Source organism: Delftia deserti (assembly GCF_042653485.1).
Lineage (GTDB): Bacteria > Pseudomonadota > Gammaproteobacteria > Burkholderiales > Burkholderiaceae_C > Comamonas > Comamonas acidovorans.
The window spans coordinates 6,302,336-6,357,091 of sequence record NZ_JBHSIH010000001.1 but is presented as its reverse complement, the minus strand read 5'-3'; the positions used below and the strand labels follow the sequence as shown (position 1 = coordinate 6,357,091).

Below are 54,756 nucleotides of genomic sequence, written 5' to 3'. Positions count from 1 at the left end.
CGGCCCGTGTGGCTGTCGAAGATGCGGTCCTGCTCGGCCTGCGACAGGCGCGAGAACAGCGGCAGCACCTCGGCATGGCGCAGCACGGGCTGCTGGGCCAGGTGCTTGCGCAGGTGGTCGGCGGCCTCACGGATCTCGCGCTCGCCGGGCAGGAAAACGAGGATGTCGCCACCCGCGCCGCCGGCCCACAGCTCGTCCACGCCTTCGGCAATGGCATCGTTGAGGTCGTGGTCGCGCTTTTCCTCGAACGGGCGCCAGCGCATCTCCACGGGGTAGGTGCGGCCCGAGACCATGATCACGGGCGCAGGCCCCTTGGGGCCTTCGAAGTGCCTGGAGAACCGCTCGGCATCGATGGTGGCCGACGTCACCACCACCTTGAGGTCGGGGCGCCGGGGCAGGATCTGCTTGATGTAGCCCAGCAGGAAGTCGATGTTGAGGCTGCGCTCGTGGGCCTCGTCGATGATCAGCGTGTCGTAGGCCTTGAGCAGCGGATCGGTCTGCGTCTCGGCCAGCAGGATGCCGTCCGTCATCAGCTTGACCGAGGCGTCCTTGGACAGCCGGTCCTGGAAGCGCACCTTGTAGCCCACCACATCGCCCAGCGGCGTGTTCAGCTCCTCGGCAATGCGCTTGGCCACCGAACTGGCGGCAATGCGGCGCGGCTGCGTGTGGCCGATCAGGTGGCCGCGCACCTGGCCCTTGTCGTCGGGCGTGGCGTTGACCTTGCCCCGGCCCAGCGCCAGCGCGATCTTGGGCAGCTGCGTGGTCTTGCCCGAGCCCGTCTCGCCGCACACGATGATGACCTGGTGCCGGTCCATGGCCTCCATGATTTCCTCACGGCGGGCGGATACGGGCAGGGATTCAGGGAAGCTGATCTTCAAAGGCATAAGGGGCTGGATTATCCCCGCGCCATGCCGGCGGCGCCACACGGCTGCGGATTTCCATACGCCTGGCCTGTGCCGTCCGCATGAAAACCCCCGCATGCCAGGGCCTTCGCCAGGGCAGGCCGGCGGCATGCAAGGCATTGCGCACAATCGACGCTCGCCATGCCGCCTGCCCCAGCCCTGGCCGCCGTCCTCGCCCCCTCGCCTTCCTCGATCTGCTCCCCATGGTTTCTCTTGCCGCCCTCGTCATTCCGCTATTGGCCCTGTGGCTGTGGTGGCCCGTGCGCTCCATGCCGCGCCGCGCACGCCTGATGGCGGCCGTCGCCACGGCGGCCCTGGGCTGCACGCCCGCCCTGCTGCTGGTGCTGCTGCGCGAGGGCACGGTCGAGTACCGCACGCTGGCCTATCTGCAGGTGCCGGGCGGCTGGGTGCTGGCCCTGCTGCTGATGCTGGCCGTCTTCATCGTGCTGCGCGACGGCCTCTGGGCGCTGGCCGCCGTGGCCCGGCGCGAGGACTGGAAGCGGCGCCTGCACACCCCGCTGCTCACGACCGGCGCCCTGGCCCTGGCGGGCCTGCTGTCGGCCTGGGGCGTGGCCAATGCGCTGCGCCCGCCCGAAGTGCACGAGCGCACGCTGCGCCTGCCCGGCCTGCCCGCCGGCATGGAAGGCCTGCGCGTGGCCGTGCTGGCCGACATCCACGCCAGCCCCATCAACGACGCGCGCTATGTGCAGACCATCGTGGAGCGCACGCTGGAGGCGCGGCCCGACCTCATCGTGCTGCCCGGCGACATGGTGGACGGCGACGTGGACAGCGGCCGCGCCAACGTCGCGCCGCTGGCGCAGCTCAAGGCACGCCACGGCGTGTGGGCCGCGCCCGGCAACCATGAGTACTACAGCGGCTACGACGCCTGGATGGCCGAATTCCGCCGCCTGGGCCTGAACCTGCTGGAAAACCGCATGCAGCTGATCGATGTGCAGGGCGCGCGCCTGGCGCTGTCGGGCATCGGCGATCCGGCCTATGGCCGCCTGTCGCGCCAGAACACCGACCCGTCCGTGCCCGAAGGCGTGCCGCCCGACATCGACACCGTGGCCCGCCAGGCCAAAGAGGCCGGTGCGCAATACCACCTGCTGCTGGCCCACCAGCCCAGGACCGCCCGCGACAACGCGGCGCGCGGCGTGGGCCTGCAGCTGTCGGGCCACACGCACGGCGGCCTGATCCTGGGCATGGACCAATGGCTGGTGGCCCCCGCCAATGACGGCTTCGTGCGCGGCGAGTACGAGGTAGGCGCCATGAAGCTCTTCGTCAGCTCCGGCGCGGGCCTGTGGGCCGGCTTTGCCGTGCGCCTGGGCGTGCCGGCCAGCATCGACCTGCTGGTGCTGCGCGGGGCCTGACCTTCAGGCCGCAGGCGCAACCGCAGCTCCCTGGATGCCGTGGCGCTGCAGTGCCTCGGCCACAAAGCCCGAGGCCTTGGCCTCTTCCACAAAGGCCGCCAGCACGCGCAGGGCCTCGTCGCCGCGCCCCTTGGGCAGGCCCATGGCCTGCTGGATCACCATGAAGCGGCCCGGCAGCAGGCGCAGGCCGGGCAGGCGTGCGGCATCGGCCTCCAATTGCTGCTTGACGCCGGCGGCCACGTCGGCCGTCGATTCCACAAAGGTCTGCACCACGGCGGGCGAGGACACGGCGCGCTCCATCTGCGCATGCTTGAGCTCTCGGCTCAGGTACAGGTCATAGGCGCTGCCCTTGCCGACCACCACGGTGTGCCCGGCCCGGTCCACCTGGGCGTTGTCGGTCAGCGGCGAATCCTGGCGCACCAGGTAGCTGCCCTCGATCAGCACATAGGGCGCGGTAAAGCCGATGCCCGCGCCACGCACGGGGTCCACGGCAAAGAAGCCGAAGTCGGCCTCCTCGCGCGTGACGGCATCCACCGACTTGGCGGCCGTGTCGAAGACCACCAGCTCCAGCTCCAGCCCCAGCTGCTGCGCAAGGCGCCGGGCCAGGTCGATGGACACGCCTGCGGGCTGGCCATCGGCCTGCAGCCGGGCAAGGATGGGATTGCCGGTGTTGATGGAGGCGCGGATGCGGCCAAGCGGCGCGAGGGTGGACAGCAGCTGGGAAGACGGTGTCATGGTTCGGTCCCGTGGTTGAAATCCGCCGCAGTATCGCACTGCCGGTGGCAGCCTCCCACGCCCTATCCACCCTCTCCCGGCGCCCCCGACCTATCCCTCATTGACCAGCAGCGACAGCGCATGCGCCTCGGTGGGCAAAGGCACGTCCCAGCGCTGCAGCAAAGTGAGCAGGGCCGCGTTGGTCAGCGTGGTGTCGCGCGCGCGGTTGCGGGCCAGCAGGGTTGGGCGGCTGGCTTCGAGGTGCACGAGTTCCACGCGGGCGCCGTAGGCCAGGCACAGGTCCACGGTCTTGCCGCGCATCTGGCGCGACAGGTGGGTGGCGTTCCAGACGAAGGGCTGGCCCGCGCGCAGCAGGGCCTTGGCCTTGTCCACGGCATGGTGGGCGGCCGCGCCCTCGTTCTGGCCGTGGCGCAGGCCCAGCTCCGTACGCGCATCGTCGAAGGAGACCACGGGCAGGTCGCCGTGGTGGGCGGCCACCCAGGTGTTCTTGCCGCTGGCCGGCAGGCCGCACATGACGATGGCGCGCGAGCCGGCCTGCTCGTGCAGCGCATAGTCGGGATGCAGCTGCGCGCCGCGGAAGTAGCGCACCGCCGTCTCTGCCGAGGCAAAGCGGCGTGGCGTGCGCAGGCAGCCCTCTTCCAGCGCGAACTCGCGTACCAGTTCGATGTTGACCAGCACGGACGCGATGTCCGGGCAGATGCGCCCGCGCATGTCGGCCCGCGCCAGCAGGGTGAGCAGGTGCAGGTCCGCCTGCCAGGACAGCTCGCGCACGATGAACTCGGGCGAGAGGCCGCGCCGCGAATCGGCAAAGGCGAAGAACGGCACCTGGTGCACGGCGATCAGCCGGCAGATGGCCTCGCGCTGGTCCACGGGCGCACCGGCTTCCCAGAGCATGAGCCGCGCATCCAGCGCACCCCGGCGCGAATGGCCGGGCTGGCCGATGCGGCCGTCCTCGCCCACCACGGTGGTCGAGCACTTGGCCACGTCGTGCAGCAGCGCGGCCAGGAAGACCGTCTCGCGCTCGGTGGCGGTGAGCGCCGCATGGCCGGGGTCGGCCAGCAGCTCGCGCACCACCATCTGCGTGTGCGTCCAGACATCGCCTTCGGCGTGGTAGACCGGGTCCTGCGGCGTGGTTTTGGCCAGCTCCAGCTGGGGAAAGGCGGCCAGGCAGGCCGCGAAGTCGGGGTCGGCGCCGGGCTGCGGCACCAGGGACTGGATCTGTTTCCAGTTCGTCATGGAAATCTCCTTGCGATGGGTCTGCGCTGCAGGCCTCACCAGCTTTTTGGAATGTCGGCCGCAAAGATGTCGGCGCCTTCGCGCAGTCCATTGGGCACGATGGGCCGCTCGCTGTGGTGCGAGCCCGAGTCGAGGATGACCTGCACGAAGTCCGGCCGCACGAACTTGTAGCGCGCCACGGTCTGGCCGTCCTCCTCCACCTTGAGGTACAGGCCCTCGGCCAGTTCGGAGCCGTCGGTCTGCCGCCAGCACAGCGGCAGGTCCAGCTTCTGACGGGCCACCACCTGCTCGAAGGCCTGGCGCCAGCGCGCGCTGCGGCCCAGCGAGGGGGCCAGCAGCGCCAGCAGGTCCTGCATGCGCCGGGGCGCCGCCCCGCTGTAGAGCACGGGCACCGAGACCACGGGCACGCCGGCCAGCAGGGCATGGCGGCGCGGCGTGTCCAGGAAACAGCGCTCCGAGCGGTCCCAGATGTCGAACTCGCAGAACCAGTGCGGCAGCGCGTCGTAGAACAGCGAGTGCTTGGCGTACATCCACTCGCCGAACACCTGGTAGCGGTCGTCCAGCAGGGACAGCAGCGCGCCCTCATGGGCCTGGGCCCATTGCTTGAAGAGGTTGAACTGGCGCTCGCGCCCGCCGGGCCGATCGCTGTCCAGGTAGTGGCCGCGCGACTGCAGCAGCAGCTGCCCGTCGCCGGCAAAGCTCAGCGCGGCGTTGGCGCCGTCGAGTTTTTCCTCGACGACGATGTGACGGCCGGCCAGCCGCTCATAGGGCACGGCGTCGTCCTGGTCGCCGGACTGCAGGCGCGAGCCGCGCAGGTGCGGCGTGCGGGGGTACTTGAGGATCTCGACGCTCGAAAGAAAGCGAGGGCCTGGAGAAATGGATGGGGTCATGTCGTGCTTTCCGAAAACGATGCAGCACCCACGGCGACATGCCGTGGAGCGGGAAAAGCCGACGACGACGCCAGGCGCCGCAATGCAGGGGATGCAGCGACAGCGCGGCCTGGCCCGTGTTGGCCGGGCCGGCAGGCTGTCGAAGGGGAAGATGGCAGGACTGTCGGGGCCGTCCGCAAACCGGACGGTCAGCCGCAAGCCCTCAAAAGGCCACGCACCGCAGCGCACACGCAAAAGACATCCGGGGCAAGGCCAGGATCAGCGTGTGACGAAGTCGTTCAGCAGGAAGCTGTGCGGCGGGGCATGGTGCACCTCGAAAGGGTGAGGGTGGATGGGAGGGGTGCGAGTCTATCGCCCGTTGCCCCGCAGGCACAAGCGGCTGCGTGCCATGCCGGGCCGATTGTTGGCTGCTAGCCACGCACGGCGGATTTGAAGGCGGCGCCCAGCGCATCCAGCGCCGCGCGCGGCCGGCCTTCGCGCACGCGGGTGTGCAGCAGCACGGGCAGGCGCGGCAGCGTGGGCAGGCCCAGGCGCGGGCCCACGTCCACGGCGCCCAGGGCCAGCATGCGCGGCGCCAGCGCGGCCATGCCCAGCCCCGCCATGACGGCGGCCGAGACAGCGGCCACGCCGCCGCCCACGAACACCTCGGTCCACGGCATGCGCGCCGTATCCAGCAGCTGCCCGGCCATGGCGCGCACGCCGCAGGGTTCGGCCAGCGTGGCCAGCGGCAGGGGCTCGCCCGCGCGGTGCTGCCAGCCGGGCGCGGCAAACCAGCCGAAGGGCTCCTCGGCCAGCAGCTCGCCGTCGTCACGCCCGGCATGCGTGCGAACGATCACCGTGTCGTACTCGCGCCGGTCAAACCCCTGCAGCAGCGGGCCGGACGATGCGATGCGGATGTCGATCAGCAGCTGCGGATCCTGCGCATTCATGCGGGCGATCAGTGCCGGCAGCTCAGGCCCGGCCACGTGGTCGCTGATGCCGATGGTCAGCCGCTGGCGCGTGCTGACGGCCAGCGCCAGTGCATGTTCATGGACCTGCAGCAATTCGCGCGCATGGGGCAGGAAGTCGGCGCCCAGCGCCGACAGCTGCACGTGGCGCGGCGTGCGCTCGACCAGCCGGCATCCCAGCCGCTGCTCCAGCCGCTTGAGCTTGAGGCTGACGGCCGCCTGCGTGGTCTGCATGGCTTCGGCCGCGCGCGTGAAGCTGCCCAGCTCCGCGATGTGCACGAAGCTCTGCACGGCATCCAGGTCAAGGGGTCGTTGAATCATTGCAATCTATTATTACTGATATCAGCAATCATGGCTTTTCAAAATAGCTGGCACGGCCTACCTTCGAGGCTCCCACAACGCAAAGCAACTCAACGCAACGCAACGCAAAGGAGCCACACCATGCCCATGACCCGGATCAACATGCGCGCCGGCAAGTCCCCCGCCTATCGCCAGGCCATCTGCGACAGCCTCTACCGCGCCATGCGCGAGACCTTCAACGTGCCGGAGGACGACCAGTTCATGACCATCACCGAGCATGACGGCGACAACTTCCGCTACGGCGCCTCCTACCTGGGCGTGGCGCGCAGCGACGATCTGGTGCTGGTGCAGCTCACGGTCAGCAACACCCGCAGCCTGGAGCAGAAGAAGGCGCTGTTCAGCCGCATCGCCGAGCTGCTGGTCGAAAGCCCCGGCCTGCGGCCCGAGGACGTGTTCGTCAACCTGGTCGAGGTGGACAAGGAGAACTGGTCCATGGGCCATGGGCTCGCGCAATACGCAACTTAAGACACGCGGATCGGCGCGACACCCACAGCGCCGCGCTCAGGCCGGCACCGCCAGCGCCGCCACGAACTGCTGGCCCACGGCGGTGATGATCTCGGCACGCGCCGCCGTGCGCAGCTGCACCAGGGCGATCTGCCGGCTCTCGGCGGTCTGGGCAATGGGCAGCACGCGCAGGCGCGGGTCGCCCTCCCAGCCATGCCGCGCCAGATTGGGCAGCATGGCCACGCCCATGCCGTCGCGCACCAGCTCCACGATGGTCTCGATGGAGTTGAGCTCCAGGAACTCCTGGGGCTTGGCGCGCAGGCGGCGCAGCGTGCGCTCCACCAGCTCGCCCGTGTGCTCGGTGCGGTCGAAGCGGATGAAGGGATAGCGCTCCACCATGTCGGCGGGCGCCGCGGGCCGGGCGGCGCGCGGCGCCAACAGCACCATGGGCTCGGCATACAGCGGCGTCCAGACCAGCGAGGGGCGCTTGATGGCCGGGTTGCAGACCACCACGGCCGCGTCCAGCTCATGGTTCTCCACCTGGGCGATCAGCCGGTTGGACTTGCCCGAGACCACATGCAGGTCCACCGCCGGATGGTGGCGCTTGAGCTCCAGCGTGGCGCGCACCAGCTGGCTCAGCGCCGAGACGATGGAGCCGAACTGCACGGTGCCGGCCAGCGGTGCGTCGGCCCGCGTGCCATGCTTGGCCTGCTCGTACAGCGCCACCAGCTGGGTGGCAATGGGCACCAGCGCCCGGCCCTGCTCGTTGAGCGTGACCAGCTTGCCCTGGCGCGCGAAGAGCTTGCGCTTGAGGTCGTTTTCCAGCGTGCGCATCTGCAGCCCCACGGCCACCTGGGTCAGCGCCACGCGCTGGCCGGCGGCGGTGAAGGAGCCCTCGGCCGCCACGGCCAGAAAAGTGCGAAGAATGCGCAGGCTTGGCATAAAAGTTTTTCTTTCAAGATTCGTAAGAAATTCCAGCTTTCACCAAACAGTTTCTATCATCAAAATCGCTGGCAACCGATAGCCGATCGTCCTGATCGCACCCTCCCACTTCCCGGATTTCTGGAGATCTCCATGCCCGCACCCGTGTCCCGCCGCCTGCTCGTCTGCTGCGCCGCCCTGTTGACCTGCGCCACGCCCGGCTGGGCCGCGCCCGCCGCCGATGCCTGGCCCTCGCAGCCGCTGAAGATCATGGTGGGCTTTGCCGCCGGCGGCGCCAACGACATCGTGGCGCGCATCCTGGCCAAGGAGCTGCAGCAGCGCCTGGGCCAGAGCGTGGTGGTGGAGAACCGCGGCGGCGCGGGCGGCCTGATCGCCAGCGAAGTGGTGGCCAAGGCGCCCAAGAACGGCTACACGCTGCTGCTGGGCTCCATCGGCAGCAACACCGTGGCGCCCGTGCTGGCCAAGAAGCTGTCGTTCGACCCGCGCAAGGACCTGGAGCCCATCACCCTGGTGGCCGAGTCCGGCAACGCGCTGTTGGTGAACGCCGCCCTGCCCTACAAGACGGTGCAGGAAATGATCGATGCCGCGCGCAAGGCGCCGGGCAGCATCAACTACGCATCGTCGGGCAGCGGCTCCACCCTGCACCTGGCCGGCGCACTGTTTGCCCAGCAGGCCGGCGTGAACCTGGTGCACGTGCCCTACCGCGGCAACGGCCCGGCCATCACCGATGTGTCGGGCGGCCAGGTGCAGGCCATTTTCTCGGGCATTCCGCCCGCCATCACCTCGGCCAAGACCGGCCAGACCCGCATCCTGGCCGTGACCACGAAACAGCGCGTCAAGAACCTGCCCAACGTGCCCACCGTCGCCGAGGCCGGCCTGCCCGGCTATGCCTTCACGTCCTGGTACGGCCTGTTCACCACGGGCGGCACGGACCCGGCCATCGTCGAGCGGCTGGCCCAGGAAGTGCGCAAGATCATGGAGCGCCCCGAAGTGCAGGCCCAGTTCGAGGCCCAGGGCCTGGACCCCGAGACCAGCGACCCCAAGTCCTTCAGGCAGCAGATCGACCGCGAGCTGACGCGCTGGAGCCGCGACGTGAAGACCATGGGCATCACCGCCGACTGAGGCAGGTTCATTCATGCACGCCTCTTCCTCTCCCTTCACTCCCGGCAACCCCTACGACTCCAGGCGGGTGCCCGTGTTCGCGCGCAATGCCGTGTCCACCTCCCACCCGCTGGCGGCGCAGGCCGGCCTGCGCATGCTGTGGGCAGGCGGCAACGCGGTGGACGCGGCCATTGCGGCGGCGGCTGCCATGACCATCGTCGAGCCGGTGAGCAACGGCCTGGGCTCGGACGCCTTCTGCATCCTCTGGGATGGCAAGGAGCTGCATGGCCTCAACGCCAGCGGCCGCGCACCGCAGGGCTGGACGCCCGAGTACTTCCACCAGCGCTACGGACGGCAGGACAAGCCGCCGCGCCGGGGCGTGGACTCCATCACCGTGCCGGGCGCCGTCAGCGCCTGGGTGGCCCTGCACGAGCGCTTCGGCAAGCTGCCCTTTGACGCGCTGATGGAGCCGGCCGCCGAGATCGCCGAGCGCGGCTACCTGGTGCCGCCCGTGGTCCAGCAGAAATGGGCCGCAGGCGCGCCCGAGCTGCAATCGCAGCCGGGGTTCAGGGAAAGCTTCCTGCCCCGGGGCCGCGCGCCGGAAGTGGGCGAGCTGTTCCGCTTTCCCGCCGCAGCGCGCGCCCTGCGCGCCATTGGCGCCACCCATGGCAAGGCCTTCTATGAGGGCGAGATTGCCCGGGCCGTGACCTCGTTCGTGCAGCAGCACGGCGGCTGCCTGGGCATGGCCGACATGGCCGCGCACGAGGTGCAATGGGTGCAGCCGCTGGCCAAGGACTACCGCGGCCACACGCTGCACGAGATCCCGCCGGGCGGGCAAGGCATTGCCGCGCAGATCGCGCTGGGCATTCTGTCCAACTTCGACCTGGCCAGCCTGCCCGTGGATGGCGTGGCCTCCCAGCACCTGCAGATCGAGGCCATGAAGCTGGCCTTTGCCGACATCTACCGCTACGTGGCCGATGCGGACATGGAGGTGACGCCCGCCCAGATGCTGGACGACGCCTACCTGGCCTCGCGCGCCAGGCTGATCGATCCGCGCCGTGCGCAGGACTTCAAGGCCGGCAACCCCGTGCGCGGCGGCACCATCTACCTGACGGCAGCCGACGAGCGCGGCATGATGGTCAGCTTCATCCAGAGCAACTTCTCGGGCTTTGGCTCGGGCGTGGTGGAGCCGAGCTTCGGCATCAGCCTGCAAAACCGCGGCCACGGCTTCGGCACCGACCCCCGGCACCCCAACCGCGCCAACCTGGTGGGCCCGGGCAAGCGCCCCTTCCACACCATCATTCCGGCCTTCCTGACCCGCGACGGCCAGCCCGTGATGAGCTTCGGCGTCATGGGCGGCAACATGCAGCCCCAGGGCCACATGCAGACTGTGGTGCGCATGCTGGACTACCGCCAGTCGCCCCAGGCGGCCTGCGATGCGCCGCGCTGGCGCGTCAACGAAGGCCTGGCCATCAACGTGGAAGGCGGCATGGACCCGGCCACCATCGCCGGCCTGCAGGCGCTGGGCCACCAGGTGGAGGTCATCCACGACCCCTACCAGGACTTCGGCGCCGGCCAGTTCATCTGGCGCATGGGCGATCCCGCCGTGGAGGGCTACCAGATCGCCAGCGACCCGCGCCGCGACGGGCTGGCGGCCGGGTACTAGAGGATCGGGAAAATGCGCGCGGCGGCTACTCCGCGCGCAGACGCCCCTGCCGGGTCAGCCGCGCCGCCAGCGCGGCTTCTTCGCTGACCAGGCGCTGCAGCACGGCCGCGCTGGCCGGGAAGGGTTCGCTGCCCAGCTCGCGGATCAGGCGGCTGAACTCCGGGTCGGCCACAGACTGGGAGATCCAGCCATACAGGCTGTCCACGCTGGCCGTGGGCGCACCCTTGGGCGCGAACACGCCCACGAAGGTGGTGGCATCGAATACCGGCAGGCCCAGCTGGGCCAGGTCGGGCACATCGGCCAGCCCGCCCCCGGCGCGCGGCCCCAGCACGAACAGCGCGCGCAGGGCGCCGCTCTTGATATGCGGCGTGGAGCTGGTGATCTGGTCCACCACGGCGTCGATCTGCCCGCCGATCAGATCGACCAGGGCCGGCCCCGATCCCTTGTAGGGCACGGGATTGACACGCACCTTCACGGCATCTTCCAGCTGCAGCACGGCCAGGTGATTGGGCGAGCCCGGGCCGGCATGGCCCACGGTCACGCTGCCATCCCTGGCCTTCATCGCCTTGATGAAATCGGCAGCGGTCTTGAAGCGCGCGTCGTTGGCGCGCACCACCACGACCACGGGCGTGCGGCTGACCACGGCAATGGGCGCAAAGCTGTCGGCGCGGTAGGGTAGCTTGATCATCTCGGGCAAGGTGCCCAACTGGCCCGGCGTGGCCACCAGCAGCGTATGCCCGTCCGGCTCGGCACGCGCCACCCAGCCCGAACCCACGGCACCACCGCCGCCCGCACGGTTGTCCACGATCACGGACTGCCCCGCATGCCGGGCCAGCGGAATGCCCAGCGTGCGGGCCACGATGTCCACATTGCCGCCCGGCGCAAAGGGCACGACCAGCGTGAGCGGCTTGGCCGGAAATGCGCGCGCCTGCACTGCCGATGCAGCCGATGCCGCAGCCAGCGCCGCGAAAGATGCCGCCGTGCGGATAAAGCCTCTGCGGCCCGATGTGATTCGATTCATTTTCTCTGTCTCCTGCTATTTGAAAATCAATGACCCCAATACAGGACGGCGGGATTCTCGACCAATACCGCTTGCCTGTATTCTTCCGGAACCCATTCCATCAATGCCTGCGCCAGTTCAATCCCTGAATGGGAATGGGCGTTGATTCCGGGGTGCGGCCAATCCGACCCCCACACAATCCGATGCGGATTGGCCTGTACCAGGGCATGTGCGATGGGGACGACGGCAGGGTCCACGGCCGATGCCGTCTCCGATATCCGGTAGGCGCCCGAGAACTTCACCCAGGCCCGCCCTTCCTTCATCAGCGCCTGCAGGTTGCGGCTGCCCGGCCCGCCGGCGCCCAGCTGGCGCGACGGGTGGCCGAAGTGATCCACCACCACGGCCACGCCCATATCGGCCACGCGCGGCACCAGGCCAGGGTCTTCATCCACGTTCACCAGCAATTGCACATGCCAGCCCAGGCCCCGGATGCGGTCGGCCACGGCCTGCAGGCTGGAGACGGAGACTCCGCCGGGAAACAGCGCATTGCACCGTGCGCCGCGCACACCCAGGGCGTGCAGTTCCTCGATCTCGGCATCCGGCGTGTCCTCATGGATGACCGCCACGCCACGCATGCGCCCCGCATCGGCCTGGCGCAGCGTCTGCCTGAGCAGGCCATGGTCGCGGCCATACACGCTCGGCTGGACCAGAACGCATTTTTCCACGCCCAAGGGACGGAATGTTTTCCAGTAATCCGCCATGGACGCGACAGCCGGTGTATAGGCGCGCTCCGCAATCAACGGAAAATCATCGAAACGACCAAATACATGGAAATGGGTATCGCAGGAATTTTCTGGAAACAGATATTGTTCCGCTGGATTTTCGACTGCGTCGGAATCACCGGCGCAACGGTTGAAACTGGGTGAATTCATGGGCATTCATTTCAAAGCTGGTGCATTGTCGTGACGCACATAAAATTCAGTCAAGCTCATCTTTGTCATCATCAAAATGAACAGCATTCAACATGCAGACGGCGCGCCCCGGGCTCCGGTCAACCTGCGCAGCATCGACCTCAACCTGCTGGTGATCTTCGAGGCCCTGGTGGAAGAGCGCAGCGTGGGCAAGGCCGCCGCGCGGCTGGGCATCACCTCCTCGGCCGTCAGCCACGCGCTGCGCCGGCTGCGCACCCAGTTCAACGACCCGCTGCTGCTGCGCACGGCCGAAGGCATGGCGCCCACGCCCGAGGCCGTGCGCCTGGCGCGCAGCTTCCGCAAGGCCTTCAGCGAGATCGAAAGCGCCATCGAGGTCAGCAAGGGCTTCGATCCGGCCACGGCGCGGCGCAATTTCCACCTGCGCCTGTCCGACTACGTGGGCGTGCTGCTGCTCCCGCAGCTGTGCATCCATCTGCGTGCGGTGGCGCCCGGCATCAGCCTGTCGGTGCAGTCCTTCGACGGCCGCCAGCCCTCGGACCGCGTCGAGTACGAAGGCGTGGAAATCCGCCTTTCCGTCTCGCGCGGGCGCTCGGTGCTGTCGGCGTCACGGCGCCTGCTGGACGACCAGTGGATGGTGCTGATGCGCAAGGACCACCCGGCCGCCGCCGCCCCGCTCACGCTGGAGAAATACCTGGAGCAGGGCCACCTGAAGGTCACGGGCGTGGGCAGCAGCATCGTGGACGAACTCCTGGCCGAGCGCGGGCTGGCGCGGCGCGTGATGTTCCAGGTGCCCACCTGGCTGGGCATGGTGCCCGTCATCGAATCCACCGACCTGGTGGCCGCCATGCCCGCGCACTGGATGCACAGCGTGCTGTCCGGCTCCAACTGCGTGGCGCGCCCCATGCCCCTGCCCGAGCTGGCCCTGTCCATCGACGCCGTCTGGCATCCGCGCAACGACTATGACGCGGGGCACAAATGGTTCAGGGAGCTGATCCACCAGATCTTCCAGGAGGCGTACAGCAAATCCCTGCTCCAGCAGCGCCTGGACAGGGCTGGCACACGGAACAACGCTTAACCCAGCCCTCATGCTTTTCGGTGAAGATGCGGTCTTTCCGCCGCACAAGACATGACACCAGAACAACACACTCCAGCGCTGCAGCGCCGCAACCTCGGCCTGCTCGTGGCCGCGCAATCGCTGGGGGGCGCGTCGCCGCCCATCATCATTTCGCTGGGCGGCCTGGTCGGGCAGCAGCTGTCCACCAATCCCACGGCCACCACGCTGCCGGTCAGCATCTACCAGCTGGGCCTGGCGCTGTCCACGCTGCCTGCGGCCTGGCTGATGCAGCGCATGGGGCGGCGCACGGCCTATGTGCTGGGCGCCATCCTGGGCGTGGTCTCGGGCGTGATCGCCGCCCAGGGCATTGCGCACTCCGATTTCGTGACCTTCTGCATAGGCACGGCGCTGGCGGGCTTTTACGCGGCCTGCGTGCAGAGCTACCGCTTTGCCGCCACCGACGCCATGACCGACCCCGCCGAGCAGGCGCGCGCCATCTCGCGCGTGATGATCGGCGGGCTGATCGCGGCCATCATCGGCCCGCAGGTGGTGATCTGGACGCGCGACGCCCTGCCCATGACGCCGTTCGCCGGCAGCTTCTACAGCCAGGCCGTGCTCGCCCTGCTGGCCCTGCCGCTGCTGCTGGGCCTGAAGCTGCCGCCGCCCCAGGCCCGCGCCGCGGCGGGCGAGGCCCGGCCGCTGGCCGAGATTGCGCGCACGCCCCAGTTCATCGTGGCCGCCTCGGCAGGCGTGGTCAGCTACGGGCTGATGGCCTTTCTGATGACGGCCGCGCCCATGGCCATGGTGGGCTGCGGCCACACGGTGGGTGAGGCGGCGCTGGGCATCCAGTGGCATGTGCTGGCCATGTTCGCGCCCAGTTTCTTCACGGGCCGGCTGATCGCGCGCTTTGGCAAGCGCCGCATCACGGCGCTGGGGCTGGTGATGATCGCCGCCTCGGCCCTGATGGCGTTGATGGGGCTGGAGCTGCTGCACTTCTGGGGCTCCCTGGTGCTGCTGGGCGTGGGCTGGAACTTCGGTTTCATCGGCGCCACGGCCATGGTGACCGAGTGCTACCGCCCTGCCGAGCGCGCCAAGGTGCAGGCCCTCAATGACTTCCTGGTCTTCGGCACCGTGGCCGTGGCCTCGTTCGGCTCAGGCCAGCTGCTGCACACGGCCGGCTGGGACGGCATCAACACCTGGATGCTGCCCATCGTGGGCGTGGTACTGGTCATGCTGGTGGTGCAGGGCCTGCGCTCGCGCGGGACGGGCGCACCGGCCTGAAGCCCGACCGGTCAATCGGCAGGGCCCGCACGGCGGCTGCCCAGCCAGAGCACGGCCACCCAGCCCAGCAGCGCCAGGGCCAGCAGCACGGACAGATGCCATAGCGCCGCATCCAGCGGGGCGCCGGCCTGGTTCAGGCGCAGCGAGGCCTGGATGGCGGCCGTGCTGGGCGACAGCCAGCGCAACGCCTGCAGCAGCTGCGGCAGGGCCTCGGCCGGCCAGCTGAAGCCGCCGACGAAGGCCAGCGGGATGGAGGTGAACAGCACCACCTGCATGGCGCGCTCGCGGTTGGCCAGCCACCAGCCCAGCAGCGCCGCCGCTCCCGCCACGGCCGGGACGAAGACGGCCAGCAGTGCCAGCGCGCCCCAGGGATTGCCGCCGCGCGGATAGTCGTGCCAGACGAAGATCCAGCCGAAGTAGTACAGGCCCGAGAGCCAGCCCAGCGTGCACAGCGCCAGCAGCCGCGCCAGCCAGGTGCGTGCCGGCGCCCTGTCCAATCCCTGCTCGCGCCAGGTTCCCACCAGCAGCGCGCCGCCCATGAGCAGTGTCTGCTGCAGGATGATGATGGCCACGGCGGCGACGACGAAGCTGCCGTAGCCTTCCGTCGGATTGAACAGGGCCTGCATCTGCAGGTTGACGGGCGAGCGGCTGGCCTGGGCCTGCAGTGCGCTCTGTCCGCCGGCCGTCAGGCGCCGCAGCTCCACGCCGGCCGAGACCGTGCCGAAGGCTTCGGCAAAGCCGTACTGCACCTGCTTGGCGGCCAGCGGATAGGCACCGTTGGCATAGACGGGGACCACGGCCTCTTCGCTGCGCACCACGCGGCGCTTGAGGTCGCGCGGCAGAAGCGCGTAGCCCATGACGCGGCCATCCAGCAGGGCCTGCTGCGCCTGGGCTTCGTCACCCGTGACCAGGGCCACCTCGATGCGCGGGCTGGCCTGGGCAAAGCGCAGCATCTGGCGTGCCAGGCCGCTGCCGTCGTGCTGCACCACGGCCACGGGCACGCGCTGCACGACCTCCTGCCCGTAGAACCAGGGATAGAAGAAGCCGTAGAGCACGGGCGCGCCCACCAGCAGCATGAGCACGCCCACATCGCCGAACACGGCACGCAGGGCGCTGATGAAGTCTTGCGCAAAGCCCCTGGCCATCTCAGCGCCCTCCCCATTTGTCGGGGCGGGAAAGGCCGCGCGCCAGGCCTGCCGTGGCCAGCAGCAGCAACACCAGCGCGGCCAGCAGCAGCCCGGCCACCACGGGCAGGCTTTGCACGATGGGTGCGCCCATCTGCAGCTGCTCTATCTGCAGCCGCGCATAGTGGGTATAGGGCATGGACAGGGCCCAGGCACGTGCCGAATCCGGCATGGCCAGCAGCGGAAAACCCACGCCGCTGAACGCAAAGGCCGGCGCCGACAGCAGGCCCGCGCCCGACAGCGCCGTGCGCAGCGACAGCGTGAGCGCCGCCAGCAGCGCCCCGGCCGCCAGGCTCACGGCGATCAGCAGCAGCAGGGCCAGCGCCACCCAGGCCAGGCTGGCAGCGCCCTGCCCCGGATGCCAGCCCCGTCCGGCCGTGAGCCACAGCATGGCCAGCGTACCGCCCAGGCCCAGGCTGGCCCAGGACAGCGCCAGCTTGCCCGCCAAGGCGCCCGCAATGGCGCTCCAGCCGGGCTTTCGCGGGCCCGCAGCCTCGGCCATCCACTGGCCCAGCGTGCGGTCGCGCAGCTCGCGCCCCACGGACCAGGCGCCGGCCGTCATGCCCAGGATGTGCAGCAGCGCGGGAATCAGCGCCGCCGCCAGGAACTGCTCGTAATTGGTGGAGATGTTGAACAGCGACACCAGGTTGGTGCGTATGGGCTCCATGCGCACGCGCAGCGCCTGGGCCGGGTCGCCGCGCTTGGCACGGGCCTGCATTTCCACGCCGGCCGACAGCGTTCCCACCACCTGGCGCAGATCGCGCTGGATCAGGCTGGAGTGCGTGGCCAGCTGGGCGTTGTGCATGAGCACCACGTCGGCCCCCTGGCCCCGCTTGATGTCGCGCGCAAAGCCGGGCGGGATCTGCACCACGGCGTAGGCATTCATGGACTGCAGCGCCCATTGCGCCTCGGAGGCATTGAGCGCCTGCGACTGCACGGCCAGGCCCGGCGTGGCGCCCAGCATGCGCACCAGCTGGCGCGACAGGGCGCTGTGGTCCTGGTCCCAGACGGCGACGGGCAGGCGCTGGACCAGTCCTGCCGAGAAGATCCAGACCATGAGCAGCAGCGCCAGCAGCGGCACCCAGCTGACCATGGCCAGGTCCCAGGGCCGCCCGCGCAGCAGACGCCATTCGCGCCGCAGGCTGGCGGCAAAGGCCGTGGGCGGGTTCGCGCTCACTGCCGCCGGCCGCTCAACGGCCGCCTTCCACGACCACGCTCATGCCGGGCCGCGCGCCTGCAATGGGCTGCTGCGGCCGCGCGCGGACCTCGAAGGTGCGCGCATCGAAGCCCTGGCCGGCGCGCGTGGCACGCCAGGTGGCGAAGTCGGGCAGCACACCCAGGTAGTAGACCTCGAAGCCGGCCTCGCGGTTGTCCAGGCCCGGCAGGCGGCCGGTGAAGCGGCTGCCCTGGGCAAAGCGTGCAAGCTGGTCCTCGCGCACATTGAGCACCACCCACTGGTCGGCCAGGTCCACCACGGTGACCACGGCCACGCCCTGCGGGGACAGCTCGCCCTGGCGGGCCAGCACCTGGACCACCTCGCCGCCCACGGGGCTGCGCAGCTCGGTCTCGGCACGCGCGGCCTCCACCTCGGCGACCACGCCCTGCACCTGGCGTGCCTGGGCCTGGGCAGCGCTGCGATCCTCCTGGCGCGCGCCCGATGCCGCCATTTCATACTGCGCACGCGCAGCCAGCGCCTGGTCGCGCGAGGCGCGCCAGTTGGCATCGGCTTCATCGCGCTTCTGGGCCGCAACCAGTCCCTGGTCGAACAGGCTTTGCACGCGGCGCAGCGAGGTCTGGGCCAGGTCGGCGGCCGTCTGGGCGCGCTGCCAGTTCAGGCGCGCCATCTGCACTTCCTGCGGGCGTGCGCCGGCCTGCGCCTTGTCGGCCTGGGCCTGGGCGGCATCGCGCGCGGCCTCGGCCTGGGCCAGCTTGGCGCGCACCTCGGGGCTGTCCATCTCCACCAGCAGATCGCCGGGCTGGATCTTCTGGCCTTCGGTGACCCGCACCTTGGCGATGCGCGCCGTGACCTTGGGCGCGATGTCGGTCTCGCGTGCCTCCATCTGGCCCTGGAAATACAGGGGGGCGGGCTGAGCCGCACGCCAAAAGCCCCAGGCCACGAGCAGCAGCACGGCCAGCACGATGGCCAGGGCCAGCCAGGGGCGCCTGCGCCCCGGCGGCACGGGCGCGGGGCCGGGTGCTTCGGTGGCGCTGCGGGGATGGTCGGGCGTGGCTGTGCTCATGGTGCGTCGGGTGGGATCTGTATGTCGGCCTGGGCCATGAATCGGTCGAATTCCCCGCTCTGGCCCGTGCTCTCCAGCAGTGCGGCCAGGGCCTGCACATACTGGTTGGCCAGTTCGGCACGCTGGGTCTGGACCTTGGCGAGATTGAGGCTGGCATCGATCAGGTCCAGCGTGGTGCTGGTGCCTTCCCGCAGGCCGGCCTCGCGCAGCCGCAGCAGCTCGCGCGCAAGATCCTCCTGGGCCTGCTGGGCCTGGTACTGGCGGCGTGCCTGCTCCACGCCCAGCCAGTTCTTCTCGACCAGCAGCGCGATGTCGCTGAGCGCCTGGGCTTCGGTCAGCTCGGCCTGCTCGATCTTGCGCTGCGAGGAGGCGGCCAGCGCATCGCGGTCGATGCTGTCCCACAGCGTCCAGCGCACGGCCACGCCTGCCACCCAGTTGGGCTTGCCGCTGGTGTTGACCTCGCGCGAACCGAAGGCCAGCAGCTGCGGCCGGCGCAGCGCCTCCTGCGCGTCGTGCAGGGACTCGGCCTGGCGCTTCTTGGCCTGGACCTTGTCCAGACCCGGATGGTGCGCCTGGGCCGCGGTGACGAAGCCGTCCAGCGGCGGCAAGGGCCGGCTGCTGACGAACAGCGGCGTGCTGGGCAGCACCTGCCGCTGCGCCTTGACCGTGCGCGCCAGCGCCGCTGCGGCCAGGTCTGCGTCGTCGCGCGATTTGCGTGCCTGCTGCTCGGCGTCGGCCAGCGCGGCACGGGCCTGCAGGCGCTCCAGCCGGGAGATCACGCCCGCCTTGAGCATGCTTTGCGCCGCCGTGTCATGCACGCGCACGCCTTCAAGCGCACGCTCGCGCAGCCGTGCGGCCCGCTCGGCCAGCTGGGCGCCGAAGTAGCGCTGCACCAGCAGCGAATGCAGGGCGTGGCTGCTGCTGGCGGCATCGGCCAGGGCTTCGTCGGTGGCAGCGTCCAGGCCACTGCGCACCGCATCGGACAGGCCGCCCAGGTACAGCGGCCAGACCAGGGACAGGCTGGCCGAGGCATTCGTGCTCTTGCGCTGCAAGGCATAGGAGGTGGGCAGTTGCGGCAGCGAGGGAATGGCCGGCCCCACCGAGGGCGGCAGCTGGCCGAGGACGCCGTCCAGGGTGCGCCGCGCAGGATCGAGATCGATGTCGGCATTGGCCGAGTAGCGGTAGCCCAGGCCCGTGATGGCCACGGAAGGCCCGCCCAGCCCCTGCGTACCCTGGCGTCTGAGCCGCGCGCTTTCCACGGCCTTGGCCGAGGCGGCCAGCTGGTCGGAGCCCTCCAGCAGCGCCTGGCGGGCCTGCACGAAGCTCATCGCGGCGGCGGCCTGGGCGGTAGCAGTCTCCCCTGCAGCCTGGGCAGCCCCTGCGGCCATGCCCAGCGCCGCCAGCCACGGCACAAGGCGCGCGGGCCGTGCAAGCAACGGAAAAAACGTGGGAGCGCTCAATGGCATGAATGGGGGCGCCTTGCGTGGTTCACCGATGGTGGCGAAGCTTACACGGGCTTGCAGGCGCGCTCCCGTCGGACAAGGTCCTGTGCCTTGTGCCCCCGGCACTGTGCAGCAGGGCCGATTTGCCTGGCGTTCCATCCCATTTCTGTGCGCAGGTGCCGCGCCATGCCGCTACACTGGCGCCTGCCTGCGCGAGCAGGTCCTGGCGGACCTGTACGCAGGCCTTTTTTTTCTGCCCGGCATCGGCCCGATGCCCCGACTGACCACCATGTCCACCGTCTTCAACTTCACCTTCGTCCCCTGGTTCCGGTCCGTGGCTCCCTATATCCACAAGTTCCGACACCAGACCTTTGTGGTGGGACTGACGGGCGAGGCCATCGCATCGGGCAAGCTCGGCTCCATCGTCCAGGACCTGGCCATGATCCAGGCCATGGGCGTGAAGATCGTGCTGGTCCATGGCTTCCGTCCCCAGGTCAACGAACAGCTTGCCGCCAAGGGCCATGAGGCCCAGTACTCGCGCGGCGTGCGCATCACCGACTCCGTGGCGCTGGACTGCGCCCAGGAAGCCGCCGGCCAGCTGCGCTACGAGATCGAGGCCGCCTTCAGCCAGGGCCTGCCCAACACGCCCATGGCCGGCGCGCGGGTGCGGGTGATCTCGGGCAACTTCCTCACGGCGCGGCCCGTGGGCATCGTGGACGGCGTGGATTTCAAGCATTCGGGCCTGGTGCGCAAGGTCGATGTGAACGGCATCCGCAGCGCCCTGGACATGGATGCCATGGTGCTGATGTCGCCCTTCGGCTTCTCGCCCACCGGCGAGGCCTTCAACCTGAGCATGGAAGAGGTGGCCACGCGCGTGGCCATCGAGCTGAAGGCCGACAAGCTGATCTTCATGACCGAGGTGCCGGGCATCCGCATGGACCCCACGGGCCCGGCCGACGAGACCAACCCCATCGACACCGAGCTGCCGCTGGCCACGGCCCGCCGCATGCTGGCCGAGCTGCCCACGCCCGAGCAGCCCACGGACACGGGCTTTTACCTGCAGCACTGCGTGCATGCCTGCGAGCACGGCGTGGAGCGCAGCCACATCCTGCCCTTTGCGATCGACGGCGCCCTGCTGCTGGAGATCTATGTGCACGACGGCATCGGCACCATGGTGATCGACGAGAAGCTGGAGGAGCTGCGCGAGGCCACGCCCGACGACGTGGCCGGCATCATCCAGCTGATCGAGCCCTTCGAGAAGGACGGCACCCTGGTCAAGCGCAGCCGCACCGAGATCGAGCGCGACATCGCCCACTACACCATCATCGAACACGATGGCGTGATCTTCGGCTGCGCCGCGCTCTACCCCTATCCCAGCGCCCGGACGGCCGAGATGGCGGCCGTCACCGTCTCGCCCAAGAGCCAGGGCACGGGCGATGGCGAGAAGCTGCTCAAGCGCATAGAGCAGCGCGCCAAGGCCCAGGGCCTGGACAGCCTGTTCGTGCTGACCACGCGCACCATGCACTGGTTCATCAAGCGCGGCTTCCAGCCCGTGGACCCCGACTGGCTGCCCGAGGCGCGCAAGGCCAAGTACAACTGGGACCGCAAAAGTCAGGTCCTGGTCAAGAAGTTGTAACCCCCTGAGGCGCTGTGCGCCTTCCCCCTCACGAGGGGGGCATACGGGCGGCCGGCGACACCCTCGGTGCGGGGGCGGCGCGGCCGGCCCAGGCCCTTCCTCGGTGTCTCTCGTCTTCAGGCCGCGCCAATTTTCTGAAATCGCCCAAATCAAGCGACATGGTGGCGCAACTTAGCCTTGCACTGCTGCCTGCCAGCGTGCGGCCGCCTTGCCGGCCGCTGCCAGCGCCGCATCGCGCTGCGGCGCATCGGCCGGGCATTCGGTGAGGTAGCCGGTCACCAGCAGCGGTGCGCTTTGCGGCGTGGGCCAGGCGATGACGGCATCGTTGGCCGTGCCGCGATCGCCGGTGCCCGTCTTTCCACCCACACGCCAGCCGGCCGGCATACCCGCGCGCAGGCGCTTGTCGCCCGTGCGGCTGGCCACCAGCCACTGCTGCAGCAGCGCGCGGCCATGGCCGTCCAGCACCGATCCCAGCAGCAGGCGCTGCATGCTTTGCACCATGGCCAGCGGCGTGGTGGTGTCGCGCTCGTCGCCGGGCAGGCCTTCGTTGAGCTCGGGCTCCATGCGGTCCAGGCGCGTGGTCTCGTCGCCGCTGGCGCGCAGCCACTGCGTCAGCGCCTGCGGGCCGCCGCTGGCGTCCAGCAGCAGGTTGGCGGCCGTGTTGTCGCTGAGCACCACGGCGGCCTCGCACAGCTCGGAAATGGTCATGCCGCCACCATCACCGGCACGCGGGCCGCTGGCCGGCGAGTAGGGAACCAGCCGGGAGCTGGCGTAGTGCACGCGGCGCGACAGGCGCTCATCGCCCTGCTGCACGCGGTCCAGCACCTGGGCGGCCAGCAGCAGCTTGAAGGTGCTGCACATGGCAAAGCGCTCGTCGCCGCGGTGGTCCACGCTGGCGCCCGACTCCACCTCCAGCACGGCCACGCCGAGCCGGCCGCCCACACTTTTCTCGATGCGTGCCAGTTCGGTCCTGAAGGCCTGGTCGGCAGCCCCCTGTTTTTTTGATGGCAGGGCGCAGCCGGCCAGCCCGGCCGCCATCCAGGCGGCCGCGCCGCCCGTCATCAGAAAATCGCGTCTTTGCATTGTTTTTCCTTTTCAGTTGCAGATCGACAACCGCAACGATAGCGCCGCGCCCAATCTGCGACCAGCGTGAATAATTGGCAGCATCCCTTAGAAAAACTATTGGCTCCACCATGCAACTGCCCCTCAATGCCCTGCGCATGTTCGATGCGGCCGCGCGCCATCTCAATCTCACGCGGGCAGCCCAGGAGCTGCATGTCACCCAGGCCGCCGTCAGCCAGCACATCCGCAACCTGGAGGAGCGCCTGGGCAAGCCGCTGTTCCGGCGCCTGCCGCGCGGCCTGGCGCTGACCGACGAGGGCCATGCGCTGTGGCCTGCCGTGGCCGAGAGCTTTGCGCGCATAGAGCATTCGCTGCAGCAGGTGGCCGAGCCGCGCCCGCGCGAGGTCCTCACCGTGGGCGTGGTCGGCACCTTCGCCATCGGCTGGCTGATTCCGCGGCTGGAGCAGTTCCAGCAGCAGCACCCCTACATCGACCTGCGATTGCTCACGCACAACAACCGCGTGGACCTTGCCGGCGAAGGTCTGGATGCAGCCGTGCGCTTCGGCGACGGTGCCTGGCCGGGCACGCACGCCGAAATGCTGCTGCGCGCGCCCTTGACGCCCATGTGCACCCCGGCCCTGGCCCAGCGCCTGCGCCAGCCGGCCGACCTGGCCGGGCAGACGCTGCTGCGCTCGTACCGCCTGCAGGAATGGGAGAGCTGGTTTGCCACGCTGGACCAGAGCGCGCCGCTGGCGCGCGGGGCCATGTTCGACTCCTCGCTGACGCTGGCCGAGGCGGCGGCCCAGGGCGCGGGCGTGGCCCTGCTGCCGGCGCGCATGTTCCAGCACCTGCTGCAGCAGGGCCGGCTGGTGCGCCCCTTCGAGCAGGAGGTGGACACGGGCGCCTACTGGCTGACCCATCTGCGCTCGCGCGCACCCAGTGCGGCGCTCAAGACCTTCAGGCAATGGCTGCTGGCGCAGCTGCAATAGCCACGGACGCCCGCGGCAAGACCCGCAGGCCGCCTGACTTTGGCCCCGGCGCTATCATCTGCCGCTTTTGCTCCCTAGCCCCTAGCCCCTAGCCCCGTTCCCGCTCCATGACCCAGACCCTGCCGGTTCTCTACTCGTTTCGCCGCTGCCCCTACGCCATCCGCGCCCGCCTGGCGCTGGCCCATGCCGGCCTGGCCTGCGAGCTGCGCGAAATCAACCTGCGCAACAAGCCGCAGGCGCTGCTCGACGCATCGCCCAAGGGCACGGTGCCCGTGCTGGTGCTGGAGGACGGCCGCGTGATCGAGCAGAGCCTGGATGTCATGCTGCACGCGCTGCGCGCCAATGACCCGGACGGCTGGCTGGCACCGACCAGCGGTTCGCTGCCGGACATGCTGGCGCTGATCGAGCGCAACGACGGCTTTTTCAAGCACGCCCTGGACCGCTGCAAGTACCCCGAGCGCTACACGGCCGAAGAGGTCAACCACGCCCAGGCCGATGCCCTGACCTGGCTGGCCGAGCTGGACGACCAGCTGGAGGCCACCGGCTACCTGTTCGGCCAGAACCCCAGCCTGGCCGACATGGCGCTGCGCCCCTTCGTGCGCCAGTACGCGCGCATCGACGAGTCCCAATGGAACGAGCAGCCCTGGCCGCAGCTGCAGGCCTGGCTGCAGCGCTGGATCGACTCGGCCCTGTTCGCCGAGGTGATGGAAACCTACCCGGGCTGGGTGCCCGGCACGCGCGGCCCGGTCTTTGCCGCCGGCGGCGTGGGCAGCGACTGACGCCTGCCCGCCCCGTTTGCCCTGCCCCGGGTCGGCAGGGGCTGCGCAAGGCAGGCAAAGCTGGCACAGTGGCAGGCTGTTGCCAACCGCATGAGCCTTCGCCGACATGACCCTCGCCACCCTGCTCGTCTTCTCCCTGGTCGCGCTGATCGCGATCATCACCCCCGGCCCCACCGTGCTGCTGGCCCTGGCCAATGGCTCGCGCCACGGCGTGCGCCGCGCCCTGCCGGGCATGCTGGGCGCCGTGCTGTCGGACTTCGTGCTGGTCGGCGCTGTCGCGCTGGGCCTGGGCGCCCTGCTGGCGGCCTCGGAGTTCTGGTTCTCGGTGGTCAAGTGGGCGGGAGCGGCCTACCTGGCCTGGCTGGGCCTGCGCATGCTGCGCAGCCAGGGCGGATCGCTGTCGGCACCCCAGGGCGACGGCAAGGCAGAGGCCGGCGCCGACGGCTACAGCGCCCGCACCGTGCTGTTCAAATCGTTCCTGGTCGCCGTGACCAATCCCAAGGGCTACCTGTTCTGCTCGGCCCTGCTGCCCCAGTTCATCGACCCGGCGGCCGCCCAGGCGCCGCAGTACATCGCCATTGCGCTGGTGTTCGCGCTCATCGATTTCCTGGTGATGCTGGCCTATGCCTTCGCCGGATCACGCGCCGCGCGGCTGCTGCGCGGGCGGGCCGTGATGTGGCTGGACCGCCTGTGCGGCGGCATGCTGCTGGCGCTGGCAGGCTCGCTGGCCTTCTACCGCCGCGCGTCGAACTAGGCGCGCCGCCCAACAGCCGCGCCTCCCCCACGGCGTCAGCGCGTCGTCCCCATGACATCGTCCAGCTGCAGCACGGCCGCCGCGTTGGCGGTGGTGGTGGCCAGCGTGTCGATGGCGCCGGTGCGCAGCGCGCCCAGGATGGCCGTGACCTTGCTGGATTCGGCCGCCACGGCGATGACGTTGGGTATGCGCAGCAGGTCCTCGCGGCTCAGGCCGATGACGCGGTCCTGCATGGGGGTTGCGGCCGGCTGGCCGTGGATGTCGATGAAGTCGTAGCCCATCATGTCGCCCACCGTGCCCGCGCGGCGGGCGTCCGAGATCTCCTGCGCGGAAAACCAGCCCATGCGGGCCATGTTGCTGTCCACGCTGACATCGCCCACGCCGATGAGGGCGATGTCGGCGCGGCGCGCCTTGTCCAGGGTGTGCCTGACGGTGTCGTTGTCCAGCAGCGCCTTGCGCAGTTGCGGATCGCCCACCAGGGCCGGCGCATAGAGCGATTCGGACTTGCCGCCAAAGCGCGCGGCCAGGCGGCGCGCGATGTGGTCGGCGTTCATCGCCTCCCCGCCACGGTAGGAGCCGCCGATGGCGCTGACGAAGTGGCACTCCCGCCGTGTGGCGGACAGGGCGTGCTCGGAGACCGAGGACACGTTGCGCCCCATGCCCACGGCCACGATGGAGCCATCGACCAGGATGCGCTCCAGCTCGCTGGCCACCAGCCCTGCCAGCAGTTCGCGCTGCCGGTCGGCATCCTTGTGGTCCACCGCGATCAGCGCGCGCTTGATGTGAAAGCGCTCGGTCAGCTGCCGCTCCAGGTCGGCGGACACCAGCGAATGCGGCCGCACGCGGATCTCGACGATGCCCTCTTCCTGCGCGCGGCGCAGCAGCCGCCCGACGGTGGCGCGCGAGATGCCGAACTCCTTGGACAGTTGGTCCTGCGTGCATCCATCGACGTAGTACAGGGTCGCCAGTCGCGTCAGGTCGCTTTCAGTCAAGGGTGCCTCCAAGGGTGCCGGGAAAGGCGCGCAGTGTAGCGCCGCTCACCGGGCCTCGCCAGCGTGGGGCAGCAGCAGGACCTTGACCGAGTCCATGGAATCGGCCACCCGGATGGCGCTCTCCCAGTCCGACAGCGCATAGCGGTGGGTGACGATGCCCTCGGAGGTGACCAGCCCGCGCGCCAGCAGGTCGATGGCGATGGGGTAGCAATGGGCGCTGAGGTGGGCGCCGCGCAGGTCCAGCTCCTTTTCCTCGCCGATGATGGACCAGTCCACCGTGGTCTCGCGCCCGAAGACGCTGAACTCCACGAAGCGGCCGAGCTTGCGCACCAGGTCCAGCCCCTGCGTCACGCCCGAGGGCGCGCCCGTGGTCTCTATGTACACATCGCAGCCATAGCCGTCGGTCAGTGCGTGCACGATGGCGCGGGCGTCCTCGCGCGCGGGGTTGATGGTCACGTCGGCGCCGCAGCGGCGCGCCAGCGCCAGGCGCTGGTCCGACAGGTCCATGACCACCAGCCGGCGCGGCGTCTTCAGGCGCGCCACCTGGGCCATGAGCAGGCCCAGCGTGCCCGCGCCGGCGATCACCACCACATCATCGAGCTGGATGTCGCCGCGGTTGACGGCATGGATGGCGCAGGACAGCGGCTCGGTGATGGCCGCATCCTCGAAGGCCACGCTCTCGGGAATCCGGTGCACCACGGCGCGGGCGGACAGGCGCATGTACTCGGCCATGCCGCCATCGGCCACCTGGCCCTGGAAGCCGTAGACGTCGTGCACCTCGCACATCCAGCGAAAGCCGGTCCTGCAATAGCGGCAGGCGTGGCAGGGCACGATCTGCTCGGCGATCACCCGGTCACCCAGCTGCACGCCGTGGTGCTCCTGGGCACCCTCGCCCACTTCCACCACATGGCCCCAGAACTCGTGGCCCGCGATCACAGGCGGGCGCACATAGGCGGGGCGGCCTTTTTCCGGATCTCCCCAGAAGCGCGGCGCGCCAGCCCAGCATTTGCAGTCGCCCGCGCAAATGCCGCAGGAAGCCACGCGGATGACCAGCTCGCGCGGCCCGGCCTGCGGACGCACGACGCGTTCGAGCCGGTAATCCCTGGGGCCGTGGCAGACCACGGCCAGCATGTTCGTACCGGCGGCATCAGGCAGGGTGTTTTGCATGGAACTCTCCCGGGTTGCAGATGGTGGACAGGACGTGGGCGCAGCGCTTCATGCCCTGCGGCGCGAACTGTCGAGCAGCACGGCGCCGACGATGATCACGCCCTTGATCAGCTGCTGGTAGTACGAGGACACGCCCAGCAGGTTCAGCCCGTTGTTGATCACGCCGATGAGCAGGGCACCGACGACCGTGCCGCCCAGGCTGCCCGTGCCGCCCGACAGGCTGGTGCCGCCGATCACCACGGCCGCGATGGCGTCCAGCTCGTAGGACACGCCGGCCTGCGGCAGCGCCGCCGTGGTGCGCGACGCCAGCAAAATGCCGGCCAGCCCCGCGAGCAGGCCGCTGACCACATAGACCAGCAGCACGATGGCGCGGGTGTTGATGCCGCTGGTCTTGGCGCTGCGCAGGTTGCCGCCCACGGCGTAGATGTAGCGGCCATACACGGTGTAGCGCAGCACGAAGGCGAACACCGCGACGGCAACGGCAAAGATCACGATGGGCATGGGCACGGGGCCCAGCTGGCCGGCGCCGATGGCAAGAAAGCCGTCGGGCAGCTCGGACACCGGCATGCCGTCGTTGTAGATGTAGGTCAGGCCGCGCGCCGCACTGAGCATGCCCAGCGTGGCCACGAAGGGCGGCACCGCGAACCAGGCCACCAGCAGGCCGTTGACGCCGCCCAGCAGCATGCCCACGCCCAGCCCGGCGCCCACGCTCACCGCCAGCCCCTGGCCATCGGCCGCCAGCCAGGCGCCGACCATGCCGGCCAGCGCCAGGATGGCGCCCACCGACAGATCGATGCCCGCCGTCAGCACCACGCAGGTCATGCCGATGGCCAGGATGCCGTTGATGGAGGTCTGGCGCAGGATGTCGGCCCAGTTGCCCCAGGTCATGAAATGGGGGTTGGCCAACGCCAGCGCCGCGCACAGTGCAACCAGCGCGATGACCACGCCGTAGCGCTCGCGCAGGCTGCGCAGGTCCAGCGCGCGCCGCCCCAAGAGCGGCGGCGAAGATGCGGCTTGAAGATTCGTCATGGAGGACTCCCGCGTTGATGGAAGAAAGGCGTGGGGCCGGCAGGCCGCTCACTGGATGGAGTAGCCCCCGTCGATGACGATGTTCTCGCCCGTCAGCATGCCGGCGTGCGTACCGGCCAGGAACACGACCAGCCGCGCCACCTCCTCGGGCTGCGCAAAGCGGCCCGTGGGGATGAGTGCCCGCATGGCCTCCCCCACCTGCCCGGCCCAGGCCTTGCGGCCCAGCGGCGTGTCCACCACCGTCGGCGAGATGGCGTTGACGGTGATGCCGTCGGACGCCCATTCCAGCGCCAGCACGCGCGTCAGTCCCACCAGGCCCGCCTTGCTGGCGCAATAGGCGGCATGGCGCCTGAGCGCGACCACGCTGGCCTGCGAGGCCAGGTTGATGATGCGGCCGTGGCGCTGGCGGCGCATGGCCGGTGCCACCGCCTGGGCCAGCAGCAGCGGCGCCGTGAGGTTGACGGCCAGCGTGCGCTCCCACGCGGCCTCGCTGACTTCGCCGGCCGGCTCCAGCAGCGCCACGCCGGCGCTGTTGACCAGGATGTCGATGCGGCCCGTGGCCTCCAGCACGGTGGCCACCGCCTGCTCCACGCCCTCGGGCCTGGTCACATCCACCGCCAGCGCCAGGTGGTGCCGGGGCTCCGCCAGGCTGGCAGCGGCCACGTCCAGTGCCTGCCGCTCCAGATCCACCAGGACGACACGCGCACCGCCTTCGGCGAGCTGCCTGGCAATCGCCAGGCCGATGCCGCCCGCGCCGCCGGTGACCAGGGCCGTGCGGCCGTCGAAGTCCCGCTCCAGGCCGGCGGCGCTCATTTGCGCACCTTCTGCAAGAAGGCGTCGGCATTGGCGGGCACGATGGCGGTCCAGGGCACCTCGTAGGATTTGGCCGTGCCATCGCCCCAGGGCATGGCCTGGGCATACTCGCTCCATACCACCGAGCGCGGCCGGTAGGACGGGCCGACTAGCTGGCGCAGCAGCACATCCAGCGCGCCCTGCGCCTGGGCCTGGGCGTCCTGGAAATTGGTGGTCATCTCGCCGCGCTTGACGGCCGTGATGGCGGCGGCCACGCCGTCCACGCCAACGACCGGGATGGTCTTGATGTCGATGCCCTTGGTCTTGATGGCCTGCACCGCGCCCAGGGCCTCGTCGTCGTTCTGGGCGATCACGCCCTGGATCTGGCCCGGGAATGCGGTCAGCCAGTTCTCCATCAGTCCCATGGACTCGGCGCGCGACCAGTTGGCGGTCTTGCGCGCCAGCACCTTCACATCCTTGTGGCGGGCCAGCACCTCGTCATTGCCGCGCGCCCGCTCGATCTGTGCCGACTGGCCTATGGGCCCCTCGATGACGACGATATTGCCCTTGCCGCCGATGGCCTTCATCAGCGCCTCGGCCTGCATGCGGCCGGCCACCACATCGTCATTGCCCACGTAGGAAGTCAGCACATCGCCCTGCACGCGCGTGTTGGAGCCCACCACGGGAATGCCGGCCTTCACCGCCTTCTGCACGGGCGCCGCGCCCGCCTTCAGGTCGATGGGCACGAAGAGGATGCCGTCGTACTTCTGCGTGATCATGGTGTCGAACTGGTTGCTCTGCGTCAGCGCGTCGTAGTTGCCGTCGAACACGGTGATCTGCACCGTGCCGTCCTTCACGGCCGGATGCGCCTTCAGCTCCTTGGTCCACATCTGCATGAACTCGCCCTTGAGCCCATAGACGGCCGCGCCTATGCGATAGGGCTTGGCCGGTGCGGGCACTGGTGCTGGCGCCGACAGCGGGGCCGGAGCCTGGGCCCGGACCTGCGCTGCGGCCAGGAACAGCCCACCGGCAAGCGCGGCTGCAAGCACGGTGGTGAAGCGGAAAAACGGCATGGTCATGTCTCCTGTGTGTTGTGAAAGGCAAGGGGAAAAACGCAGCACGGGCAGCGCCCGGGCTCAGGACGCGAGGTGCATCAGCGCCTCCTGCGTGATGCCGTGGCCGGCCACCACGCGGTCAAGCCGGCCTTTGCGGAAGATGGCGATGCGGTCGCTCAGCTCCAGCAGCTCCGGCGCCTCGGAGGACACCACGACCACGGCATGGCCCTGCGCGGCCAGCGAGGCCAGGAAGGCGTACACCTCGCGCTTGGCGCCTTCGTCGATGCCGCGCGTGGGCTCGTCGCACAGCAGGCAGACGGGGTTGGTGGCCATGCAGCGGGCCAGCACCACCTTCTGCTGGTTGCCGCCGCTCAGGCCGGAGACCGGCATGGCCGGGCTGGCCAGCTTCACGCGCAGGCGCTGCAGCAGGCCACCCACCAGCACGCGCTCTGCCGCGCCATCCACCACCCCGGCGCGCTGCAGGCCCGGCAGTGCGGGCAAGCTGGCGTTGAAGCGCACCGAGGAGCTCATCACCAGCCCCGTGGCCTTGCGGTCCTCGGTCACCACGGCCAGGCCCGCCTTGATCGACGCCGCCGGATTGCCGCGCGGCAGGGGCAGCCCGCCCAGGCTCGCCTGCCCCTGGTCGGCGCGCGTGAGGCCGTACAGGCAGTTGAGGAATTCGCTGCGGCCCGATCCCATCAGTCCGTAGATGCCCAGCACCTCGCCGGGGGCAACGTCCAGGCTGATGTCCTCGAACTCGCCCCGGCGCGTGAGCCCCTGCACCGACAGCAGCGGCTCGCCCGGCGCCGCAGCCCTGCGCTCGCTGGCGGCAGCGCGGACCTCCCGGTCCACGATGAGCTTCACCAGCTGCCGCCGGTCGATATCGGCCAGCGCGCCGGTCTGCACGAAGCCGCCATCGCGGAACACCGTGTAGCTGTCGGCAATGGTGAAGATCTCCGTCAGGCGGTGCGACACGTAGAGGATGCCGGCGCCCTGCGCGGTCACGCGGCGTATCGCGTCGAAGAGAATGGCGGTCTCGCTTTCGCCGATGGCCGAGGTGGGCTCGTCCATGATGATCAGCTCGCTTTGCCGGCTCAGGGCCTTGGCAATCTCCACCAGCTGGGTCTGCGCCAGGCTCAGGCGGCCCATCTGCGCACGCGGATCGATATCGAAGCCCAGCTGCCTGAGCAGCGCATCCGCCTGCTCCAGCAGCGCGGCATGGCGGACCACTATGCCGGCGCGCCGGGGCTCGCGGCCCAGGAAGATGTTCTCGGCCACGCTCATGCCCGGGATGGGCGACAGCTCCTGCGTGATGATGGACAGGCGGTGCGCCAGCGCCTCGTGCGGCGTGGCGAAATCCACCGGCCGGCCCTTGAGCAGTATCTCGCCGGCATCGCGCCGCAACAGGCCCATCACGATGTTCAGGAAGGTGGACTTGCCTGCGCCATTGCCGCCGCACAGCGCGTGCACGCTGCCGGCCTGCAGCTCAAGGCAGCCGTTGCGCAGCGCAGGCACGCCGCCGAAGCCCTTGGCCACCCCGCGAGCCTGCAGCAGTGCGGTGCCGGTGCGGGTGCCGGTGCCCATGGTCACGCGCCCTGCCCGCGCCCGGCCGCGGCGGCCTGCGAGCGTTCGAAGCCGGTGATGGCATCCACCTTCAGGGCCGAGCTGCCGCCATCGAAGCGCGATGCGAGGAAGCGGTCCACGATGGCCTTGGCCAGCTCCACCCCGATCACGCGCGAGCCCAGCGTGATGATCTGCGCGTCGTTGCTGCGGCTGGCGCGCTCGGCCGAATAGGTGTCATGCGCCTGCGCGGCGCGGATGCCCGCCACCTTGTTGGCGGCAATGGCCATGCCTATGCCCGTGCCGCACAGGAGAACGCCGCGCTCATGGCGGCCCTGGACGATGGCCTGCGCCACCGCGATGCCGATGTCGGGGTAGAGCACCGGCTCGCCGTCGTGCGTGCCGAAGTCGGCCACTTCGTGGCCCTGGGCCAGCAGATGCTGCTTCACGGCGTTCTTGAGGTCGCAGGCGGCTTCGTCGCAGCCGATGGCCAGCTTCATGGCATTCCCTTCATTACAAAAGACCATCGAATGATCATTTGATCAATATTTTCTGAGAGTCTTCTCAATCGAAGAGCGGTTGTCAAACGACGAAAGCCATGCACATCGGCAATACAAAGGCGTAACCTATTGAATTTTCTACAAATTCCATCAAATCCTATCGTTTTCCCTTGGCTATTGAATAGCCAAAAGGCATTGACATGTCAATTTCAACAAATCAAAAATGACCATTCAATGATCATATGAACAGTCTTCGGCACACCCGCCGGGACCGCACCTGGAGGAGACAAAGGCATGACGACCAACCGCGTGATCAACGACCCCGACCGGGTGGTGGAGGACATGCTCCAGGGATGGATCGCCGCCCATGGCGACACCCTGCGCATCGACGCCGGCAATGCCCGCGTCGTGCGCCTGCATGGCGCGCCACGCAGGGGCAAGGTGGGCATCGTGACGGGCGGCGGGTCGGGGCACGAGCCGGCCTTTCTGGGCTATGTGGGCGCAGGCCTGTGCGACGCCGCCGCCGTGGGCGAGGTCTTCTCGTCCCCCACGGCCAAAAGCTTCTACGACGCCATGAGCGCAGCCGATGGCGGCGCCGGCGTGGCCTGCCTGTATGGCAACTACGCGGGCGACAACATGAACGTGGCCATGGCCGTGCAGATGGCCGCGGCCGAAGGCATGGCGGTCAGGACCGTGGTGGCCAACGACGACGTGCCTTCTGCCGCGCGGGGCGACGAGGCCAGCCGCCGCGGCGTGGCCGGCGAGATCCTGATGTGGAAGGTGGCGGGCGCCCGGGCGGCCATGGGCGCCAGCCTCGACGAAGTGATCGCCATCGCCCGGCACGCCATGGCCCGCACGCGCAGCATCGGCATCGGCCTGTCGGCATGCACCATTCCCGCCGTGGGCAAGGCCAACTTCCATATCGAGCGCGGCAGCATGGAGGTCGGCATTGGCCACCATGGCGAGCCCGGCATGTCCGTGCACCGCACGGCCACGGCGGCCGATATGGCCGAGCGCATGCTGGACACCCTGCTGCCCGACCTGCCCTTCGCCCCGGGCGACCGCGTGGCCGTGCTGCTGTCCGGCCTGGGCGCCACGCCGCTGATGGAGCAGTACATCCTCTATGGCGAGGTCGCCCGGCGCCTGCGCGAACGCGGCATGCAGGTGGCCTTCCGGCTGGTGGGCAACCTCTTCACCTCGCTGGAGATGATGGGCATCACGCTCACGCTGATGCAGCTGGACGACGAGCTGCTGGCCTGCCTCGAGGCGCCCTGCCAGTCAGTCGCCCTGACCCTGGCCGGCGGGCTGCCGCCCCAGCCGCAGGACGCCATTCCAACGCCGCCCTCTGTTCCGGCACGGACGCCGGCACAGGCGCAGGAACAGGCCCAGGAACAAGCACAAACCGCCCGCCCCAAAGCCGCAAGGCGCATCAGCCAAGGGCCGGCCATCGTGCTCGATGGCGCGGGCAGCACCGTGCGTGAACTGATCACGGCCATCGTCAGCCACCGGGAGTTCCTGAGCGAGATCGACGGCCTGATCGGCGATGGCGATCACGGCATCAACATGGCCAAGGGCTTTTCCGGCTGCGGCGCACGGCTCGATGCCATGGACGCCAGCCAGGCGGCGCAACTGCCTGCGGCGCTTCAGCAGCTGTCCCAGGCCTTGATGGACGATATCGGCGGCTCCATGGGCCCGCTGTACGGCAGCTTCTTCCAAGGCTTCGCCGATGTTCTTGGGCCGGAGCAGGAGATGGATGCCATCCTGTTCGGCCAGGCGCTGGCGCGGGCCGTCGCCGATGTGCAGGAGATGGGCAAGGCCCAGGTGGGCGACAAGACCCTCATCGACACGCTGGCCCCGTCCCTGCAGGCCTACCGGCAATCGCTGCAGGCCGGCGCCGGTTTCCGCGAGGCGCTGCAGGCCATGGAGGCCGCGGCCGAGGCGGGCAAGGAATCCACGCGCCACCTGCAGGCCCGCATCGGGCGCTCGGCCCGGCTGGGGCCGCGCTCCATTGGCGTGCTGGACGCGGGCGCCACGTCCTGCTGGCTCATCCTGAGCACCCTGGCGCAGTCGCTGCAGCGGCGACTGGCGCAAGGCTCAGCCTAGGGCTCAGCGCCTGCGGGCAGCGCCGCGCACCAGCAGCACCAAGACGGCCACGCTCATGATGGCGAAGCAGATGAAGGACCAGTTGGCGATGGAGCCGCCCAGGAAGCTCCAGTCCACGGCGGCGCAGTCGCCCGAGCCACGGAAGATCATGGGCACGGCACGGCTGATGGAGTAGTTCTCGATCATTCCGTAGAAGTCGCGGCCGCAGGTGGCGAACTCGGGCGGATACCACTGCAGCCAGCTCTGGCGCGCGGCGACGAAGGCGCCAAAGCCTGCAGCCACCAGCGCCAGCACGCCCCAGCTGATCAGCCAGCCGCGACCGCCGCGCACACTGCCCAGGCCCGTGAAGAGGGCCACGCCGATCAATGCATAGCGCTGCACGATGCACATCGGGCAGGGCTCCAGCCCGACCACATGCTGCAGATACATGCCGAAGGCCAGCATGGCCACGCAGGCCAGGCTGATGAGCGCCAGGATGCGGCGCGGAGCGTTGTCAAACCATTGAAGCATTCTTGTCTTTCGTCACCCGGTTGAATGAAATCAGGGCTGCGGCGCCGGCCCGGCGCTGCAGCCCTGTTCAGCGGGTGCAGGAAGCCGTTGCCGCGCCGTCAGATGCCAGCCGCCTCGTCCAGGAACACCTTGGCACGGCGCGGTGTCACCACCAGGGTTTCCCCCTCGCGCAGGGCCATGTCCCTGAACTGCTGCGCAGGAATCTGCGCCTCGATCAGGCCACCCTCTTCGGCATTGTCCGTGCTTTCGGTGCTCTCCGATGGAATAAGTTCCAGGCGCGCAATGGGCCCCACGACGATGGCGCGGGCCAGCTGCACGACGATGCCCGTGGGCCGTCCCTGGACGTCCAGGTTCTGGCCGGGCGAGTAGCGCTCCACCTCCAGATCGTGCGGGCGCACATAGGCGAAGGCCTTGCTGTCGCTGGCGCCCTTGGCGTCGTGGCTGTCCAGCTGGGTGCCGTCGTCCAGGTAGACGCGGCCATCGCTGGCACGGCCCTTGAACAGGTTGACATCGCCCAGGAAGCCGTAGACGAAGGGCGTGGCCGGGTTGTCCCAGACCTGCTGGGGCGTGCCCTCCTGCTCGATGCGGCCCTGGTTGATGACGACCACGCGGTCGGCCACCTCCAGTGCCTCCTCCTGGTCGTGGGTCACGAAGATGGAGGTCACGTGCAGCTCGTCATGCAGGCGGCGCAGCCAGCGGCGCAGCTCCTTGCGCACCTTGGCATCCAGCGCGCCGAAGGGCTCGTCGAGCAGCAGCACCTTGGGCTCCACCGCCAGGGCGCGGGCCAGGGCAATGCGCTGGCGCTGGCCGCCCGACAGCTGGGACGGGAAGCGTTCGGCAATCCAGTCCAGCTGCACCAGCTTGAGCAGGCTCATCACCTTCTCGCGGATCTGGGCCTCGCTGGGGCGCTGGCTGCGCGGCTTCACGCGCAGGCCGAAGGCCACGTTCTCGAACACGGTCATGTGGCGGAACAGCGCGTAGTGCTGGAACACGAAGCCCACGTTGCGCTCGCGCACATGGACATCGGTGGTGTCTTCGCCGCTGAAGTGGATGCTGCCCACGTCGGGCGTCTCCAGCCCCGCGATGATGCGCAGCAGCGTGGTCTTGCCGCAGCCCGAGGGGCCGAGCAGTGCGATGAGTTCGCCGGACTGGATGTCCAGGCTCACATCGCGCAGGGCCTGGAAATCGCCGAACTGCTTGCTGACGTTGCGTATTTCAATGCTCATGGTCTTGCTCTTGCTTTTGTCTGGTCGGGGCCGGGGTTCAGGACACCTGCGGCACCTGGGATGCCTGGGACGCCTGGGAAGACGCCGTGGGGCGCTCGGGAGGCAGGTCGGCAGCGGCCTTGGCCTGCTGCTCGGCACGCCACTCGGCCACCGACTTGATGACCAGGGTCACCAGCGCCAGCAGGGCCAGCAGCGAGGCGGCAGCGAAGGCGGCAACGGACTGGTACTCGTTGTAGAGGATCTCCACATGCAGCGGAATGGTGTTGGTCTGGCCGCGGATGTGGCCCGAGACCACCGACACTGCGCCGAACTCGCCCATGGCACGCGCATTGCACAGGATCACGCCGTACAGCAGGCCCCACTTGATGTTGGGCACGGTGACCTTCCAGAAGGTCTGCCAGCCCGTGGCACCCAGCACGATGGCGGCCTGCTCCTCGTCGCTGCCCTGCGCCTGCATCAGCGGGATCAGCTCGCGGGCGATGAAGGGGAAGGTCACGAAGATGGTGGCCAGCACGATGCCGGGCACGGCGAAGATGATCTTGATGTCATGCTCGGCCAGCCAGGGGCCGAACCAGCCATGGGCACCGAACACCAGCACGTACATCAGGCCCGCCACCACGGGCGAGATCGAGAACGGCAGGTCGATCAGGGTGATCAGAAAGGCCTTGCCCCGGAACTCGAACTTGGCGATGCACCAGGCCGCCGCCACGCCGAACACCAGGTTCACCGGCACGGCGATCAGCGCCGTGATCAGGGTCAGCTTGATGGCCGACCAGGCATCGGGCTCCTGCAGGCCGGCGACATAGGCATCCCAGCCCTTGCGCAGCGCCTCGGTGAACACGGCCGCCAGCGGCAGCACGAGGAACAGGCCGATGAAGATCAGCGCAATGCCCGTGAGAATCCAGCGCACGGCGCGCGGCTCGGTGGTGGTGAGCTTTTCGCGCCGGCCCTTCGGGGGCGCCGTGAGCCTGTACAGCACCAGCACGGCGACCAGCACCGCGCCAATGATCTTGAGAAGCAGAGCTTCCTGTGGAGACAACGCCATCTCAAGCCCCTCCCGAATGCTTGCGCTGCCATGCCTGCAGCGCGTTGATGACCAGCAGCATCACGAAGGAGAACAGCAGCATCACCACGGCCACGGCCGTGGCGCCTGCGTAGTCGTATTGCTCCAGCTTGCCGATGATGATCAGCGGTGTGATCTCGGAAATCATGGGCATGTTGCCCGCGATGAAGATGACCGATCCGTACTCGCCGATGGCGCGCGCGAAGGCCATGGCAAAGCCCGTGAGCAGCGCGGGCGTGATGGCCGGCAGGATCACCTTGTAGAAGATCTGCCAGCGCGAGGCGCCCAGGCTGGTGGCGGCTTCCTCCAGCTCCTTCTCGGAGTCTTCCAGCACCGGCTGCACCGTGCGCACGACAAAGGGCAGGCCGATGAAGATCAGCGCAATGACCACGCCGTTCGGGTTGAAGGCCAGCTGTATGCCGTAGGGCTCCAGGTACTGGCCCACCCAGCCGTTGCCGGCCAGCAAGGCGGTCAGCGAAATGCCGGCCACGGCCGTGGGCAGGGCAAAGGGCAGGTCCACCAGGGCATCGACGATCTTCTTGCCCGGGAACTTGTAGCGCACCAGCACCCAGGCGATCAGCAGGCCGAACACCAGGTTCACGCAGGCCGCCGCAAACGAGGCGCCAAACGTCAACCGGTACGAGGCCAGCACGCGCGGCGAGGCCACGGCCTCCCAGAACTGGGGCCAGGTGAGCGAGAAGGTCTTGAACAGCAGTGCCGACAACGGGATCAGCACGATCAGGCTCAGATAAAACAGCGTATAGCCCAAGGTCAGCCCGAAGCCGGGCAAAACGCGCTTGGCGCCGCGCCCTTTGCGCGCCGCACCGGACGGTGCGGGCACAGGAGCGTCGGCGCCAGGCCTTGGGCTGGTCGGAACGGCAGACACCATGTTGGATTCCAAATCAGCCAATGTGGGGAGGTGGCCTCAGGCGGACTGCGCCGCCTTCATGCCTGCTTGCGTGCTTACTTGCCGGGGACGTAGATCTTGTCGAACTGTCCGCCGTCGTTGAAGTGCACCTTCTGGGCTTCGGACAGCGAGCCGAAATACTTGGCCACGGTGAACTGCTTGATGGGCTTGAACACATCGGCATGCTTCTTGAGCACGGCCTCGGAGCGGGGACGCAGCGCGTGCTGTGCGGCGATCTCCTGGGCCTCGTCGGAGTAAAGCCAGGCCAGGTAGTCATGGGCCAGCTGGCCCGTGCCCTTCTTGGCCACGGTGCGCTCGACCACGGCCACGGGGTTCTCGGCCACGATGGACACCGAGGGATGGACGGCATCGACCTTGCCCTTGCCGAATTCGCGTTCGACCGAGACCACTTCGGACTCGAACGTGATCAGCACGTCGCCGATGTTGCGCTGCAGGAAGATGCTGGTCGCGTCGCGGCCGCCCTTGCCCAGCACGGGCACGTTCTTGTAGAGCTGCTGCACGAACTCGGCGGCCTGCGCATCGGTGCCGCCCTTCTCGCGCACCGAACCCCAGGCCGCCAGGTAGGCGTAGCGGCCATTGCCGCCCGTCTTGGGATTGACCACCACGACCTTCACGTCGGGACGGATCAGGTCGCTCCAGTCCTTGATGTTCTTGGGATTGCCGTTGCGCACCAGGAACAGCATGGTCGAGGTGGTGGGCGAGGCGTCATTGGGGAATTTCTTGGCCCAGTCCTTGGCGACCACGCCGCTGTCGGCCAGGAATTGCACATCGGTCGTGGTGTTGAAGGTCACCACATCGGCGGCCAGGCCGTCGTTGACGGCACGCGCCTGGGCGCTGGAGCCGCCGTGCGATTGATCCACCTTGATGTCCACGCCCTTGGTCTTCTTGTAATGGGCGACGAAGGCGGCGTTGTAGTCCTTGTAGAACTCGCGTGCCACGTCGTAGGAGACGTTGAGCAGCTGGTTCTGCGCCGATACCGTTCCGGCGGCGGCCAGCGCCAGGGTGGCCAACAAAGTCTTGAGCTTCAAAGAATGCATGGTTCGCTGCCTTTTTATCAGTGGACATTTCTGCGATGGATTCACAGACAGTCACATTGTGCGAACGCCGGCTTAAAACTCAAAAGAATATATTTTTGTTTGTTAATGGCCTGTCACCATATAAAGAACCTGCCCTGCCTGCGGTCACCCGCCGGCCCATCACAGACCGGCAGCCCATGGCGCGCCCGCGCCAGTGCCCGCAGAGACGGAGGCATGCGCAGCCGCCACACGCGGCGGACGCGGCGAGCGCGGCGAACGCACGGCAGGCCGGGGCTGTGCCGGCTGCCAGCTGTCGCCCTGCGTCAGCGACTGCAGCAGCGCCAGGCCCAGGGGCCAGTCGCCAAAGCCTGATTCGACATTGATGTGCCCCGCGTTCTGCAGCCGCACGAACTCGCTTCCCCAGGCCCGCGCATAGGCGCCGGCCCGGCGGATCGGACAGTAGGGGTCGTTGCTGCTGGCCACCAGCACGCTGCGGTACGGCAGCGGCGCATAGGGCACGGGTGCAAAGTCGGCCAACTGGGCACGGCGCTCGGGATCGGCCGGCGCCACCAGCAGCGCACCCCGCACACGCGCACTGGCCTCGGGGCCCAGGTGCGCGGCCGTGATGCAGCCCAGGCTGTGGGCTGCCAGCACCACGGGCTCGGGCCGGGACAGCACCAGTTGCTCCAGCGCGGCCACCCAGGGATCGCGGTGCGGCACCAGCCAGTCGTCCTGCTCCACGCGCTCGGCATGCGGCAGCTGCTGCGCCCACAGGCTTTGCCAGTGGTCAGGGCCGGAGTTGCGCCAGCCGGGCACGATGATGATGCGGTGGGGATTCATGGGTTCTCCTGGACTGTCCATTGCTGGACATGGGCCCCGATTGTGGAGAACACCGCCAACTATCCCAACGAACGTTTTGTTGTTTTCTTATGGCGTGGCGAGGTGCAACCCAACCCTAGCGTACCGCCGGCTCGCGCGTGGCATGGCTGTTGCGCCCTGGCACGGTCTCGCCGAGGAAGTCCAGGAAATGCCGCACGGCCGGCGCCAGGCCGCGCCGCGAGGGGAAGACCGCGTGCACGATGCCCTGGGGCGGCTCCCAGCCCGGCAGCAGGTGCACGAGCCGGCCCTCGGCCAGTTCCTCGTGGCACATGTAGTCGGGCAGCCAGCACATGCCGCTGCCGGCCAGCGCAGCGAATTTCAGCGTCAGCAGGTCATCCACCACATAGCGCGGCTGCAGTTGCAGGCGTTGCTCGCGGCCTTCGGGGCCGACCAGCAGCAGGCTGGACTGGCCATCCACCGCCGACATGGACATGCTGTCCAGGTGCTGCAGGTCGGCCAGGGCGCGCGGCGTGCCCTGGCGCTCCAGCAGCTCCGGGCTGGCCACGAGGATCTGGCGCGCCACATCCAGCCGCTTGACGACCATGGAGCCGCTGTCCTCCAGGCTGGGGCGCACGCGCAGCGCCACGTCGATGCCCTCCTCCACCAGATTCACGGGCCGGTTGGTCACCTGCATCTCCACATGCACCAGCGGGCAGCGCTGCAGGAACTGGGGCATGAGCTCGCCCAGCACGGTCTGGGCCAGGGTCACGGGGCAGCTCACGCGGATGGTGCCGCGCGGCTCGGTCTGCACCTCGGCCACGGTGTCGGCGGCGGCCAGGGCCGCATCGCGCATGGCCTGGCAATGGCGCAGATAGGCCTCGCCCACCTGGGTCAGCGACAGCTTGCGCGTGGTGCGCTGCAGCAGGCGCACGCCCAGCCGGGCCTCCAGCTCCGCCACGCGCCGCGACAGCCGCGACTTGGGTATGCCCAGCGCCCGCCCGGCAGAGGCGAAGCCGCCGCGCTCCACCACCTCGGCGAAGTACAGCATGTCGTTGAGATCCATCATGTCGCGCGTCCCTCCCCTGTGCTCATTGACCGCAAATTCAGGACAATCTATCGCAATTTCGGCGGCTTATCAAAGACTCTGTCCAAATTCACAATTGATCCCATCGTCGGCCCTGCAAGCTTTCCCGAGTGGCCGATCCCAACCGACATCTCAGGAGCTTTTTCATGCAAGTGCTGCACATCGACTCTTCCATCACCGGCGCCGCTTCGGTGTCCCGCCAACTGACCGCCCAGACCGTGGCTGCCCTGGTGGCCGCCAACCCCGGCGCCAAGGTCGAATACCTGGATCTGGCCGTGAATGCCCCCGACCACCTGAACGCAGTGTCCATGGGCTTTCGCACCGGCCAGGCCGCCACGACGGAAGCCGAGCGCGCACAGAACGCCATCTCCGAAGCCCTGGTGAGCCAGTTCCTGGCGGCCGATGTGGTCGTGGTCGGCGCCCCGTTCTACAACTTCACCATCTCCAGCCAGCTCAAGGCCTGGATCGACCGCATCGCCCAGGGCGGCCGCACCTTCCGCTACACCGCCGCCGGCCCCGAAGGCCTGGCCAAGGGCAAGAAGGTCATCGTGGCCTCCACGCGCGGCGGCGTGTACTCCACCAGCGAAATGGGCCAGGCCCTGGAGCACCAGGAAAGCTACCTGAAGACGGTGTTCGGCTTCCTGGGCATCACCGATGTGAGCATCGTGCGCGCAGAAGGCGTGGCCATGGGCGATGAGTCCAAGGCCAAGGCCCTGGAATCGGCCCGCAGCGACATCGTGCGTGCAGCGGCTGCCGCCGCCAATCAGGAAGCCGCGCTGGCTGCCTGATGGCCATTGCAGCCCGCCGGGGGCTGCCTGCTCAATGAATGGACAAGCGCCTGGGTTTCGGCCCGGGCGCTTTTGCTTTTGGTGGCCCCATCAGTTGCCGGGCCGGGCAGCCCGGATTGCTCCCAATGGACTGCGGCGAACAAAAGAGGTATCCGCCTTTGCGCCTCCTTTGAAAAATGCAATGCGCGATGGGCTTTCGCGGACACACGAAGCTGGTAGGCTGGACCATCACCGCCCTATTCGCGGCTTTGTCCGACACGAACCGACTGCATTTCAGAAAGACGGCAGATCTGCCGATACCCAGGCAGTCATATTGCTTTTTCTGCGTTCCACCCATGCCAGCCACAAGTCACCGCTCCCACGCACGGCCCCGCGGCCCTGTCCATGTCCATGTACGCCCGCCGTCCGATGAAAACCTGGTGATCACGGTGATCGCCGTGTCCCTGCTGGCCATCACCGTGGTGGGCATCGGTGTCTACCAGTTCCTGCAGTACCAGCGCGAGCAGGATCAGGAGCAGCTCAACTCCCGCGTGTACCGCAGCTATGTGCGCAACACCGACGAGGCACCTGCGCCAGAGCAGCCCGAGCAGCCCGCCACCACGCCTGCCCCCGCCAAGCCCAGCCAGCAGCAGCTGAACCAGGAGATGACGCGCAAGCTGCTGGCCCATCCCGGCGTGACGCCAGGTGCCGGCTTTTCGGCGCCCGGCGTCAAGTCGACGGGCGTGGTGATCATCGATGCCATCGACCAGGCCCAGGCACGCGAGAAGGCGTCGTCCGCCGCACGCCCTGCTGCGGCGATTGCCAACCCTTCTCCCGCTTCCTGACGCTTCCTGACCTCTGCGCTCACAGGAGCCGCAACGCAAAAGCCCGGCATTGCCGGGCTTTTTTGTGTCTTGAGCGGCCTTGCCGCACCGCTCACTGGTGCTTGCGCGCCCAGGCCGCGAACTTCTGCACGAAGCCGTTCACGAAGTCGCGGCTGCCGGTGCCGATGGAGCCGTCTTCGGCAAACAGGCCATCCTTGGCCTGGATGAAGATCTCGGGCTGGGCCAGCGTGGGCATGTCCAGGTAGGCCAGCACATTGCGCAGATGCTGCTGCGCCAGCGCCGTGCCGATGGCACCCACGGAGACGCCGGCCACGGCAGCGGGCTTGCCGGCCCAGACGCTCTTGCCGTAGGGGCGCGAGCCCTGGTCCAGCGCGTTCTTGAGCACGCCGGGAATCGAGCGGTTGTACTCGGGCGTCAGGAACAGCACGGCCTGGGCCGACTGGATCTGGGCGCGGAACTGCTTGACCACGTCCACCTCATTGCCGTCATGGTCCTGGTTGTACAGCGGCAGCGCATCAATGGCCACCTGCTCGAAGACCAGGCCTTCGGGCGCCAGGCGCGCAATTGCGTCGGCGAATTTGCGGTTGAAGGAATCCTTGCGCAGGCTGCCCACGATGACAGCGACCTTGATCTGGCTCATGCATTGCTCCTGGAGGAAGTGGCGGGAAACGGGCGGGAAAGAGGCGGGAGGGGCACCTCCCGCAAGCAGCCATTATGTGGCTGCCTTCAGCGGGCTCACTGTAGGAAGGAGGGCTTGGCATAGCCCTGGAACTTGCTGTCCACCACCGCCTTGAACTCGGCCGAACGGTAGACCTCGGCCAGGTCCTTGGCCCATGCCGTGCCCTGGTCCTTCTTCTTGATGGCCACCACGTTCAGATAGTGGTCGGGGGTCTTTTCCAGCGAGACGGCCTCGGTCAGCTTCAGGCCCGAGGAGATGGCGAAGTTGCCGTTGATGATGGCGTACTCGGTGTCGCCCAGCGAACGCGGCAGCTGTGCGGCTTCCAGCGGGATGAACTTGAGTTTGCGCGGATTCTCGGCCAGGTCCTTTTCGGACACGCGCAGCGGGTCGATGCCGGGCTTGGCCTTGATCAGTCCGGCCTGCTCCAGCAGCACCAGCGCGCGCGCAAGGTTGCTGGGGTCATTGGGCAGGGTCACGCGGTCGCCTTCCTTGGCCTCGGCCAGGGTCTTGCGGGTCTTGGAATACACGCCCAGGGGGGCAATGGGGCCTTGCACCAGCTCCACCAGGTCCAGCTTCTGGTCGGCAGCGAACTTCTGCAGGTAGACGCGGTGCTGGAAGAAGTTGGCATCCAGCGAGCCCTGGGCCAGCGCCAGGTTGGGCTGCACGTAGTCGTTGAACTCCACCAGCTTGACCTGGTAGCCCTTCTTTTGCAGCAGCGGCACGATGCCCTGCTTGAGCTGGTCGATGTTGGAGCCTGCCGTGCCGCCGATCACCAGCTGCTTCTTGTCGGCCTGGGCGTGGGCGGGCAGCGCCAGCACGCTGGCAGCGGCAAGGGCGGCGGCCGAGGCCAGCAGATGGCGGCGCACGAAGGAAAGGGATGCGGTCATGTCGAAATCCTTTTTTTGGGAGAGAGCAGGAAGAAAGAAGAAAGCGGGTCCGGACAGCGCGCTCAGCCGCGCTTGTCCAGGCGGCGGGCCGCCGTGTTGCCCACGAACTGGATGACCTGGACCATGGCCACGAGGATGGTCACGGTGAGCACCATCACATCGGTCTGGAAACGGTAGTAGCCGTAGCGGATGGCCAGGTCGCCGATGCCGCCGCCGCCCACCACGCCGGCAATGGCCGAATACGACAGAAAGCTCACGGCCAGCACGGTCAGCGCCAGCACCAGGCCCGAACGCGCCTCGACGATCAGCACGCGCCAGACGATCTGCAGCTCCGAGGCGCCCATGGCGTGCGCGGCCTCGATCACGCCGCGCGGCACATCGCGCAGGCACTGGTCCACCAGGCGTGCCAGGTAGGGAATGGCCGCCACGGACAGCGGCACGGCCGCAGCCAGCGGGCCGATGGAGGTGCCGGCCAGCCAGCGCGTGAAGGGCACGAGGGCGACCAGCAAGATGATGAAGGGGAAGGACCGCACGGTGTTGACCGTCCAGTTCAGCACGGCGAAGGCCGGGCGGTTGTCCAGCGACTGGCCGGGACCCAGCAGGAACAGCAGCACGCCCAGCGGGCCGCCAATGAGCACGGCGGCCGACAGGCCGATGCCCAGCATCAAAAGGGTCTGGCCCATGGCTAGCCACAGCTCGGGCAGGATTTCGACGATGTTTTCAGACATGGGAATGCGGAATCGAAAAGAAGAGGGAAACGGGAAGGGGCGAAGACCCCATCAGTGCTCGGAGCCACCCACGGCGCGCAGCACCACGGGACGGGTGGCGCCGCGCTCGCGCAGGGCCTTGTCGGCGCGCTCCACGCGCAGGGCCTCGAGTTCGCTGCCCAGCAGCGTGGCGCGCTGCGGCGCCTCGTAGGCACGTCCCCGCGGCAGGGCGGGCAGCGTGAAGCGTTCGGCCACCTGGCCCTGCTCGATGATGGCCACCTCGCTGCACAGCGCATCGACCACGGCCAGCTCGTGCGTGACGATGACGATGGTCACGCCCAGGCGGCTGTTGATGTCGGCCAGCGTGGCCAGGATGGAGCGCGTGGTCTCGCTGTCCAGCGCCGAGGTGGGCTCGTCGCACAGCAGCACCTGCGGGCGCGGCGCCAGGGCGCGCGCAATCGCCACGCGCTGCTTCTGGCCGCCCGACAGCTGGGCAGGATGGCTGGCCGCCTTGTCGGTCAGGCCGACGATGTCCAGGCACTCGCGCACGCGCTGCTCGATCTGGGCACGCGAATGGCCACCGTGGATGCGCAGCGGAAAGGCCACGTTCTCGAACACGGTGGCGTTCTGCAGCAGGTTGAACTGCTGGAAGATCATGCCGATGTTCTGGCGCGCCTCGCGCAACGCGCGGCGGCCCAGGTCGGTCAGGCGCTGGCCCGCCACCACCACCTCGCCGCTGTCGGGACGCTCCAGCAGGTTGATCAGGCGCAGCAGCGTGGACTTGCCCGCGCCGCTCTTGCCGATCAGGCCGAAGACCGTGCCCTGTCCAATGTCCAGCGATACCGAGCGCACGGCATCGAAGTGCTTGCCATCGGCTGTTACAAATTTCTTTTGCAGGTCGCGCAGGCGGATCAGCGCGGTTTCCGGGGCCAAATGGGCGGTCTGGACGGTCATGGAGTCTCGGTTCGGCAGTGAAAACGGTCCTGGAATCGGCAACGGCAGCCTTTGCACCGCCATCTCCAGGCAATGGCGCGCAATTTCCGGGCCCTGTGCTGCGCAGTTGGACGCAGTTGCAAGCCGATGGGCATGCGTTGTCTTGCGTCGTCGCCAAGCACAGGCGAATCCCCAGGATCTGCCGTCATTAGTGTTCTAACGAGTGTGTTGCAAAACGTTGTTCAAACAAAAGAATAAAAAATACGGTGCTTATATCGATTGCCGTCTTTCAAGCCTTGATGTACGGCCTGGACGGCATTGCTAGAATCCGCCCCGACAGGCCTGTACAACGGCAAGATCCCTTGCTGTTGCGTGCATTACAGGTAAGTACCCGCTTTCCTTTGCCATGCCCGAATCCTCCCCGACCGCCAACCGCCAAGCCCTCGCCGCCAGCCTGCGCGTGGAAGCCGTGCGCCTGCGGCGCGGCATCACAACAGTCTTTGACGGACTCGACCTGCGGCTGGACGAGCCGCGCGTGGGCCTCATCGGCGACAACGGCGCCGGCAAGACCAGCCTGTTCCGTCTGCTGTGCGGCCTGGATGCGCCCGAGGCCGGGCGCGTGCTGCTGGACGGCACCGAACTGCACGAGGCCCGTGCGCGGCGCCCGGGCCAGGTCGGGTTGATGTTCCAGAACCCCGACGACCAGATCATCTTCCCCACCGTGGCGGAAGAGCTGGCCCTGGGTCTGCGCCCTTCGGGCATCTCGCGGCGCGAGGCCACGGAGCGCGCCCGCGCCCTGCTGGCCAGCCGCGGCCTGGCCGACTGGGCTCCGCGCGCCGTGGCCGGACTCAGCCAGGGCCAGCGCCAGCAGGTGTGCTGGCTGGCCCTGCTCATTGCCGCGCCGCGCGTGCTGCTGCTGGACGAGCCCTTCGCCAGCCTGGACCTGCCGGGCCAGGCGCGGCTGGCCCGGGACATCGCGGCCGCCGAGCAGCAGATCCTGGTCTCCACCCATGTGCTGGACCACGTGCGCAGCTTTGGCCGCGTGCTCTGGCTGGAGCGCGGCCAAGTGCGCGCAGACGGCCCCGGCCACGCGGTCTGCGCGGCCTATGAAGCCGACGTGGCCCGGCGGCTGCAAGCGCAGGACTGACGCAGGAGCCGGCCGCCATGGGAAGCCTCTACAGCGAATACACCAGCTGGCTCCATGCCTGGAGCGCGGGCCGCAAGCTGCTGCTCATGGCGCTGCTGGGAACGGGCCTGTTCCTCATCGATTCACCGTGGCTGCTGGCCCTGGCCGGCGCCGCCTGCGGCCTGCTGTGGCTGTCGCTGGGCCGCGCCACCGAGGGCGCACGGCGGCTCATGCTGTCGGTCACCGTGGCCGCCCTGCTGGTCGCTGCCTTCCATGTGTGGATGCAGCACTACGCCCTGGCAGCCGCCAGCGCGCTGCGCCTGGTCTGCGCCTCCACGCTGGGCATGGCGCTGACCGTGAGCACGCGCCCCAGCGATCTGGTCGATGTGCTGGAGCGGCTGCTGGCGCCGCTGGAGCGCATCGGCATCTCCCCCGAACAGGTGGCCCTGCAGCTGGCATTGATGCTGCGTTTCACCGAGCATTTCTTCGTGCAGTGGAAGCGCATGGATGATGCCCACCGGCTGCGCACGGGCCGCGCCGGCGGCCTGCGCCTGATTGCGCCGCTGACCATCCACATGCTGCAGGCCACTCGCCGCGTGTCCGATGCGCTGTGGGCGCGCCTGGGCCGCTGAGGCCTGCCCAGCCCCATTTCCCGACCGATCCATACGCAAAAGCCTTGCGAGAACCTTCCGAGAACCGTCCATGACCGCCCCCTCCACCGTCTCACGCGCCTCTGCGCGCTCCATGGCCCAGGTCTCGCTGTTTGCGGCGCTGATGGCGGTCATGGGCCTGATTCCCAAGATCGACCTGCCGCTGGGCGTGCCCATCACCATCCAGTCGCTGGGCGTGATGCTGGCCGGCGTGATGCTCGGCCCCTGGCGCGGCATGCAGTCCATGCTGCTGTTCCTCGCGGCCGTGGCCGTGGGCCTGCCCCTGCTGTCGGGCGGGCGCGGCGGCATTGCCGTCTTCATGGCGCCCTCGGCCGGCTACCTGCTCGGCTACCCGCTGGCGGCCTGCATTGCCGGCCTGGTCATGCGTGCGCTGCCCCAAGGGTCTCCCCGGCGCGCGGCGTTCAGCGCCTTTGCGGCCTCGGCGCTCGGCGGGCTGGTGGCCCTGCATGCCTTCGGCGTGCTGGGCCTCATGCTGATGGCCAAGCTCAGCCTGTCGCAGGCCTTCATGGCCACCTTGCTGTTCGTGCCCGGCGATCTGATCAAGTGCGTGCTGTGCGCCCTGGTGGTGCACACGGTGGCGCGCGGCATGCCGGACTGGCCGTTCGGAGGCCGCCAGCATGGTTGAGCCGCTCGCGCCCCACCCGCTGGCCGCGCCGCTGCAGCACCCGTGGACCCTGGTCCATGGCCCGCTGGAGCATTGGGCCCGGCAGCGCCCCGAAGCGATGGCACTGCAAAGCGAGGCGGGCCAATGGAGCTTTGCCGCGCTGCATGCCGCCGTGCTGCAGCGCTCGGCCGCGCTGGTGGCCGGCCAGGCGCCAGAGATGCTGCTGCTGGACACGGGTGGCAGCGCCAGCACCGTGGATGCCATCGTCGAATTCCTCGCCATCCTGCACAGCGGCCGCTGCGCCGCCGTGGCCGACCCTGATTGGCCCGATGCCGTGCGCAGCCGCATCGAGGGCTGGCTGCCCACCGCGCCCAGCCCGCTGGCCGAGGCCACGGCCACCTGCGCCTTCTACACCGGCTTCACCTCGGGCAGCACCGGCCTGCCCAAGGGCTTCATGCGCCACCACCGTTCGTGGACAGAGAGCTTTCGCGTCTGCCTGCAGGACTTCGGCGCCGTGGCCGCGCAGCGCACCATGGCACCCGGGCGCATCTCGCATTCCCTGTTCCTGTTCGGCGTGATGCAGGGCCTGTGGTGCGGCGAAGGCGCCGTGGTGCAGGAGCGGTTCTCGGCGACGCGCTGCCTGGCCAGCCTGGCGCGCGGCGAGGCGCCCTGCCTGGTCGCCGTGCCCAGCCAGTTGCTGCTGATGCTGCAATGGGCCGCACACCGCGCGCTGGCGCCCATCCCCGAGGTGGAACTGGTCATGATCAGCGGCGCGCGCTGGATGCGCGCCCAGACCCCGGCCCTGCGCGCGCTGTTTCCGCGCGCACGCATCATCGAGTTCTACGGCGCCTCGGAGGCCAGCTTCATCGCCTGGATGGAGGCCGACGAACAGGCCCCGCCCCAGGCCGTGGGCCGGCCCTTCAGCAATGTGCAGTTGCAGATCCGCCCCGCCACGCAGCAGCCCGGCGACCAGCCCCTGCAGCCGGGCGAGGACGGCCTGATCTACATGCGCAGCCCCATGCTGTTCATGGACTATGTGGGCGAGGCCCGCGACGGCACGGCCGCGCTGCGCGACGGCGAATGGCTGTCCGTGCGCGACATGGGCCATATCGATGCCGGCGGCCAGCTGTGCCTGGCCGGGCGCCAGAGCCGCATGCTCGTCACCCAGGGCAAGAACCTGTTCCCCGAGGAAGTCGAGACCCTGCTGGCCGCGCACCCGGGCGTGGCCCAGGTCTCCATCCAAGGCCTGCCCGACGCCCTGCGCGGCATGCAGGTGCACGCCGTCGTGCAATGGCACGGCGCCGCGCCCGCAGGCTCCGCACAGGCGCTGGCGGCCTGGCTGCGCGAGCGCCTGGAAAGCTACAAGCTGCCGCGCCAATGGTGGAGCTGCGCCGACTGGCCGCAGACCGCCAGCGGCAAGACCGACCACGGCCGTCTGGCGCGCGCGCTGGCGGCCACTGCCACCGGCCAGGCACGGCCCGGCGAACCCGCGCTGCTGCCCCTGCCATGAACCCGCACGACGCCCCCGTCATCCTGGCCTGGGCGCGCAGCCCCGTCGCTCCCGTGGGCGGTGCGCTGCGCGAACTTGCGGCGCACGAGTTGGGCGCACCCGTGCTCCAGGCCCTGCTGGCCCGGGCCGGCCTGCCTGCGCGGGCCGTGGATGCCGTGGATGCCGTGGTCTTAGGCAACGCCCTGGGCGCAGGCGGCAACCCGGCCCGCATGCTGGCCCTGGCTGCGGGCCTGCCGGAGCGCTGCGCGGCCCACAGCGTGGACACCCAATGCTGCTCGGGCCTGGACAGCGTGGCCCTGGCTGCGGGCCTGCTGATGTCGGGCCAGGCCGATATTGTGGTGGCCGGTGGTGCCGAGGCCTGGAGCCGCGCCCCCATCCGCCAGACACGCCCGCGCCATGCAGGCGAGTTGCCCGTCACCTATGACCGCCCCGCGTTCGCCCCCGACCCCGCACGCGACCCGGACCTGCTGCAATCGGCCGCCGACCACGCGCTGGCCCATGGCATCACCCGCGCCGTTCAGGAAGCCCATGCCATCCACAGCCACGCGCTGGCGCTCGCGCACCGCGACCGGCTGGCCCAAGAGATCGTGCCCATGGCGGGGCTGGACCACGACGCCTATCCGCGCGCCTTGAACCCGGCCCGCGTTGCCCGCATGCCCGTGGTGGCCGAAGCGGGTGGCGCCGTTGACGCCCATGCACGCCAGCGCCATGCGCTGAGCACGCCCACCATCTCGCCCAAGGCCGATGGCGCCGCCCTGGTGCTGCTGGCCACGCCGCAGGCCTGTGCGCGCCTGGGCCTGCAGCCACGCGCCCGCTGGGTGGCCAGTGCCTCGCTGGGCCATGCGCCCGAAACACCGCTGGTCGCCGCCGCACTGGCGGCCCAGCAGGTGCTGGAGCGTGCAGCCGCAGCGCTGCAGCTGCCTTGCCTGACTGCGGCAGAGCTCCGGGCTGTGGAATTGCACGATGCCTTCGCCGTGCAGGCCCTGGCCTTTGCCGAAACCCTGGGCCTGCCGCTGCAGCAGCTCAACACCGGCGGCGGCGGCCTGGCGCGCGGCCATCCCATTGGCGCATCGGGCGCGGTTGCGCTGGTGCGCATGCTCTGCGACCTGCACCGCACGCCAGCAGCCCACAGACCGGCCCTGGGCCTGGCCGCCATTGCAGGTGCGGGCGGCATAGGCGCGGCCTGCCTTGTGCAGGCGCTTTGAATCCATGGACTCCGCATTTCCCATGTCCGCCAACCCACCGCCCGACACCCTTCCCTTTGGCGATGCGCATGAGGCCCTGGTGCACGCGCGCCGCTCCGTGCGCGCCTACCGGCCCGATCCCGTGCCGGATGCGCTGCTGCACCAGTTGCTGCACTCGGCCCGCCGGGCGCCCAGCGGCGGCAACCTGCAGCCAGGCCAGTTCATCCAGGTGCGCGGCAGCCTGCGCGGCGCACTCACACAGGCACTGCTGGCCGACTGGCAAGGCGGAGCGCCTGAGCGCGAGGACTACGGCTACTTCCCCCGCCCCATGCCCATGGCGCTGCGCAAGCGCCAGGTAGCATCGGCCCAGGCCCTGTACAGCGCCCTGGGCGTGGCCCGCGAGGACCGTGCCGGGCGCGACGCGCAGTTCGGCCGCAACTACCGCTTCTTCGATGCGCCCGTGGCCCTGGTCGTGAGCATTGACTCCCGCTTCGGCGCAGGCGGCTACATGGACCTGGGCATGGCCCTGTACGGCCTGCAAATGGCCGCAGCCGCCCAGGGCCTGGGCAGCTGCGCCATCGGCGCCCTGGCCTCCTACCCCGACACCGTGCGCCGCGTGCTCGACCTTGCGCCCGGCGAGCACATCGTCTGCGGCCTGGCCCTGGGCTGGCCCGACGAGGCCGCCCCCGTCAACCGCACCCAGACCACCCGCGCACCGCTGGGCGAATACTTCAGAGTGCTGGGGGAATGAAAAAAAGCTGCCAATGGCAGCTTTTGCAATTCAGCCCTCGCTAGCACTGAATACGGCGACCGAAACCGGCGCAGCCCAAAACGAGGGACACCGAGCAAGGGCAGCCCCGCCGCGAGGGTGTCGTCCCCCTCCCGCGAAGCGAGAGAGGGGGAAGCGGCGTCAGCCGCTCAGGGGGTGCTTCCTATCAAAACGCAGGGATCACCGACCCCTTGAACTGCACATCGATGAACTGGCGCACTTCATCGGAGTGATAGGCCTTGATCAGCTGCGCCACCCAGGGCTTGCCCTTGTCGGCATCGCGCGCGACCAGGATGTTCACATAGGGGTTCTTGGCGTTTTCCTGGGCAATGGCATCGGTCTTGGGGTTCAGGCCGGCCGAGATCGCGAAGTTGGTGTTGATGGCCGAGGCGTCCAGGTCATCCAGCGAGCGTGGCAGCTGGGCCGCGTCCAGCTCCACGAAGCGCAGCTTCTTGGGGTTGGAGACCACGTCCAGCGGCGTGGCCTTCAGGCCCGCGCTTTCCTTGAGCTTGATCAGGCCCTGCGCCTGCAGCAGCAGCAGCACGCGGCCACCGTTGGTGGGATCGTTGGGGATGCCGAACTTGGCGCCCTGGGGCAGGTCGGCCAGCTGCTTGATCTTCTTGGAATAGATGCCGATGGGGAAATTCACCGTGTCGGCCACCCAGCCGATCTTGTAGCCGCGGTCGCGCACCTGGGCGTCGAGGTAGGGGCGGTGCTGGTAGCTGTTGGCGTCCAGGTCACCGGCAGACAGCGCGGCATTGGGCTGCACGTAGTCGCCGAATTCCACGATCTGGATCTTCAGGCCGTTCTTCTCGGCGACCTTCTTGACCTGCTCCATGATCTGGGCGTGCGGGCCGGCCGTGACGCCGACCTTGATGGGCTTGTCCTGCGCCTGCGCGGGCATGGCCAGCAGGGTCATGGCGGCGGTGCTGGCAACAGCGGCGGCCGTGAGCGTGCGGCGGAGGAAATGGCGCTTGGTGGGCATGGATGCGGTTCCTTGTAACCTGTCAAAAACACAGGCGCACACTGTAGCGCCAACACAGCGCGCGGCGACCGTGCCGGCGCACTGCGGATAGACAGTTTTTTCAGTAGCTCACAACCGGCGCCGCAGCGCGGGCGTCAGCGGTCCTGGAACTCGGGCGTTGCCATTACCTGGTGGGCCACGACGTCCAGCACAGGGTGGGGTTGTTCCTGGCGGTCTATCCAGACCTTGGGCGTGAAGCTGCCGCGCAGCGCCACGGCATCGCCTTCGATCAGATTGCGCAGCACCTCGCAGGCCTGGGCGTCGAATGCAACCACGTTGACCGGGATGGAAGTGCCATCGGATGCCTCGGAGCGCACGCGGGCCACCATGAAGGGGCGCCGATTGCGGTCGCTGCGGTGTTCGGGCGTACCGGTGAGTCTGCCGGTAATCAGTCCATCCATCATGTGCGAGACCAGGAAGAAATCGTCAGTTACAAAAGACGCCATTGTAGGTGCAGGTTTTACGTGTCCAGACCGGGACGCGCATCTTCGCGGTGCATGGACTTTTCATGCGCTGGCTGCCCTCGCCATCCGTGATGGACCTGCTTGGCGAAGCTGCACTTTCTCTTCGCAGCAAGGCGCCATCGCGCGCAAAATCGAAAGTGCAAAAAACGAACGTACAAAGCAAAAAGCTCCTGACGTTTCCGTCAGGAGCTTTGCGTTTTGGTCGGCGTGGCGGGATTCGAACTCGCGACCCCTTGCACCCCATGCAAGTGCGCTACCAGGCTGCGCTACACGCCGAAGCATTGAATTATAGGGACTAAAAACAGGCCTTCAGGGAAAATGCAGAGATTTTTCAAAAATGTCTGCAAATTTCTGAAATGGCGACGATCAGCCCCCGCATCTTCTCACCCCTGATGCGTGGCACGAACGTGGTCCAGCAAGGCCTCCAACGGATGGCGCAGCTGGCGTGCAGACAGTCGCTTGACCTGGCTGCGGCAGGAATAGCCGGTGGCCAGCGGCTCGCCCAGGTTCTGCTTGCTCTCGATCTGTTTCTCCCATGACTGGGCATAGATGGTCTTGGAGGTTTCGAGGTTGCGCGCCTCATGCCCGTAGGTGCCCGACATGCCGCAGCAGCCCGTGGCCTCCACGCTCAGGCGCAGCCCCCGTCGCTCGAAAAGCTGCGACCACTGCTTGCCGCTGTCGGGCGCGTTGGTCTTTTCAGTGCAGTGCGGCAGCAGCCGGTAGGCCACGCCGGCCACACTGGTCACTGCCTCGGGGAGCACCTGCAGCAGCCACTCCTGGGGCAGCGCGACCTTCGGCACCTCGCCCATGCCCGGCACCTTGAGGTATTCCTGCCGATAGGCCAGCGTCATGGCCGGGTCGAGTCCCACCAGCGCAACGCCGGACTGCGCCAGTTGCGCCAGTTGCGCGGCATTGCGGATGGCCGCCTTGGCAAAGGCGCCCATGAATCCCTGCACATGCAGCGGCTTGCCATTGGGAAGCAGCGGCGCCAGCCAGACCTGGAATCCCAGGCGTGCCGCCAGCTCGATCAGCACCTGCAGCTGGCCGGTCTCGAAGTAGCGGGTAAAGCTGTCCTGCACGATGACCACGCTGCGAGCGCGCTGCTCTGGCGTGAGCGCGGCCAGCGCCTGCGCATCGGCCGCGCGCACCTTCCATTGCCGCAAGGTGGCGGCCAGGTCCAGCCGGCTCAGCAGCGGGCCATCGACCATGCCGATGCGACGGCTGAGCACATCGCGCATCCATGGCGAGCCCATCACCCCGTTGTAGAGCGCGGGCATGCGGGCCAGCCACGGCATGGTGAATTCCAGCGAGCCGATCAGGTAGTCACGCACGGGCCGCAGGTAGCGGCGGTGGTACAGCTCCAGAAAGCGCGAGCGAAATTCGGGCACGTTGACCTTGACGGGACACTGCCCGGCGCAGGACTTGCAGGCCAGGCAGCCGGCCATGGCGTCATAGACCTCGTGCGAGAAATCGGCCTCGCCGCGACGCGCCGCGCGGCTGTTGCGCCAGCGCGCGGCCAGGCTGGACAGGAAGGGCTGGGGCCGTTGCGCGACCTCCAGCACGTTCACGCCGGCCTGCCCCTGCAGGCGCAGCCATTCGCGCATCAGCGAGGCCCGGCCCTTGGGCGAATGCACGCGCTGGCGCGTGGCCTTCCAGGACGGGCACATGGCATCGTCCGGGTCGAAGTTGTAGCAGGCGCCGTTGCCGTTGCAGTGCATGGCTGCGCCATAGCTTTGCCATACCCGCTCGTCGATCTGCCGGTCCAGCTCGCCGCGCGTGGTGACGCCGTCCACCTT

At 68.7% G+C, this 54,756-nt stretch carries 53 protein-coding genes and 1 tRNA gene (2 of these 54 only partly in view); 19 read left to right on the top strand and 35 right to left on the bottom strand.

Annotated elements, in window-relative coordinates; translation table 11 throughout:
• Positions 1-884 carry the start of an ATP-dependent RNA helicase HrpA gene (hrpA, locus tag ACFPFG_RS29940; protein ID WP_380109516.1) on the bottom strand. 3,205 nt of this gene lie to the left of the window's left edge, so 884 of the gene's 4,089 nt are visible here — the first part of the coding sequence; its start codon is at positions 882-884; the stop codon falls past the left edge of the window.
• Between the two features lie 221 nt (positions 885-1,105).
• Here hrpA and ACFPFG_RS29935 point away from each other — a divergent pair, with 221 nt between their 5' ends.
• Complete coding sequence (locus tag ACFPFG_RS29935; RefSeq protein ID WP_183021845.1) at positions 1,106-2,272, top strand: metallophosphoesterase; 1,167 nt, start codon at positions 1,106-1,108, stop codon at positions 2,270-2,272.
• 3 nt (positions 2,273-2,275) lie between these two features.
• Here ACFPFG_RS29935 and ACFPFG_RS29930 read toward each other — a convergent pair whose 3' ends face one another.
• The 4 genes from ACFPFG_RS29930 to ACFPFG_RS29915 form a co-directional block, all read right to left on the bottom strand.
• The gene (locus ACFPFG_RS29930; protein WP_183021846.1) at positions 2,276-3,007 is read right to left on the bottom strand and encodes an ABC transporter substrate-binding protein; all 732 of its coding nucleotides are present in this window, start codon (positions 3,005-3,007) and stop codon (positions 2,276-2,278) included.
• 90 nt (positions 3,008-3,097) lie between these two features.
• Complete coding sequence (locus ACFPFG_RS29925) at positions 3,098-4,243, bottom strand: AAA family ATPase (protein WP_380109513.1); 1,146 nt, start codon at positions 4,241-4,243, stop codon at positions 3,098-3,100.
• Between the two features lie 35 nt (positions 4,244-4,278).
• Positions 4,279-5,133 (bottom strand): RNA ligase family protein, encoded by an 855-nt coding sequence (locus ACFPFG_RS29920; protein ID WP_183021848.1) that lies wholly within the window; start codon positions 5,131-5,133, stop codon positions 4,279-4,281.
• Positions 5,134-5,543: 410 nt separating this feature from the next.
• On the bottom strand, positions 5,544-6,401 hold the full coding sequence (locus tag ACFPFG_RS29915; protein WP_380109511.1) for a LysR family transcriptional regulator: 858 nt from the start codon (positions 6,399-6,401) through the stop codon (positions 5,544-5,546).
• Positions 6,402-6,521: 120 nt separating this feature from the next.
• Between ACFPFG_RS29915 and ACFPFG_RS29910 the strand changes: the two genes are divergently transcribed.
• Positions 6,522-6,905, top strand: a complete 384-nt coding sequence (locus ACFPFG_RS29910) for a tautomerase family protein (protein WP_034395446.1) — start codon at positions 6,522-6,524, stop codon at positions 6,903-6,905.
• Positions 6,906-6,941: 36 nt separating this feature from the next.
• On the opposite strand, the gene ACFPFG_RS29905 is transcribed toward ACFPFG_RS29910, so the two are convergent.
• Positions 6,942-7,826 carry a LysR family transcriptional regulator gene (locus tag ACFPFG_RS29905; protein WP_197955865.1) on the bottom strand — a complete coding sequence of 295 codons (885 nt, stop codon included), beginning with the start codon at positions 7,824-7,826 and terminating at the stop codon, positions 6,942-6,944.
• 132 nt (positions 7,827-7,958) lie between these two features.
• Between ACFPFG_RS29905 and ACFPFG_RS29900 the strand changes: the two genes are divergently transcribed.
• Positions 7,959-8,948 carry a Bug family tripartite tricarboxylate transporter substrate binding protein gene (locus ACFPFG_RS29900; protein ID WP_374617490.1) on the top strand — a complete coding sequence of 330 codons (990 nt, stop codon included), beginning with the start codon at positions 7,959-7,961 and terminating at the stop codon, positions 8,946-8,948.
• A gap of 13 nt (positions 8,949-8,961) precedes the next feature.
• Positions 8,962-10,593, top strand: coding sequence for a gamma-glutamyltransferase family protein (locus ACFPFG_RS29895; protein WP_380109508.1), 1,632 nt, complete (start codon positions 8,962-8,964; stop codon positions 10,591-10,593).
• Between the two features lie 25 nt (positions 10,594-10,618).
• Here the strand turns inward: ACFPFG_RS29895 and ACFPFG_RS29890 are convergent, their stop codons facing one another.
• Together ACFPFG_RS29890 and ACFPFG_RS29885 are read right to left on the bottom strand one after the other, a co-directional pair.
• Positions 10,619-11,614: a tripartite tricarboxylate transporter substrate binding protein gene (locus ACFPFG_RS29890; protein ID WP_183021852.1), complete on the bottom strand. Its 996-nt coding sequence runs from the start codon at positions 11,612-11,614 to the stop codon at positions 10,619-10,621.
• 26 nt (positions 11,615-11,640) lie between these two features.
• Positions 11,641-12,525, bottom strand: coding sequence for an amidohydrolase family protein (locus tag ACFPFG_RS29885; protein ID WP_380109506.1), 885 nt, complete (start codon positions 12,523-12,525; stop codon positions 11,641-11,643).
• Between the two features lie 76 nt (positions 12,526-12,601).
• Between ACFPFG_RS29885 and ACFPFG_RS29880 the strand changes: the two genes are divergently transcribed.
• Both ACFPFG_RS29880 and ACFPFG_RS29875 read left to right on the top strand, forming a co-directional pair.
• Complete coding sequence (locus ACFPFG_RS29880; RefSeq protein ID WP_380109504.1) at positions 12,602-13,600, top strand: LysR family transcriptional regulator; 999 nt, start codon at positions 12,602-12,604, stop codon at positions 13,598-13,600.
• Positions 13,601-13,651: 51 nt separating this feature from the next.
• Positions 13,652-14,860, top strand: a complete 1,209-nt coding sequence (locus ACFPFG_RS29875; protein ID WP_312378268.1) for an MFS transporter — start codon at positions 13,652-13,654, stop codon at positions 14,858-14,860.
• Positions 14,861-14,871: 11 nt separating this feature from the next.
• On the opposite strand, the gene ACFPFG_RS29870 is transcribed toward ACFPFG_RS29875, so the two are convergent.
• From ACFPFG_RS29870 to ACFPFG_RS29855, 4 genes are read right to left on the bottom strand one after another with little or no spacing between them, the layout of a single operon-like run.
• Positions 14,872-16,005, bottom strand: coding sequence for an ABC transporter permease (locus ACFPFG_RS29870; protein ID WP_380109502.1), 1,134 nt, complete (start codon positions 16,003-16,005; stop codon positions 14,872-14,874).
• A 1-nt stretch (position 16,006) separates the two neighbouring features.
• The gene (locus ACFPFG_RS29865) at positions 16,007-17,221 is read right to left on the bottom strand and encodes an ABC transporter permease (RefSeq protein ID WP_380109500.1); all 1,215 of its coding nucleotides are present in this window, start codon (positions 17,219-17,221) and stop codon (positions 16,007-16,009) included.
• Between the two features lie 13 nt (positions 17,222-17,234).
• Positions 17,235-18,284 (bottom strand): HlyD family secretion protein, encoded by a 1,050-nt coding sequence (locus ACFPFG_RS29860; RefSeq protein WP_016448246.1) that lies wholly within the window; start codon positions 18,282-18,284, stop codon positions 17,235-17,237.
• On the bottom strand, positions 18,281-19,750 hold the full coding sequence (locus tag ACFPFG_RS29855) for a TolC family protein (RefSeq protein ID WP_380109497.1): 1,470 nt from the start codon (positions 19,748-19,750) through the stop codon (positions 18,281-18,283). Before ACFPFG_RS29855 ends, ACFPFG_RS29860 begins: the two co-directional genes overlap by 4 nt.
• 265 nt (positions 19,751-20,015) lie before the next feature.
• On the opposite strand from ACFPFG_RS29855, the gene argA reads away from it, so the two are divergent.
• On the top strand, positions 20,016-21,362 hold the full coding sequence (gene argA / locus ACFPFG_RS29850; RefSeq protein WP_380110357.1) for an amino-acid N-acetyltransferase: 1,347 nt from the start codon (positions 20,016-20,018) through the stop codon (positions 21,360-21,362).
• Positions 21,363-21,533: 171 nt separating this feature from the next.
• On the opposite strand, the gene bla is transcribed toward argA, so the two are convergent.
• A complete protein-coding gene (gene bla / locus ACFPFG_RS29845) occupies positions 21,534-22,445 on the bottom strand; it encodes a class A beta-lactamase (RefSeq protein ID WP_380109495.1) in 912 nt (303 codons plus the stop codon).
• A 110-nt stretch (positions 22,446-22,555) separates the two neighbouring features.
• Between bla and ACFPFG_RS29840 the strand changes: the two genes are divergently transcribed.
• The 3 genes from ACFPFG_RS29840 (at position 22,556) to ACFPFG_RS29830 (ending at position 24,946) form a co-directional block, all read left to right on the top strand.
• Positions 22,556-23,413, top strand: a complete 858-nt coding sequence (locus tag ACFPFG_RS29840) for a LysR family transcriptional regulator (RefSeq protein WP_183021861.1) — start codon at positions 22,556-22,558, stop codon at positions 23,411-23,413.
• Positions 23,414-23,520: 107 nt separating this feature from the next.
• Positions 23,521-24,192, top strand: coding sequence for a glutathione S-transferase (locus ACFPFG_RS29835; RefSeq protein WP_197955856.1), 672 nt, complete (start codon positions 23,521-23,523; stop codon positions 24,190-24,192).
• A 106-nt stretch (positions 24,193-24,298) separates the two neighbouring features.
• Positions 24,299-24,946, top strand: a complete 648-nt coding sequence (locus ACFPFG_RS29830) for a LysE family translocator (RefSeq protein ID WP_013801705.1) — start codon at positions 24,299-24,301, stop codon at positions 24,944-24,946.
• Between the two features lie 35 nt (positions 24,947-24,981).
• On the opposite strand, the gene ACFPFG_RS29825 is transcribed toward ACFPFG_RS29830, so the two are convergent.
• The 7 genes from ACFPFG_RS29825 to rpiB all read right to left on the bottom strand — a co-directional run bounded on the left by ACFPFG_RS29825 (position 24,982) and on the right by rpiB (position 32,041).
• Positions 24,982-25,938, bottom strand: a complete 957-nt coding sequence (locus ACFPFG_RS29825) for a sugar-binding transcriptional regulator (RefSeq protein WP_012206377.1) — start codon at positions 25,936-25,938, stop codon at positions 24,982-24,984.
• Positions 25,939-25,983: 45 nt separating this feature from the next.
• Positions 25,984-27,105 (bottom strand): alcohol dehydrogenase catalytic domain-containing protein, encoded by a 1,122-nt coding sequence (locus tag ACFPFG_RS29820; RefSeq protein ID WP_380109492.1) that lies wholly within the window; start codon positions 27,103-27,105, stop codon positions 25,984-25,986.
• Positions 27,106-27,153: 48 nt separating this feature from the next.
• Positions 27,154-28,134, bottom strand: coding sequence for an ABC transporter permease (locus ACFPFG_RS29815; protein ID WP_016448253.1), 981 nt, complete (start codon positions 28,132-28,134; stop codon positions 27,154-27,156).
• A gap of 48 nt (positions 28,135-28,182) precedes the next feature.
• Positions 28,183-28,947: a GolD/DthD family dehydrogenase gene (locus ACFPFG_RS29810; protein ID WP_380109488.1), complete on the bottom strand. Its 765-nt coding sequence runs from the start codon at positions 28,945-28,947 to the stop codon at positions 28,183-28,185.
• Positions 28,944-29,999 (bottom strand): substrate-binding domain-containing protein, encoded by a 1,056-nt coding sequence (locus ACFPFG_RS29805; RefSeq protein ID WP_126312055.1) that lies wholly within the window; start codon positions 29,997-29,999, stop codon positions 28,944-28,946. Before ACFPFG_RS29805 ends, ACFPFG_RS29810 begins: the two co-directional genes overlap by 4 nt.
• Before the next feature lie 63 nt (positions 30,000-30,062).
• Entirely contained in the window at positions 30,063-31,565 is a 1,503-nt protein-coding gene (locus tag ACFPFG_RS29800; protein ID WP_380109486.1) for a sugar ABC transporter ATP-binding protein, read from the bottom strand.
• A gap of 2 nt (positions 31,566-31,567) precedes the next feature.
• A complete protein-coding gene (rpiB, locus tag ACFPFG_RS29795; RefSeq protein ID WP_012206383.1) occupies positions 31,568-32,041 on the bottom strand; it encodes a ribose 5-phosphate isomerase B in 474 nt (157 codons plus the stop codon).
• Positions 32,042-32,335: 294 nt separating this feature from the next.
• On the opposite strand from rpiB, the gene dhaL reads away from it, so the two are divergent.
• Entirely contained in the window at positions 32,336-34,144 is a 1,809-nt protein-coding gene (dhaL, locus tag ACFPFG_RS29790; RefSeq protein WP_380109484.1) for a dihydroxyacetone kinase subunit DhaL, read from the top strand.
• A 3-nt stretch (positions 34,145-34,147) separates the two neighbouring features.
• Here the strand turns inward: dhaL and ACFPFG_RS29785 are convergent, their stop codons facing one another.
• The 7 genes from ACFPFG_RS29785 to ACFPFG_RS29755 all read right to left on the bottom strand — a co-directional run bounded on the left by ACFPFG_RS29785 (position 34,148) and on the right by ACFPFG_RS29755 (position 40,772).
• Positions 34,148-34,654 (bottom strand): disulfide bond formation protein B, encoded by a 507-nt coding sequence (locus ACFPFG_RS29785; protein ID WP_012206385.1) that lies wholly within the window; start codon positions 34,652-34,654, stop codon positions 34,148-34,150.
• 98 nt (positions 34,655-34,752) lie between these two features.
• The gene (locus ACFPFG_RS29780) at positions 34,753-35,880 is read right to left on the bottom strand and encodes a sulfate/molybdate ABC transporter ATP-binding protein (protein ID WP_013801698.1); all 1,128 of its coding nucleotides are present in this window, start codon (positions 35,878-35,880) and stop codon (positions 34,753-34,755) included.
• A gap of 37 nt (positions 35,881-35,917) precedes the next feature.
• Complete coding sequence (cysW, locus tag ACFPFG_RS29775; protein WP_081816218.1) at positions 35,918-36,925, bottom strand: sulfate ABC transporter permease subunit CysW; 1,008 nt, start codon at positions 36,923-36,925, stop codon at positions 35,918-35,920.
• 1 nt (position 36,926) lies between these two features.
• A complete protein-coding gene (gene cysT / locus ACFPFG_RS29770; protein ID WP_013801696.1) occupies positions 36,927-37,832 on the bottom strand; it encodes a sulfate ABC transporter permease subunit CysT in 906 nt (301 codons plus the stop codon).
• A gap of 74 nt (positions 37,833-37,906) precedes the next feature.
• A complete protein-coding gene (locus ACFPFG_RS29765) occupies positions 37,907-38,908 on the bottom strand; it encodes a sulfate ABC transporter substrate-binding protein (RefSeq protein WP_183021868.1) in 1,002 nt (333 codons plus the stop codon).
• Between the two features lie 159 nt (positions 38,909-39,067).
• Positions 39,068-39,727 (bottom strand): RBBP9/YdeN family alpha/beta hydrolase, encoded by a 660-nt coding sequence (locus tag ACFPFG_RS29760; RefSeq protein WP_312378296.1) that lies wholly within the window; start codon positions 39,725-39,727, stop codon positions 39,068-39,070.
• 115 nt (positions 39,728-39,842) lie between these two features.
• Positions 39,843-40,772 carry a LysR family transcriptional regulator gene (locus tag ACFPFG_RS29755; protein ID WP_016453282.1) on the bottom strand — a complete coding sequence of 310 codons (930 nt, stop codon included), beginning with the start codon at positions 40,770-40,772 and terminating at the stop codon, positions 39,843-39,845.
• Positions 40,773-40,936: 164 nt separating this feature from the next.
• Between ACFPFG_RS29755 and ACFPFG_RS29750 the strand changes: the two genes are divergently transcribed.
• Positions 40,937-41,578, top strand: coding sequence for an FMN-dependent NADH-azoreductase (locus ACFPFG_RS29750; RefSeq protein ID WP_183021876.1), 642 nt, complete (start codon positions 40,937-40,939; stop codon positions 41,576-41,578).
• A gap of 335 nt (positions 41,579-41,913) precedes the next feature.
• On the top strand, positions 41,914-42,402 hold the full coding sequence (locus tag ACFPFG_RS29745) for a hypothetical protein (protein ID WP_197955848.1): 489 nt from the start codon (positions 41,914-41,916) through the stop codon (positions 42,400-42,402).
• A 91-nt stretch (positions 42,403-42,493) separates the two neighbouring features.
• Here ACFPFG_RS29745 and ACFPFG_RS29740 read toward each other — a convergent pair whose 3' ends face one another.
• The 4 genes from ACFPFG_RS29740 to ACFPFG_RS29725 all read right to left on the bottom strand — a co-directional run bounded on the left by ACFPFG_RS29740 (position 42,494) and on the right by ACFPFG_RS29725 (position 45,629).
• Positions 42,494-43,042, bottom strand: a complete 549-nt coding sequence (locus tag ACFPFG_RS29740; protein ID WP_380109479.1) for an NADPH-dependent FMN reductase — start codon at positions 43,040-43,042, stop codon at positions 42,494-42,496.
• Positions 43,043-43,137: 95 nt separating this feature from the next.
• Complete coding sequence (locus ACFPFG_RS29735; RefSeq protein WP_013801689.1) at positions 43,138-43,968, bottom strand: MetQ/NlpA family ABC transporter substrate-binding protein; 831 nt, start codon at positions 43,966-43,968, stop codon at positions 43,138-43,140.
• A gap of 62 nt (positions 43,969-44,030) precedes the next feature.
• A complete protein-coding gene (locus ACFPFG_RS29730; protein ID WP_012206396.1) occupies positions 44,031-44,696 on the bottom strand; it encodes a methionine ABC transporter permease in 666 nt (221 codons plus the stop codon).
• A gap of 51 nt (positions 44,697-44,747) precedes the next feature.
• On the bottom strand, positions 44,748-45,629 hold the full coding sequence (locus ACFPFG_RS29725) for a methionine ABC transporter ATP-binding protein (protein WP_183020587.1): 882 nt from the start codon (positions 45,627-45,629) through the stop codon (positions 44,748-44,750).
• 385 nt (positions 45,630-46,014) lie between these two features.
• Between ACFPFG_RS29725 and ACFPFG_RS29720 the strand changes: the two genes are divergently transcribed.
• The 6 genes from ACFPFG_RS29720 to ACFPFG_RS29695 all read left to right on the top strand — a co-directional run bounded on the left by ACFPFG_RS29720 (position 46,015) and on the right by ACFPFG_RS29695 (position 51,454).
• Complete coding sequence (locus tag ACFPFG_RS29720) at positions 46,015-46,755, top strand: energy-coupling factor ABC transporter ATP-binding protein (RefSeq protein WP_183020588.1); 741 nt, start codon at positions 46,015-46,017, stop codon at positions 46,753-46,755.
• Between the two features lie 17 nt (positions 46,756-46,772).
• Positions 46,773-47,366: an energy-coupling factor transporter transmembrane component T family protein gene (locus ACFPFG_RS29715; protein WP_043820550.1), complete on the top strand. Its 594-nt coding sequence runs from the start codon at positions 46,773-46,775 to the stop codon at positions 47,364-47,366.
• A 70-nt stretch (positions 47,367-47,436) separates the two neighbouring features.
• Complete coding sequence (locus ACFPFG_RS29710; RefSeq protein WP_013801685.1) at positions 47,437-48,030, top strand: biotin transporter BioY; 594 nt, start codon at positions 47,437-47,439, stop codon at positions 48,028-48,030.
• Positions 48,023-49,519, top strand: coding sequence for an AMP-binding protein (locus ACFPFG_RS29705; protein WP_380109473.1), 1,497 nt, complete (start codon positions 48,023-48,025; stop codon positions 49,517-49,519). The genes ACFPFG_RS29710 and ACFPFG_RS29705 overlap by 8 nt, the downstream gene beginning before the upstream one ends.
• Positions 49,516-50,724 (top strand): thiolase family protein, encoded by a 1,209-nt coding sequence (locus ACFPFG_RS29700; protein ID WP_380109471.1) that lies wholly within the window; start codon positions 49,516-49,518, stop codon positions 50,722-50,724. Before ACFPFG_RS29705 ends, ACFPFG_RS29700 begins: the two co-directional genes overlap by 4 nt.
• A 4-nt stretch (positions 50,725-50,728) precedes the next feature.
• Positions 50,729-51,454 carry a nitroreductase gene (locus tag ACFPFG_RS29695; RefSeq protein WP_183020591.1) on the top strand — a complete coding sequence of 242 codons (726 nt, stop codon included), beginning with the start codon at positions 50,729-50,731 and terminating at the stop codon, positions 51,452-51,454.
• A 184-nt stretch (positions 51,455-51,638) separates the two neighbouring features.
• Here ACFPFG_RS29695 and ACFPFG_RS29690 read toward each other — a convergent pair whose 3' ends face one another.
• The 4 genes from ACFPFG_RS29690 to ydiJ all read right to left on the bottom strand — a co-directional run.
• Complete coding sequence (locus tag ACFPFG_RS29690; protein WP_197955843.1) at positions 51,639-52,457, bottom strand: MetQ/NlpA family ABC transporter substrate-binding protein; 819 nt, start codon at positions 52,455-52,457, stop codon at positions 51,639-51,641.
• A 134-nt stretch (positions 52,458-52,591) separates the two neighbouring features.
• The gene (locus ACFPFG_RS29685; RefSeq protein WP_012206405.1) at positions 52,592-52,942 is read right to left on the bottom strand and encodes a single-stranded DNA-binding protein; all 351 of its coding nucleotides are present in this window, start codon (positions 52,940-52,942) and stop codon (positions 52,592-52,594) included.
• A 217-nt stretch (positions 52,943-53,159) separates the two neighbouring features.
• Positions 53,160-53,236: transfer RNA gene (locus tag ACFPFG_RS29680), tRNA-Pro, on the bottom strand.
• A 107-nt stretch (positions 53,237-53,343) separates the two neighbouring features.
• Positions 53,344-54,756, bottom strand: the 3' end of a protein-coding gene (ydiJ, locus tag ACFPFG_RS29675) for a D-2-hydroxyglutarate dehydrogenase YdiJ (RefSeq protein WP_380109468.1). 1,641 nt of this gene lie beyond the right edge of the window; only the last 1,413 of its 3,054 coding nucleotides appear in the window; the start codon falls outside the window, past its right edge; it ends in the stop codon at positions 53,344-53,346.

What these genes read in the sequence shown, in the direction of transcription:
- ACFPFG_RS29935 (WP_183021845.1), top strand. Translation starts at nt 1,106, where the DNA reads ATGGTTTCTCTTGCCGCCCTCGTCATTCCGCTATTGGCCCTGTGGCTG.
- ACFPFG_RS29930 (WP_183021846.1), bottom strand. Translation starts at nt 3,007, where the DNA reads ATGACACCGTCTTCCCAGCTGCTGTCCACCCTCGCGCCGCTTGGCCGC.
- ACFPFG_RS29925 (WP_380109513.1), bottom strand. Translation starts at nt 4,243, where the DNA reads ATGACGAACTGGAAACAGATCCAGTCCCTGGTGCCGCAGCCCGGCGCC.
- ACFPFG_RS29920 (WP_183021848.1), bottom strand. Translation starts at nt 5,133, where the DNA reads ATGACCCCATCCATTTCTCCAGGCCCTCGCTTTCTTTCGAGCGTCGAG.
- ACFPFG_RS29915 (WP_380109511.1), bottom strand. Translation starts at nt 6,401, where the DNA reads ATGATTCAACGACCCCTTGACCTGGATGCCGTGCAGAGCTTCGTGCAC.
- ACFPFG_RS29910 (WP_034395446.1), top strand. Translation starts at nt 6,522, where the DNA reads ATGCCCATGACCCGGATCAACATGCGCGCCGGCAAGTCCCCCGCCTAT.
- ACFPFG_RS29905 (WP_197955865.1), bottom strand. Translation starts at nt 7,826, where the DNA reads ATGCCAAGCCTGCGCATTCTTCGCACTTTTCTGGCCGTGGCGGCCGAG.
- ACFPFG_RS29900 (WP_374617490.1), top strand. Translation starts at nt 7,959, where the DNA reads ATGCCCGCACCCGTGTCCCGCCGCCTGCTCGTCTGCTGCGCCGCCCTG.
- ACFPFG_RS29895 (WP_380109508.1), top strand. Translation starts at nt 8,962, where the DNA reads ATGCACGCCTCTTCCTCTCCCTTCACTCCCGGCAACCCCTACGACTCC.
- ACFPFG_RS29890 (WP_183021852.1), bottom strand. Translation starts at nt 11,614, where the DNA reads ATGAATCGAATCACATCGGGCCGCAGAGGCTTTATCCGCACGGCGGCA.
- ACFPFG_RS29885 (WP_380109506.1), bottom strand. Translation starts at nt 12,525, where the DNA reads ATGAATTCACCCAGTTTCAACCGTTGCGCCGGTGATTCCGACGCAGTC.
- ACFPFG_RS29880 (WP_380109504.1), top strand. Translation starts at nt 12,602, where the DNA reads ATGAACAGCATTCAACATGCAGACGGCGCGCCCCGGGCTCCGGTCAAC.
- ACFPFG_RS29875 (WP_312378268.1), top strand. Translation starts at nt 13,652, where the DNA reads ATGACACCAGAACAACACACTCCAGCGCTGCAGCGCCGCAACCTCGGC.
- ACFPFG_RS29870 (WP_380109502.1), bottom strand. Translation starts at nt 16,005, where the DNA reads ATGGCCAGGGGCTTTGCGCAAGACTTCATCAGCGCCCTGCGTGCCGTG.
- ACFPFG_RS29860 (WP_016448246.1), bottom strand. Translation starts at nt 18,284, where the DNA reads ATGAGCACAGCCACGCCCGACCATCCCCGCAGCGCCACCGAAGCACCC.
- ACFPFG_RS29855 (WP_380109497.1), bottom strand. Translation starts at nt 19,750, where the DNA reads ATGCCATTGAGCGCTCCCACGTTTTTTCCGTTGCTTGCACGGCCCGCG.
- argA (WP_380110357.1), top strand. Translation starts at nt 20,016, where the DNA reads ATGTCCACCGTCTTCAACTTCACCTTCGTCCCCTGGTTCCGGTCCGTG.
- bla (WP_380109495.1), bottom strand. Translation starts at nt 22,445, where the DNA reads ATGCAAAGACGCGATTTTCTGATGACGGGCGGCGCGGCCGCCTGGATG.
- ACFPFG_RS29840 (WP_183021861.1), top strand. Translation starts at nt 22,556, where the DNA reads ATGCAACTGCCCCTCAATGCCCTGCGCATGTTCGATGCGGCCGCGCGC.
- ACFPFG_RS29835 (WP_197955856.1), top strand. Translation starts at nt 23,521, where the DNA reads ATGACCCAGACCCTGCCGGTTCTCTACTCGTTTCGCCGCTGCCCCTAC.
- ACFPFG_RS29830 (WP_013801705.1), top strand. Translation starts at nt 24,299, where the DNA reads ATGACCCTCGCCACCCTGCTCGTCTTCTCCCTGGTCGCGCTGATCGCG.
- ACFPFG_RS29820 (WP_380109492.1), bottom strand. Translation starts at nt 27,105, where the DNA reads ATGCAAAACACCCTGCCTGATGCCGCCGGTACGAACATGCTGGCCGTG.
- ACFPFG_RS29815 (WP_016448253.1), bottom strand. Translation starts at nt 28,134, where the DNA reads ATGACGAATCTTCAAGCCGCATCTTCGCCGCCGCTCTTGGGGCGGCGC.
- ACFPFG_RS29810 (WP_380109488.1), bottom strand. Translation starts at nt 28,947, where the DNA reads ATGAGCGCCGCCGGCCTGGAGCGGGACTTCGACGGCCGCACGGCCCTG.
- ACFPFG_RS29805 (WP_126312055.1), bottom strand. Translation starts at nt 29,999, where the DNA reads ATGCCGTTTTTCCGCTTCACCACCGTGCTTGCAGCCGCGCTTGCCGGT.
- ACFPFG_RS29800 (WP_380109486.1), bottom strand. Translation starts at nt 31,565, where the DNA reads ATGGGCACCGGCACCCGCACCGGCACCGCACTGCTGCAGGCTCGCGGG.
- rpiB (WP_012206383.1), bottom strand. Translation starts at nt 32,041, where the DNA reads ATGAAGCTGGCCATCGGCTGCGACGAAGCCGCCTGCGACCTCAAGAAC.
- dhaL (WP_380109484.1), top strand. Translation starts at nt 32,336, where the DNA reads ATGACGACCAACCGCGTGATCAACGACCCCGACCGGGTGGTGGAGGAC.
- ACFPFG_RS29785 (WP_012206385.1), bottom strand. Translation starts at nt 34,654, where the DNA reads ATGCTTCAATGGTTTGACAACGCTCCGCGCCGCATCCTGGCGCTCATC.
- ACFPFG_RS29780 (WP_013801698.1), bottom strand. Translation starts at nt 35,880, where the DNA reads ATGAGCATTGAAATACGCAACGTCAGCAAGCAGTTCGGCGATTTCCAG.
- cysW (WP_081816218.1), bottom strand. Translation starts at nt 36,925, where the DNA reads ATGGCGTTGTCTCCACAGGAAGCTCTGCTTCTCAAGATCATTGGCGCG.
- cysT (WP_013801696.1), bottom strand. Translation starts at nt 37,832, where the DNA reads ATGGTGTCTGCCGTTCCGACCAGCCCAAGGCCTGGCGCCGACGCTCCT.
- ACFPFG_RS29765 (WP_183021868.1), bottom strand. Translation starts at nt 38,908, where the DNA reads ATGCATTCTTTGAAGCTCAAGACTTTGTTGGCCACCCTGGCGCTGGCC.
- ACFPFG_RS29760 (WP_312378296.1), bottom strand. Translation starts at nt 39,727, where the DNA reads ATGAATCCCCACCGCATCATCATCGTGCCCGGCTGGCGCAACTCCGGC.
- ACFPFG_RS29755 (WP_016453282.1), bottom strand. Translation starts at nt 40,772, where the DNA reads ATGATGGATCTCAACGACATGCTGTACTTCGCCGAGGTGGTGGAGCGC.
- ACFPFG_RS29750 (WP_183021876.1), top strand. Translation starts at nt 40,937, where the DNA reads ATGCAAGTGCTGCACATCGACTCTTCCATCACCGGCGCCGCTTCGGTG.
- ACFPFG_RS29745 (WP_197955848.1), top strand. Translation starts at nt 41,914, where the DNA reads ATGCCAGCCACAAGTCACCGCTCCCACGCACGGCCCCGCGGCCCTGTC.
- ACFPFG_RS29740 (WP_380109479.1), bottom strand. Translation starts at nt 43,042, where the DNA reads ATGAGCCAGATCAAGGTCGCTGTCATCGTGGGCAGCCTGCGCAAGGAT.
- ACFPFG_RS29735 (WP_013801689.1), bottom strand. Translation starts at nt 43,968, where the DNA reads ATGACCGCATCCCTTTCCTTCGTGCGCCGCCATCTGCTGGCCTCGGCC.
- ACFPFG_RS29730 (WP_012206396.1), bottom strand. Translation starts at nt 44,696, where the DNA reads ATGTCTGAAAACATCGTCGAAATCCTGCCCGAGCTGTGGCTAGCCATG.
- ACFPFG_RS29725 (WP_183020587.1), bottom strand. Translation starts at nt 45,629, where the DNA reads ATGACCGTCCAGACCGCCCATTTGGCCCCGGAAACCGCGCTGATCCGC.
- ACFPFG_RS29720 (WP_183020588.1), top strand. Translation starts at nt 46,015, where the DNA reads ATGCCCGAATCCTCCCCGACCGCCAACCGCCAAGCCCTCGCCGCCAGC.
- ACFPFG_RS29715 (WP_043820550.1), top strand. Translation starts at nt 46,773, where the DNA reads ATGGGAAGCCTCTACAGCGAATACACCAGCTGGCTCCATGCCTGGAGC.
- ACFPFG_RS29710 (WP_013801685.1), top strand. Translation starts at nt 47,437, where the DNA reads ATGACCGCCCCCTCCACCGTCTCACGCGCCTCTGCGCGCTCCATGGCC.
- ACFPFG_RS29705 (WP_380109473.1), top strand. Translation starts at nt 48,023, where the DNA reads ATGGTTGAGCCGCTCGCGCCCCACCCGCTGGCCGCGCCGCTGCAGCAC.
- ACFPFG_RS29700 (WP_380109471.1), top strand. Translation starts at nt 49,516, where the DNA reads ATGAACCCGCACGACGCCCCCGTCATCCTGGCCTGGGCGCGCAGCCCC.
- ACFPFG_RS29695 (WP_183020591.1), top strand. Translation starts at nt 50,729, where the DNA reads ATGGACTCCGCATTTCCCATGTCCGCCAACCCACCGCCCGACACCCTT.
- ACFPFG_RS29690 (WP_197955843.1), bottom strand. Translation starts at nt 52,457, where the DNA reads ATGCCCACCAAGCGCCATTTCCTCCGCCGCACGCTCACGGCCGCCGCT.
- ACFPFG_RS29685 (WP_012206405.1), bottom strand. Translation starts at nt 52,942, where the DNA reads ATGGCGTCTTTTGTAACTGACGATTTCTTCCTGGTCTCGCACATGATG.